The sequence below is a fragment of the Muribaculum sp. An289 genome, assembly GCF_002159555.1.
GTDB classification, from domain to species: Bacteria; Bacteroidota; Bacteroidia; order Bacteroidales; family UBA932; genus Merdivivens; species Merdivivens faecigallinarum.
Genome location: NZ_NFIV01000005.1, coordinates 173,015 through 223,860, shown reverse-complemented (window position 1 = coordinate 223,860; position 50,846 = coordinate 173,015). Strand labels below are relative to the sequence as shown.

At 47.9% G+C, this 50,846-nt stretch carries 49 protein-coding genes, 2 tRNA genes and 1 pseudogene (1 of these 52 cut by a window edge); 11 read left to right on the top strand and 41 right to left on the bottom strand.

Annotated elements, in window-relative coordinates:
• The 13 genes from ltrA to B5F83_RS05945 all read right to left on the bottom strand — a co-directional run.
• Positions 1-1,372: group II intron reverse transcriptase/maturase (ltrA, locus tag B5F83_RS06005; protein ID WP_087325275.1), on the bottom strand; the 1,372-nt coding region annotated here is incomplete at its 3' end.
• Positions 1,373-1,859: 487 nt separating this feature from the next.
• Positions 1,860-1,934 (bottom strand) — tRNA-Ile (locus B5F83_RS06000).
• A gap of 277 nt (positions 1,935-2,211) precedes the next feature.
• Entirely contained in the window at positions 2,212-2,541 is a 330-nt protein-coding gene (locus B5F83_RS05995) for a hypothetical protein (RefSeq protein WP_087277407.1), read from the bottom strand.
• A 13-nt stretch (positions 2,542-2,554) separates the two neighbouring features.
• Entirely contained in the window at positions 2,555-4,009 is a 1,455-nt protein-coding gene (locus B5F83_RS05990) for an Omp28-related outer membrane protein (RefSeq protein WP_087277411.1), read from the bottom strand.
• A 29-nt stretch (positions 4,010-4,038) separates the two neighbouring features.
• Positions 4,039-5,583 (bottom strand): hypothetical protein, encoded by a 1,545-nt coding sequence (locus B5F83_RS05985; RefSeq protein WP_087277414.1) that lies wholly within the window; start codon positions 5,581-5,583, stop codon positions 4,039-4,041.
• Positions 5,584-5,616: 33 nt separating this feature from the next.
• Complete coding sequence (locus B5F83_RS05980) at positions 5,617-6,426, bottom strand: BACON domain-containing carbohydrate-binding protein (RefSeq protein ID WP_087277417.1); 810 nt, start codon at positions 6,424-6,426, stop codon at positions 5,617-5,619.
• Positions 6,427-6,718: 292 nt separating this feature from the next.
• Positions 6,719-7,024: a 30S ribosomal protein S10 gene (gene rpsJ, locus B5F83_RS05975; protein WP_087277421.1), complete on the bottom strand. Its 306-nt coding sequence runs from the start codon at positions 7,022-7,024 to the stop codon at positions 6,719-6,721.
• Between the two features lie 28 nt (positions 7,025-7,052).
• Positions 7,053-9,170, bottom strand: coding sequence for an elongation factor G (gene fusA / locus B5F83_RS05970; RefSeq protein WP_087277424.1), 2,118 nt, complete (start codon positions 9,168-9,170; stop codon positions 7,053-7,055).
• 54 nt (positions 9,171-9,224) lie between these two features.
• A complete protein-coding gene (gene rpsG, locus B5F83_RS05965) occupies positions 9,225-9,701 on the bottom strand; it encodes a 30S ribosomal protein S7 (RefSeq protein ID WP_087277427.1) in 477 nt (158 codons plus the stop codon).
• Positions 9,702-9,728: 27 nt separating this feature from the next.
• Positions 9,729-10,112: a 30S ribosomal protein S12 gene (gene rpsL, locus B5F83_RS05960; RefSeq protein ID WP_087277430.1), complete on the bottom strand. Its 384-nt coding sequence runs from the start codon at positions 10,110-10,112 to the stop codon at positions 9,729-9,731.
• Positions 10,113-10,219: 107 nt separating this feature from the next.
• Positions 10,220-11,617, bottom strand: a complete 1,398-nt coding sequence (locus B5F83_RS05955; RefSeq protein ID WP_087277433.1) for an MATE family efflux transporter — start codon at positions 11,615-11,617, stop codon at positions 10,220-10,222.
• Positions 11,617-12,882 (bottom strand): peptidase U32 family protein, encoded by a 1,266-nt coding sequence (locus B5F83_RS05950; RefSeq protein WP_087277907.1) that lies wholly within the window; start codon positions 12,880-12,882, stop codon positions 11,617-11,619. Before B5F83_RS05950 ends, B5F83_RS05955 begins: the two co-directional genes overlap by 1 nt.
• 89 nt (positions 12,883-12,971) lie before the next feature.
• The gene (locus tag B5F83_RS05945; protein WP_087277436.1) at positions 12,972-13,958 is read right to left on the bottom strand and encodes a polyprenyl synthetase family protein; all 987 of its coding nucleotides are present in this window, start codon (positions 13,956-13,958) and stop codon (positions 12,972-12,974) included.
• Positions 13,959-14,059: 101 nt separating this feature from the next.
• On the opposite strand from B5F83_RS05945, the gene rsgA reads away from it, so the two are divergent.
• On the top strand, positions 14,060-14,989 hold the full coding sequence (gene rsgA, locus B5F83_RS05940) for a ribosome small subunit-dependent GTPase A (RefSeq protein WP_087277439.1): 930 nt from the start codon (positions 14,060-14,062) through the stop codon (positions 14,987-14,989).
• Between the two features lie 3 nt (positions 14,990-14,992).
• Here the strand turns inward: rsgA and aroC are convergent, their stop codons facing one another.
• The 5 genes from aroC to B5F83_RS05915 all read right to left on the bottom strand — a co-directional run bounded on the left by aroC (position 14,993) and on the right by B5F83_RS05915 (position 20,461).
• Positions 14,993-16,066, bottom strand: coding sequence for a chorismate synthase (aroC, locus tag B5F83_RS05935; RefSeq protein WP_087277442.1), 1,074 nt, complete (start codon positions 16,064-16,066; stop codon positions 14,993-14,995).
• A 29-nt stretch (positions 16,067-16,095) separates the two neighbouring features.
• On the bottom strand, positions 16,096-17,397 hold the full coding sequence (locus B5F83_RS05930; RefSeq protein WP_087277445.1) for a hypothetical protein: 1,302 nt from the start codon (positions 17,395-17,397) through the stop codon (positions 16,096-16,098).
• A gap of 106 nt (positions 17,398-17,503) precedes the next feature.
• A complete protein-coding gene (locus tag B5F83_RS05925) occupies positions 17,504-18,403 on the bottom strand; it encodes a DMT family transporter (protein ID WP_087277448.1) in 900 nt (299 codons plus the stop codon).
• A 28-nt stretch (positions 18,404-18,431) separates the two neighbouring features.
• A complete protein-coding gene (locus B5F83_RS05920; protein ID WP_087277451.1) occupies positions 18,432-19,337 on the bottom strand; it encodes a type I 3-dehydroquinate dehydratase in 906 nt (301 codons plus the stop codon).
• The gene (locus B5F83_RS05915; RefSeq protein WP_158094169.1) at positions 19,334-20,461 is read right to left on the bottom strand and encodes a 3-dehydroquinate synthase family protein; all 1,128 of its coding nucleotides are present in this window, start codon (positions 20,459-20,461) and stop codon (positions 19,334-19,336) included. Before B5F83_RS05915 ends, B5F83_RS05920 begins: the two co-directional genes overlap by 4 nt.
• A 319-nt stretch (positions 20,462-20,780) precedes the next feature.
• On the opposite strand from B5F83_RS05915, the gene B5F83_RS05910 reads away from it, so the two are divergent.
• Positions 20,781-20,867: transfer RNA gene (locus B5F83_RS05910), tRNA-Leu, on the top strand.
• 89 nt (positions 20,868-20,956) lie between these two features.
• Here the strand turns inward: B5F83_RS05910 and B5F83_RS05905 are convergent.
• From B5F83_RS05905 to B5F83_RS05870, 8 genes are all read right to left on the bottom strand, one after another.
• Positions 20,957-21,868: a WYL domain-containing protein gene (locus B5F83_RS05905; protein WP_087277456.1), complete on the bottom strand. Its 912-nt coding sequence runs from the start codon at positions 21,866-21,868 to the stop codon at positions 20,957-20,959.
• Positions 21,869-21,970: 102 nt separating this feature from the next.
• A complete protein-coding gene (locus B5F83_RS05900; protein ID WP_087277459.1) occupies positions 21,971-22,276 on the bottom strand; it encodes a hypothetical protein in 306 nt (101 codons plus the stop codon).
• Between the two features lie 127 nt (positions 22,277-22,403).
• Complete coding sequence (locus tag B5F83_RS05895; RefSeq protein WP_087277462.1) at positions 22,404-23,588, bottom strand: PD-(D/E)XK nuclease family protein; 1,185 nt, start codon at positions 23,586-23,588, stop codon at positions 22,404-22,406.
• 81 nt (positions 23,589-23,669) lie between these two features.
• On the bottom strand, positions 23,670-24,197 hold the full coding sequence (locus B5F83_RS05890; protein WP_087277465.1) for a hypothetical protein: 528 nt from the start codon (positions 24,195-24,197) through the stop codon (positions 23,670-23,672).
• A gap of 6 nt (positions 24,198-24,203) precedes the next feature.
• Positions 24,204-24,731 carry a hypothetical protein gene (locus B5F83_RS05885; protein WP_143822482.1) on the bottom strand — a complete coding sequence of 176 codons (528 nt, stop codon included), beginning with the start codon at positions 24,729-24,731 and terminating at the stop codon, positions 24,204-24,206.
• Positions 24,732-24,759: 28 nt separating this feature from the next.
• Entirely contained in the window at positions 24,760-25,440 is a 681-nt protein-coding gene (locus tag B5F83_RS05880; protein ID WP_087277471.1) for a hypothetical protein, read from the bottom strand.
• A gap of 16 nt (positions 25,441-25,456) precedes the next feature.
• Entirely contained in the window at positions 25,457-26,452 is a 996-nt protein-coding gene (locus tag B5F83_RS05875) for an MvdC/MvdD family ATP grasp protein (protein WP_087277474.1), read from the bottom strand.
• A 25-nt stretch (positions 26,453-26,477) separates the two neighbouring features.
• A complete protein-coding gene (locus B5F83_RS05870; protein ID WP_087277477.1) occupies positions 26,478-26,762 on the bottom strand; it encodes a hypothetical protein in 285 nt (94 codons plus the stop codon).
• A 506-nt stretch (positions 26,763-27,268) separates the two neighbouring features.
• Between B5F83_RS05870 and B5F83_RS10550 the strand changes: the two are divergent.
• Positions 27,269-27,373 (top strand): annotated as a pseudogene (locus B5F83_RS10550) (IS481 family transposase); the annotation flags it as partial.
• Positions 27,374-27,419: 46 nt separating this feature from the next.
• Here the strand turns inward: B5F83_RS10550 and B5F83_RS05860 are convergent.
• The 6 genes from B5F83_RS05860 to B5F83_RS05835 all read right to left on the bottom strand — a co-directional run bounded on the left by B5F83_RS05860 (position 27,420) and on the right by B5F83_RS05835 (position 33,604).
• Positions 27,420-28,400, bottom strand: a complete 981-nt coding sequence (locus B5F83_RS05860) for an FRG domain-containing protein (RefSeq protein ID WP_087277483.1) — start codon at positions 28,398-28,400, stop codon at positions 27,420-27,422.
• A 210-nt stretch (positions 28,401-28,610) separates the two neighbouring features.
• Positions 28,611-29,489, bottom strand: coding sequence for a site-specific DNA-methyltransferase (locus tag B5F83_RS05855; protein ID WP_239383832.1), 879 nt, complete (start codon positions 29,487-29,489; stop codon positions 28,611-28,613).
• A gap of 11 nt (positions 29,490-29,500) precedes the next feature.
• Positions 29,501-30,361, bottom strand: coding sequence for a type II restriction endonuclease (locus B5F83_RS05850; protein WP_087277489.1), 861 nt, complete (start codon positions 30,359-30,361; stop codon positions 29,501-29,503).
• Positions 30,358-31,263, bottom strand: a complete 906-nt coding sequence (locus B5F83_RS05845; RefSeq protein WP_087277910.1) for a DNA adenine methylase — start codon at positions 31,261-31,263, stop codon at positions 30,358-30,360. The genes B5F83_RS05850 and B5F83_RS05845 overlap by 4 nt, the downstream gene beginning before the upstream one ends.
• Positions 31,264-31,475: 212 nt before the next feature.
• Positions 31,476-32,336 carry a bile acid:sodium symporter family protein gene (locus tag B5F83_RS05840; RefSeq protein WP_087277495.1) on the bottom strand — a complete coding sequence of 287 codons (861 nt, stop codon included), beginning with the start codon at positions 32,334-32,336 and terminating at the stop codon, positions 31,476-31,478.
• A 575-nt stretch (positions 32,337-32,911) separates the two neighbouring features.
• Entirely contained in the window at positions 32,912-33,604 is a 693-nt protein-coding gene (locus B5F83_RS05835; RefSeq protein ID WP_087277913.1) for an HAD family hydrolase, read from the bottom strand.
• 214 nt (positions 33,605-33,818) lie between these two features.
• Between B5F83_RS05835 and B5F83_RS05830 the strand changes: the two genes are divergently transcribed.
• The gene (locus B5F83_RS05830) at positions 33,819-34,154 is read left to right on the top strand and encodes a hypothetical protein (RefSeq protein WP_143822481.1); all 336 of its coding nucleotides are present in this window, start codon (positions 33,819-33,821) and stop codon (positions 34,152-34,154) included.
• 24 nt (positions 34,155-34,178) lie between these two features.
• Entirely contained in the window at positions 34,179-35,456 is a 1,278-nt protein-coding gene (locus tag B5F83_RS05825) for an ARMT1-like domain-containing protein (protein WP_087277501.1), read from the top strand.
• A gap of 159 nt (positions 35,457-35,615) precedes the next feature.
• Here B5F83_RS05825 and B5F83_RS05820 read toward each other — a convergent pair whose 3' ends face one another.
• Together B5F83_RS05820 and B5F83_RS05815 are read right to left on the bottom strand one after the other, a co-directional pair.
• A complete protein-coding gene (locus tag B5F83_RS05820; RefSeq protein WP_087277504.1) occupies positions 35,616-37,241 on the bottom strand; it encodes a fimbrillin family protein in 1,626 nt (541 codons plus the stop codon).
• 12 nt (positions 37,242-37,253) lie between these two features.
• Positions 37,254-38,375, bottom strand: coding sequence for a hypothetical protein (locus B5F83_RS05815; RefSeq protein WP_087277507.1), 1,122 nt, complete (start codon positions 38,373-38,375; stop codon positions 37,254-37,256).
• A 206-nt stretch (positions 38,376-38,581) separates the two neighbouring features.
• On the opposite strand from B5F83_RS05815, the gene B5F83_RS05810 reads away from it, so the two are divergent.
• Positions 38,582-39,178: a Crp/Fnr family transcriptional regulator gene (locus B5F83_RS05810; protein ID WP_087277510.1), complete on the top strand. Its 597-nt coding sequence runs from the start codon at positions 38,582-38,584 to the stop codon at positions 39,176-39,178.
• Positions 39,179-39,271: 93 nt separating this feature from the next.
• Here B5F83_RS05810 and B5F83_RS05805 read toward each other — a convergent pair whose 3' ends face one another.
• Positions 39,272-39,523 (bottom strand): hypothetical protein, encoded by a 252-nt coding sequence (locus B5F83_RS05805; protein ID WP_087325271.1) that lies wholly within the window; start codon positions 39,521-39,523, stop codon positions 39,272-39,274.
• Positions 39,524-39,583: 60 nt separating this feature from the next.
• Here B5F83_RS05805 and B5F83_RS05800 point away from each other — a divergent pair, with 60 nt between their 5' ends.
• Positions 39,584-40,708, top strand: a complete 1,125-nt coding sequence (locus tag B5F83_RS05800; protein WP_087277513.1) for an ATP-binding protein — start codon at positions 39,584-39,586, stop codon at positions 40,706-40,708.
• A gap of 1,013 nt (positions 40,709-41,721) precedes the next feature.
• On the opposite strand, the gene B5F83_RS05795 is transcribed toward B5F83_RS05800, so the two are convergent.
• The 5 genes from B5F83_RS05795 to B5F83_RS05775 form a co-directional block, all read right to left on the bottom strand.
• Positions 41,722-42,663: a nitronate monooxygenase gene (locus B5F83_RS05795; RefSeq protein ID WP_087277916.1), complete on the bottom strand. Its 942-nt coding sequence runs from the start codon at positions 42,661-42,663 to the stop codon at positions 41,722-41,724.
• An 84-nt stretch (positions 42,664-42,747) separates the two neighbouring features.
• Positions 42,748-43,389, bottom strand: coding sequence for a DUF2284 domain-containing protein (locus B5F83_RS05790; RefSeq protein ID WP_239383831.1), 642 nt, complete (start codon positions 43,387-43,389; stop codon positions 42,748-42,750).
• A gap of 545 nt (positions 43,390-43,934) precedes the next feature.
• Entirely contained in the window at positions 43,935-44,162 is a 228-nt protein-coding gene (locus tag B5F83_RS05785) for a hypothetical protein (protein ID WP_087277516.1), read from the bottom strand.
• Entirely contained in the window at positions 44,131-44,670 is a 540-nt protein-coding gene (locus B5F83_RS05780; RefSeq protein ID WP_087277519.1) for a hypothetical protein, read from the bottom strand. Before B5F83_RS05780 ends, B5F83_RS05785 begins: the two co-directional genes overlap by 32 nt.
• Before the next feature lie 20 nt (positions 44,671-44,690).
• Positions 44,691-45,281 (bottom strand): MarC family protein, encoded by a 591-nt coding sequence (locus tag B5F83_RS05775; protein WP_087277522.1) that lies wholly within the window; start codon positions 45,279-45,281, stop codon positions 44,691-44,693.
• Positions 45,282-45,426: 145 nt separating this feature from the next.
• Between B5F83_RS05775 and B5F83_RS05770 the strand changes: the two genes are divergently transcribed.
• Both B5F83_RS05770 and B5F83_RS05765 read left to right on the top strand, forming a co-directional pair.
• Positions 45,427-45,915: a PaaI family thioesterase gene (locus B5F83_RS05770; RefSeq protein ID WP_087277525.1), complete on the top strand. Its 489-nt coding sequence runs from the start codon at positions 45,427-45,429 to the stop codon at positions 45,913-45,915.
• Positions 45,902-46,702, top strand: a complete 801-nt coding sequence (locus B5F83_RS05765) for a patatin-like phospholipase family protein (protein WP_087277528.1) — start codon at positions 45,902-45,904, stop codon at positions 46,700-46,702. The genes B5F83_RS05770 and B5F83_RS05765 overlap by 14 nt, the downstream gene beginning before the upstream one ends.
• Positions 46,703-46,754: 52 nt before the next feature.
• On the opposite strand, the gene B5F83_RS05760 is transcribed toward B5F83_RS05765, so the two are convergent.
• Positions 46,755-47,930 (bottom strand): DNA recombination protein RmuC, encoded by a 1,176-nt coding sequence (locus B5F83_RS05760; RefSeq protein WP_087277530.1) that lies wholly within the window; start codon positions 47,928-47,930, stop codon positions 46,755-46,757.
• A gap of 163 nt (positions 47,931-48,093) precedes the next feature.
• On the opposite strand from B5F83_RS05760, the gene B5F83_RS05755 reads away from it, so the two are divergent.
• Together B5F83_RS05755 and kbl are read left to right on the top strand one after the other, a co-directional pair.
• Entirely contained in the window at positions 48,094-50,229 is a 2,136-nt protein-coding gene (locus B5F83_RS05755) for a S9 family peptidase (protein WP_087277533.1), read from the top strand.
• Positions 50,230-50,312: 83 nt separating this feature from the next.
• Positions 50,313-50,846, top strand: the 5' portion of a protein-coding gene (gene kbl / locus B5F83_RS05750; protein WP_087277537.1) for a glycine C-acetyltransferase. The gene runs 657 nt beyond the window's last position; 534 of the gene's 1,191 nt are visible here — the first part of the coding sequence; its start codon is at positions 50,313-50,315; the stop codon falls past the right edge of the window.

Below are 50,846 nucleotides of genomic sequence, written 5' to 3'. Positions count from 1 at the left end.
GGCAAGGGTAGCCTTGAAGTTTTAGCCTCTCGTTATTCATGGCTCGGCATAGTATCGGACTTCCTGCCGTGTTCCAATATCCACCACGGGTATTGGCCCATTGCCAAGCTCGCCACCTGTCTATGCCGCATCTCACGAGATTCCTGAACCTTGCGCCGACTTTCTTCCAACTCTTCCAGACATAACTCCGTATTCTGTGACGAAGCCACTCATCCGTCGATTGGAGGATGTTACGCATATCAGCCAATTTAAAGTAGTTCATCCAACCATTGATGAATCGGTTCAGCTTGTCTTTCAGTTTTGCGTAGCCCCAACCCTTACTCCTTGAGGTCAGTTCTTTCAGTTTCGCTTTCATCTTAGTAACTGACTTGGGATGAAGGCGCAGACGGCATTGCCCGTTCATCATATAGAAAGAGTAACCCAAATACTTCACCCTGCCCGCGTATGACACTTCTGTCTTTTCCCGGTTCACTTTAAGGTGAAGCCGTGATTCGATAAAAGTGGCGATGCTCTCACGAACGCGTTCTGCTGCACGCTTGCTACGGACTAATATCATGCAGTCGTCTGCATAGCGGACAAACTTGTGACCCCTGCGGGCGAGTTCCTTGTCGAGTTCGTTAAGCATGATGTTTGCCAACAGAGGGCTTAACGGACCGCCTTGGGGAACACCTTCCACACTTTCCTCATAGCTGCGGCTGAACATGACGCCTGCCGTAAGGTACTTGTGGATGAGGGATATTACACGTCCGTCACGTATGGTGCGGGAAAGTACCCTTATCAGCATGGCGTGGTTCACCGTGTCGAAAAAGCGTTCAAGGTCAAGGCACACGCAGTATTTATAACCTTGGGTGACATATTCCTGCGCCCGCCTCAATGCCTTGTGGCAGCTTCGATGAGGGCGGAAGCCAAAGCTGTTGTCACTGAACTGGCGTTCATAGATGGGATTCAGTATTTGGCTGATGGCCTGTTGGATTACCCTGTCCACCACCGTCGGGATAACAAGGGGACGTTTCTTGCCATTATCCTTCGGGATTTCCACACGGAGGACAGGACTCGGGCGGTATCTGCCCGATTTCAAGGATTCCACAAGTTCATCTTTGTGTCCTTTCAGATAGCCGCCCAATTCCTCGGTCGACAGTCCGTCTACTCCACCACTGCCGTGATTGCGCTTGACTTGCAGGTAAGCACGGTTAAGGTTATCCGGCGAGAGGATGAACTCCAATAGGTTTCCACGTCCAAATTGCACTTCCTTGAGGTTGTTTTCAGTCATGTCCATGAAGGTCTGCACCCCCTCATAGCTTTCGCATTCCGTGCTATCATTTTGAGGGTGGCTATCGGTTGACCTCGGTATTTTCTGCATTCTTCCCTTCATGGAGTGGCTTTCATTTACTGCTCAATTGACTAATGGTTCAGCCCTTCCCCGAGTTGAGTAAAAAAATAATCGGGTACTATGGCCTCTGCTGACTTCTCATGGCTAGCTTTACTCCGTACTTCGGAAATTCATCCTCCGCACGTCCATGAGACCTCCCCAGTTAAGGACATGCTCTTTCCATCTTATACCTGCTTGATTTACTTAGGGCATTTCCGTATAGCTATCGGACTTTGACTTGTTCGGTAGTCTTATCCATGCCCATTAGCCTTATATCAAGTTCCTGTACGTCAGGCCAGATGTTTGCCGCCAGCTTCCTTCAGATTCCAACTCACGATGGACACCCTTGCTCTTGGCTATACACTTCCCGCTATCGGGCGTGTTACAGACTTGCACCGCTTAGAGAATGTTCGTGCTAGGCGAACCGAAAAAAAGCACCTGCATTTTTATGCAAGTGCTTGAATCATAAAGGTCTTTTCAGACCGTTTCGTGGTCCCACTTGGGCTTGAACCAAGGACCCCCTGATTATGAGTCAGGTGCTACTAACCAACTGAGCTATGGGACCGTTCCATCATGTATTACAAAACTGTAATCTCGAATTGGAGTGCAAATATAGTAATTTTTTTTAATCCAATATGTTTTTCTGCAAAAAATTATTTTCACTTCGCAGTCATTGCCTCCGTAAATCGGAAGCCGCATGAACAAGAGAGAAGGCGTGCATAATTCTTACACGCCTTAAAGGAGTGGGGATGTGTCAAAAGTCAGATTTTGACACATCCCCACCACTCTCATCGTTATCGGGAACAATTTCCCGCATTATCCATTAGCGATTATTCCCGTATTCAAATTGCATTGACCGTCACCGGTTCCGAATGTTCTCCCTCGTAAGATGCAGAGAAAATATATTCGCCCGCAATCGAAGTCGAGAATTTGAAACCGTTTTCGCTCGGAGGAAGACAAGTAGACAAAGTTCCCTCACAGCATACGCTGACACCGGGCGTATGGGTTATGTCTTCTCCGTCTTTCATTATGGTAAACGAAACCTCATCTTCCCCGTCTGCGACAAATTCGGTCTTGTCGGCAACAAGCACAAGGCCTTGAGAAGCCTTTTCGCAAGATGCTGTAAACGCCAAAGCCATAACGGCTATAAAACAATAAATAATCCTCTTCATAACACAATTTCATTTATTCTTCGTAGGCATAGTTTTCAATCTGCCCCAAATGCAAATTGACTGCATTGTCCACAATGTAACCATAGTCTTTATATTCCACGAACCCTATTGCGGTAGAACCGCTATATGTGCCTTCACGCAATGTAAAAGCAACGACATGAAGATTGTCCTGGTTCTCTACATTATATGGTACAGAGAAATCAAAGTGGAATTTTTGCGTTCCGTTCGACTGTGCCGAGAAGGCCTCGCCGTACAAGAGATTGTCGGTGATGGAAGCGCGCAATACATTATTGTGGACATAGTCCTTGCCTTCATCCGAGCCGCTTTGGTATGCTTGATCATGAATGATGCCGTCCTCAAGCAGATATACGCAAAGTGCGTACTCACCGGCATCTTTCGATGCGACATAAATATCCGCGCTTATGGCGTCGTCCTCCAAGACCGCATAACCACCGATGACTGTATTGGAAGGCAGGTTGCCTGTAGCCTCCCTTGCTAAATTTTCAAAATATTCCGCAGCCAAAGCTGTAGACGAAATATTAGGCAAGTATGCATAGTAATTGGTATATCCTTCAGGGAGAGACTCTACACCGAAGAAACTAGAAAAGTCATAATAGCCAGGAAAAGCCAATCCGCCTTCCGAAGTGCTCTCATGAATATTTATCGGAATTATGTGGTCCGGATACTGTTCACTGGCCGATTCAAGTCCATAGTTCATGAAAGGGCAGAAACCGCACCATGTAGCAGTCATCCTCATTACGATCGAACGCCTGATAAACTGCCTGTCGTAATCAGCCACCAGGTCGCCCATTTGCTCCACGGTAACTATGGCCGTCGTCGAATCTTCCGAATTGGAAGTCAGCATAAGATCTGCCTTACGGAAATCGGAATCATTGGCCTCGACAGACAGGTTTATCTTTGACACCATATATTTGGAATAGCTATAGCCGTCCGCCAACAGCGTGGAGTCGTATTGTACACTATTGACTGTCAACCAATCTTCCTCGCAGGACACATCGTACTTGACGTTTCCTTCTACCGTAACGACAAGATTGCCGCCTTCCCTTACGCATTCAGCATCGCTTTCCGTTATATTGAATCCCGGAACGCCATCCTGAATCACATAATACACGTTGTCAATATCGCCTGTGATTATATGGAAGCCTAACAGCCGTTCCTTCAAATCATTATTTTCTGTAAGAACGCTTACTGTAATCTGTGCCGTACCGGCACTTCCCCTCATCGGCCTGACGGTATACCAAGGCGAGTCATTTTCGATATACCAGTCTTCATCAAATTCCATCCGGACGGTTACCGTTTCCCCGGCAGAATTTGGAACGAATATGCTGTTTCCGATTACTTCGGTAAAATCCGGATCATCCGGTCCCTGCTTGTCGCACGAAGACAAGGATGCCACCGCCAGCACAATGGAAAACAAGCAAAAAAACACTCTATTGTTAAAAATCATAATTTATTTACTTCGATACAAAATTTCTATTAAAAATATAACCTTGTAAGTTCACCTGTATAAGTACCCTTGAAGTTGTAGCCTATGTCATCGTACAGGTCAAATGACAGAGTATAGGTGCCGTTACCGTTGTCGGTTATTGTAATAGTACCATCTGCAGCAGGCGCCGCCGACCATGTACTTTTATCTGACCTGTCAGGCTTTATTTCCAAAGCAGTTCCTGAATTCCTTATTTTACTTACGGTACTGCATTCGCCTATTTTAAATGTACCTTCTTCAAAGCCTTCTCCGCTGTTCGCTTGGAACGTACCGAGAGGAATTGCGGCGGTATGAGTGAAAATCTCACCATAGAACTTGTCTCCGCCCTCATCGTCAATAAGGAAACGTACATAACTGTCATCGGAACCGTCTGTCCAGTTATATGCTTTGAATGAAACCGCTTCTCCACTGCTGAAGTTAGCCTCCGGATAATCTCCGTTAAGTGTAGACCCGAGAGCGGACTCGAAAGATATCTCACCGTTGAAAGTACCCGAGAAATTAAAGTATTCGTTGAAAGTAAAATTAAATGTATAAACTCCATCTCCAACCGCCATGGTACCGGAGTCGATCTGCCCGAGCTCAGCGCCGCCTTCAAGAGACAGTACCGTGTATTCATAGTCGTTTTCACCGTATGCGATGCCTGGCTTGATACCCTCTGTCTGCAAATTGTCCGGAGCTACCTCATAAGTGTCATCCGGAACCTTTTTATCCACCAAAGTGGCGTAAAAAGCAACCTGAAGAGAGGTTGTTCCAGACTCGTCAGTGAATACGGCAGTGATATAATTGCCATTAATTTTGGCCTGCACATCCGAAAATACCACGTCCGACACATCCTCGTCTGCCAGATATGCGTTCATAGTCACGAAAGTCGTATCGCTTACTTCGCTGTACATGTCCTTATCAGAAACAGCCGCCAATGCAAGTACATACCTTTGGCCAGCGGCAAGATTATCGACAGTAGCCTCGGAAGCGGCCGGGTCGATGGATACTCCCTCTGCCAGAATCTGCTCCGGTGCAGGGATCTCGTTACCTTGTACAATCGCCATGTAGGACACTCTTGCTGCATCGGTGTGGCTATATGTAAAGGTGGCCGCCGTACGAGTGAGCCTTGTGAACTCCCCTATTGTCACCGTAGGCACCAACAGCTCCTCGGAAGTAGTCACGCTCTGAGTAGCGACTTCGCTGTATACATCCTCGCTGGATGCGGCAGCTACTACAATATATCCGGTTTCAGGAGTAAGGTTTTCTGCCGTGCGGGTTATGGACGGCACTGTAGCATTCATCCTCTCGCCGTTAGCAATAATGTCTTCGGCAGTAGGGACTGGCTCATCTGCGGAGAGAACCATCCATGCCACAGTTTCGGCGTCGGATGGACTTACAGTATATGTAAAGGAATAAGCCGTAACAGTATCGATAGAGACCGTTACTTTAGGATCCGCCGTTTCCGGAGGATTATCATTACCACGGTTCTTATCGCAGGACGCGGCTAAAATCATACTTGCAGCCATAAGGACTGCCAAAACGTTCTTTTTCATAATTAAGACTAATTTGATTAGTTAGTAATTCGCTTACTCATTAACATAGGCGAGGCCTGTAAAGTCGCCCGTATATGAAAGGCGGTACCACTTGCCATCCGTACACAGAACACGCGCATCGAACTGGGTAACCCCTCCTTCCAGATGTTTCACCCAAACAGTACCTTCCGTAACATAGTACTGAGGGATGTAATAATAACCTGAAGCCACTCCGTAGAAAGAACGGTTGGAGAATGTTCCGGGAGCATGCGAACTCGGATCGAAGGTGTAAGTTCCTTCAGGTATGGAAATCACTCTCTTATAAGGCGTGCCGTTCCACAGATAATCCTCTAGTTCAGGCTCTCCTTCTGCAAACAGGTCTATATTCAAACCTTCAGACCCGTCCTCCCACATACCGAGGGTCGAAACCCAGATATAGTAATCTTTTTCACCGGTATAGTACTCTCCGTCAAGATCCTTTGCCTCAATAAACACATCGTAGTCTCTGCCGTCCTGGCTTATGGTCACGGAATCAAGAAGGCTGCCCCCGTTGTAGTCGAAGCGAATGGCCAAAATGCCCTCCCTCGGCTCGCCGTCATTCCTCTCTACATTCACAGTAATCGTATTCGATTCAGGGTCATCGGCAACATACGAAACCCATGATTCTCCGGAAAGCATCGTCACTACAAATTGCCCCTCTTCAGGACGGGAAGACAAAAAATATCCAAGTGACAAATCGCCTCCATCCAAAGGAGCGGAAACGCTGTCTTTAATCATATTGAAAGTAATCTCATCCGGCACGGGCGGATTCGGATCGCTTCCATTGTTCTTGTCACAGGCTGCCACGAAAAAGAAACAACCCAAAAAACACGGTATTAAAAATTTTCTTATCATAAAACATCGGCAAAGCTCTATTAATAAACTTTCATTACCTGTAGATATCCAGAGCTTCATTAAGATTTCGTGCAGGTAGATTACATTTTCAAATCACAAAGTTAATAAAATAATTACCAATACCATCACACTGGTCTGATTTAATGAAAATATCTTTTATGCCATGATTTTTCTTCCATCTGCTTACAAGTTGAAACCGGTTGTTTTTATTTGACTGACAATAAAAACAACCGGTTATTAAATGTACATGACGGCTTGTATGTCAAGCCTTGATCTCAACATCGACACCGCTTGGGAGTTCAAGTTTCATAAGAGCGTCAACTGTCTTAGGGTTTGAACTGTATATATCCAAAAGGCGGCAGAAAGAATTGAGCTCGAACTGTTCGCGGGCCTTCTTGTTTACGAAGGTCGAGCGGTTTACGGTAAATATCTTCTTGTCTGTAGGAAGAGGAATAGGACCTTTGACCTCAGCACCGGTAGACAATACCGTATCAACGATCTTTTTTGCAGACTTGTCAACAAGCATGTGATCGTATGATTTAAGCTTTATCCTGATTTTCTGACTCATATCAATTAAATTCTTTTATTAATCATTTTTACTCGTCATCATCTGAGATTCTGCGATTTCCGCTTTTCTCGATAACTTCTTTTGCAATGTTTGCAGGAACCTCCGCATAATGGGAGAATTCCATCGTACTTGTCGCACGGCCGGAAGAAAGGGTACGCAGAACCGTAACATAACCGAATTGCTCGGAAAGCGGAACTTCGGCTTTGACAATCCTTGCATTGCCCTTCGAGTCCATGTTGGTAATCTGTCCGCGGCGACGGTTGAGGTCACCTACGATGTCACCCATATAGTCTTCAGGGGTAACGACCTCCAAGGACATGATAGGTTCCATCAAGACAGGTTTTGCCTTAGGGACTGCCTTGCGGAAGGCCTGACGGGCACAGATTTCGAATGAAAGCTGGTCGGAATCGACAGGATGGAAAGATCCGTCTTTCAGCACAACTTTCATGGAAGTCACTTCGTAGCCGGCTAGAACTCCGTTCGCCATGGCAGCCTTGAATCCTTTCTCTACAGAAGGGATGAACTCCTTAGGGATATTTCCTCCTTTGACTTCATCGATGAACTGGAGACCTGTGACTCCTTCATCGGCAGGCCCGATCTCTACAATGATATCGGCGAATTTACCACGGCCGCCGGTCTGCTTCTTGAATACCTCACGGTGCTGTACCGTACCTGTGATGGCTTCCTTGTAGTTGACCTGAGGAGCGCCCTGGTTGATTTCGACACCGAATTCACGACGAAGACGGTCCACGATGATATCGAGGTGAAGCTCGCCCATACCGCTGATGATGGTCTGACCGGTTTCCTGATTGGACTGTACGGTAAACGTAGGGTCCTCTTCGGCGAGTTTGCCCAGGGCTATTCCCAACTTGTCCAAATCCTTCTGGGTCTTAGGCTCTACGGCAAGACCGATAACCGGATCAGGGAAAGTCATGGACTCAAGGACGATAGGAGCCTGCTCGGCGCAAATCGTATCTCCGGTACGGAGATCCTTGAAACCTACAGCCGCACATATATCGCCGGCCTCGACAAAATCAATGGCATTCTGCTTGTTCGAGTGCATCTGATACAGTCTCGCCACGCGTTCTTTCTTGCCGGACCTCGTATTGAGGACGTATGAACCGGCATCGAGACGGCCGGAATATGCCCTGAGAAAAGCAAGGCGGCCGACGAAAGGATCAGTGGCAATCTTGAACACAAGACCGCAGAAAGGCTCTTTGGCATTCGGAGACCTGTGCTCTTCCTTACCCGTTTCAGGATTGGTACCGGTAACGGCGCCCTTGTCCAGAGGAGAAGGGAGATAGCGTATCACAGCATCCAGAAGGAACTGCACGCACTTGTTCTTGAACGAAGAGCCGCAGCATATAGGCACTATGGCCATGTCTATCGTCGCTTTGCGCAAAGCGGAGATGACCTCTTCCTCGGATATGGAATCCGGATCCTCGAAGAATTTCTCCATCAGCGACTCGTCATATTCGGCAGCAGCCTCTATGAGTCTTTCGCGCCACAGGGCCACATCGGCCTTCATTTCCTCAGGTACATCGGCGACATGGTAATTTACCAGTTCCTTCCCTTCGGAATCATATATGAGAGCCTTTTGCGACAAAAGATCGACAATTCCTTCAAATTTATCCTCAGCACCGATAGGGAGGCAGATAGGCACGGCCCTTGCCCCGAGTTTTTCCTTAATCTCATCGACAACAGCCAGGAAATCCGCTCCTACGCGGTCCATCTTGTTCACGTATGCTATTTTAGGAACACGGTACTTGTCAGCCTGTCTCCAGACAGTCTCGGACTGGGGCTGTACACGTCCGACCGCACAGAAAGTCGCCACGGTCCCGTCCAGTACGCGGAGCGACCGTTCAACCTCTACTGTGAAATCCACGTGCCCCGGAGTATCTATCAGGTTTATCTGATAAGTATCATCCTTGTACTTCCAGAATGCGGTAGTGGCCGCAGATGTTATGGTAATGCCACGTTCCTGCTCCTGCACCATCCAGTCCATCGTCGCAGCCCCTTCATGGACTTCGCCGATTTTATGGGTCTTCCCGGTATAATACAGGATACGCTCGGACGTGGTAGTCTTACCCGCATCTATGTGGGCCATTATACCAATGTTTCTCGTGTATTTTAGGTCTCTTGCCATATTTTCAAGTTAATATCCCAAATTGCATCCCTGCACCGTATTGCGACAGGGTTTTTAGAAGCGGAAATGCGCAAAAGCCTTGTTTGCCTCGGCCATCTTGTGCATATCTTCTTTTCTCTTGAACGCACCGCCTTCATTGTTGTAAGCAGCAATGATTTCGGCAGCGAGTTTTTCCGACATCGAATGTCCGGAACGCTTACGTGCATAAAGTATCATGTTCTTCATGCTCAACGACACCTTTCTTTCCGGGCGCACCTCGGTCGGAACCTGGAAGTTGGCACCTCCAACGCGACGGCTTTTAACCTCGACCTGAGGCGTCACGTTTTCAAGGGCCTTCCTCCATATATCCAGAGGAGCCTTGTCAGAATCTTTCATCTTCTCGCCCACCATGTCAATGGCATCGTAAAAAATAGAATACGCGATACTCTTCTTCCCCTGCAACATAAGATTGTTCACGAAGCGGGTAACCTCTGCATCGTGAAACTTAGGATCAGGAAGTAGAATCCTCTTTTTAGGCTTCGATTTTCTCATTTTTACAGAAAAATTTAAAAATTAAAATTACTTCTTAGATTTCTTTGGTCTCTTCGTACCATAGAGGGAACGGCTCTGAGTCCTTCCATCTACGCCGGCAGTATCCAAAGCTCCTCTAAGGATGTGGTAACGCACACCTGGGAGATCCTTCACACGGCCTCCGCGGACAAGCACGATTGAGTGCTCCTGGAGGTTGTGTCCTTCGCCAGGTATGTAGGCATTGACCTCTTTCTGGTTGGTAAGACGTACACGAGCGACTTTACGCATAGCCGAATTAGGCTTTTTAGGCGTAGTCGTATAAACGCGCACGCAAACCCCCCTTCTCTGAGGACAAGCATCCAACGCGCGAGATTTGCTCTTCTCGACAATAACCTCGCGTCCTTTGCGAACTAACTGTTGAATTGTTGGCATAAATACTTGTAAATCTTTACTTTATGTTACTATACCGCACTTTTGCGGGATGCAAAGATAGATATATTTTTTCACATTACCAACATGTTATCAACAATATGGCATGTTTAATAAAATTTTTTCTTCACAAGGGACCTGTAGCACAGGGTCATATATGCACTCCTTACGATAAGATGCACGAAATACGCCCCGCACAGGACATGTATGCCGAGCGATGCTTCACGCAGGACTGTGAAAGTCCCGTCGCCCGCCACCGACACCGGCCCCTCCACCAGTCCGGAAACGGGAACTCCCAGCAATGCGGCCCCTGCATAATAACAGATGAAAAAGCCGGCCATCGCATAAATCATCGAATTGCGTATGCATTTGGTCTCAGTGGCACCGACGAAGACCCCGTCCCAGATGAAGGCCGCACATCCGAGAAGCGGCATGAGCATCAGCCACGGCATATACGACATGGCAAGTTCCACCACCGTCCTCTCGTCCGTCATCAGCTGCAAAAGATATTTTCCCGCAATACCGTAAACGAAAAGGAAAATCACCGATATGGACGTTCCCCATACGAAAATCCGGCGTACGGCATCCTTGAAACAATCGTAACGCATCTCCCCCACGTACCTGCCGGAAAGGGCCTCGCCCGCGTATGCGAAACCGTCTATAAAGAATGAAAAAATCATAAGGAGTTTCATGAGTATCGACCCAACCGCAAGAAGTTCATCCCCGAAACGGGCCGATATCGTCGTAAATCCAATATAAACGAGTATGATGCAGACCGAGCGGATGAACAGGTTGCCGTTCATCCTGAAAAACGATGACAGCCGACCGCCTCCCATGGATTCGCGCAGGCCGACCCCTTTGAAAACATGACGGTATTTGGACAAAAGGAGAATTATCGAAAGCGCCAGTCCGGAATACTGCGCAAATACGGTTCCCCAGGCCACTCCGGCAAAACCGAGGGGTGTCCTGACGGCAAGGAAAAGGCTGGCGGCGATATTCGCAACATTGACGAAAATATCCACGGCCATAGGCCTTACCGTATCCTGCATTCCGATGAACCAGCCTTTGAACACGAACATGGAAAGAGTGGCGGGAGCCGCCCATATCCTTATATTAAAATAGGTAAGGGCCAGCTCTTTGACCTGCCGGGTGCAGTCTATGACGAGGAAAGCCGCCTGCACCACCACCCATTGCAGAATCCAGACGGCCAGGGCACAGAGCACGGACGTGACAAGCCCCCTGAGGAAAATCCTTGCCGCATCACTGTCGTCCTTACGTCCGTAGGCCTGGGCGGCAAGCCCTCCCGTACCTACCCTGAGAAAGCCGAAATTCCAGTAAATAAGGTCGAAAAGCATGGTTCCCACAGCAATGCCCCCGATAAAGGAAGCATGGCCGAGATGTCCGGCTATGGCCGTATCCGCCATCCCGACAAGCGGGACGGTTATATTGGCGAGAATACTCGGAAGCGCGAGCCTGAGTATCCTCCGGTTCATTCCTTTCACGGCCATTATTGTGCTGTTTCCTTAAAAAGATAGACCTTGTCGCCCCGGCGCAGTTTAAAACCTTCGCCTCCGGCGGCCTCCCCGAGAGGGATGGAGCAGAACGTTCCTTTCCCACAACTTCCGACAGGTTCCAGGTCCACCCGGATTTCGGGAACGGTGAGTTCCACGACCCCGGTAGACGGTCCCATTATCAGTATCGGGTCGCCGACACTAAGTTCCCCCGATTCGATATAAATCTCCGCGACACCGATTTTGGCAAAATAATTCGTTATTTTTCCCACATATACCTTCCTCTTTGTAGCCTTGCTCCCATAGACGTCGCACCATTCGCCGAGTCGCGCACCCTGATAATAGCCGTCCCAGAAACCGCGGTTGAAAACTTCGGAAAGGCCCTCTTTCAGGGAAGCCGCGAGTTCCGGGGTGTATGTCCCGTCACATACCGCATCGGCGGCAGTACGGTAGGCGGAAGCGGCCCTTTTCACGTATTCTCCGGAACGTGCCCTGCCCTCTATCTTGAAAACGGTCACTCCCGCATCGATGATTTTGTCCATGAATTCTATGGTACACAAATCTTTCGGCGACATGATATATTTGTTGTCAATATGGAGTTTTGAACCGGTTTCGAGGTCGGTCACTTCGTATCCGCGGCGGCATATCTGGTAGCAGGCACCGCGATTGGCGGAAGCCCCGTACTCGTGCAGGCTCAGATAGCATTTTCCCGATATGGCCATGCACAGCGCCCCGTGGGCGAACATCTCGATTTCGACAAGACGGCCCGAAGGACCTTTGATGCCCTCTCGGATTATGGTTTCATGAATCTCCTTCACCTGATGCAGGTTGAGCTCCCTCGCAAGGACGATTACGTCGGCATAGGCCGAATAGAACCGGAGAGCCTCTACGTTGGAGATGCTGAGCTGGGTGGAGATATGTACTTCGAGCCCCAAAGAGCGGGCGTAGGTTATGGCGGCCATGTCCGAAGCTATTACGGCTGTGATGCCGGCTTCCTTGGCCACCCTGAGGGTGTCCCTCATCTCCTCCAGGTCCTCCTGATAGAGGACGATATTAAGTGTAAGGTAGGATTTAAGGCCGTGCTCGCGGCAAATTGCACACACCTGGGGCAAATCGGACAGCTGGAAATTGTTCGCGGAATGCGAACGCATGTTCAGGCGGTCAACTCCGAAATACACTGAGTCCGCCCTCCCCTGGATTGCAGCCCAAAGGGACTCGTAACTCCCTGCCGGAGCCATTATTTCCAATGATTTCCTGTCCATCTCTGCCTGTCCTCCTTTCCTACTGGTTCCGAGACGGTCCCGATGCCGGTTCTGGTTCCGATGCCGGTCCAACCGCCCGAGGCCGGTCGCTATTTTTTCCTGTTGAACAAAGATTCGAGATAATCCCTCAACCTCTCAAGCTGCCGTGGTTCAAGGGAAGAGTCCTTCAGGGCCTCCATGGCCTTGACATGATATTTTTCTATCTCCGAAAGGGCGGCGGAATCCGCTCCGAGCTCCATGTAAAGCTCCTTCATCGCGGCAATCTTGGAAGCGCGCTCTTCCGGTGTGCCCACAGGCATGGCGAGTATCCCGTGCAGACGGGAGGAATTTTCCGAAGAAGCCGTCTTCATCGCATATACCAGAAGCCAGCTTTTCTTGTTGTTTACTATGTCTCCGCCTATGTTCTTCCCGAAAATTATCGAATCCCCGAAAGTGTCCAAATAATCGTCCATAATCTGGAACGCCATTCCGATGAAATAACCGTAATCGTATATGGCTTCGCAGGTCTTGCGCGGCGCACCGGCTATCATGGCACCCATTTTTCCGGAACATGCGATGAGCACCGCCGTTTTCAGGCCTATCATTTTAAGGTATTCGTCGAGGGTGACCACACTCGATTTTTCGAAGTCCATATCCAGCTGCTGCCCTTCGCACACTTTCGTTGCGGTATCGTTGAACAGCCTCATGACATCCGGAAGAATCTCGGCCGGGGCTTCCGACAACAGCGAATAGGCTTCTATGGACATGACGTCTCCGGAAAGTATCGCCGTATTCGAATCCCATTTCCTGTGTACCGTAAGCTGTCCGCGCCGACGGTCGGAATTATCCATTATATCGTCGTGTATAAGGGTAAAGCAATGGAAAACCTCTATCGCCATCATCGGTTTGAGGATGGAATTGTCGATTCGGTCCGAAAACAGGTTGTAGGCGGTAAGGCACAGCCTCGGCCTGATCCGTTTTCCGCCAATCGAAATCATGTACCTCAAAGGGTCGTACAGATGTTCCGGATATGGCTTGAAAGACAATGCCGTAAAACATTGCCTGATGATTTCGTCTATTTCTATCGTCTGAAACATATCGCTGGTTATTTATCGGTTGGCAAAAATACACATATTCACTCAATTTATAAAACGGAATTTATAATTTTGCATCCGGGATATTATAAAATATTTGCTTAATGAAAACCGGAATCGCGACCGTCATCAAACATACCGGAAGCCATTATCTGCTTTCGGAGCTGCCGGAATGGTCCCCTTTCCCCTGTGTCATCAAGGGGAAAATGAGGCTCAAGGGCTCTACTTCCACCAACCCGGTGGCCGTAGGAGACCTCGTAAGGTATGAAACCGACGGAAAATGCGGCGCAATCACGGAAGTGCTTCCGCGCAAGAACTATCTCATCCGCAAATCCACCAACCTGTCGCGCCAGAACCACGTCATAGCCGCGAATATCGACAGGGCCTTCCTTATAACCACCATAGCCTTTCCGGAAGTAAAACTGCCTTTTTTGGACAGGATACTCCTTACCTGCGAGGTGTATAACGTTCCGGCGGCCATAGTACTGAACAAGATAGACCTCTGCCGGGGGACCTGCGATGAAAGCATTGAAGCGTTCAGGAGGATTTACGGGGAAAAGGCCGGATACGAAATAATCGAGACATCGGCCGTTACCGGAGAAGGGGTGGACAGGCTGAGGGAGGAATGCAAGGACAAGGTAGTGCTGTTCTCAGGGGTCTCCGGAGTAGGAAAATCCTCACTTATCAAGGCCATAGACCCTAATCTCGACCCGAAAACGGGGGAAATCTCCGAAGCGCATCTCCAGGGAAAACACACCACGACCTTTTACGAAATGCACAGGATTGCCACGGGAGGTTTCGTCATCGACACTCCCGGGATAAGGGGCTTCGGGCTCGTGGACCTGAAGCCGGAAGAAATAGCGTTGTATTTTCCGGAAATGCTGCGCCATGCGCCCGACTGCCGTTTTTCCCCATGCACCCACACGCACGAACCGGGATGCGCGGTAAAAAAGGCCGTTGAATCCGGCGAGATTGCCGCCGAACGCTACAATTCATATCTCGGGATGTTGGAGGAAGGCGAAAAATACCGGTAATCTTCAGCCGCGGCATTTGCGGCACATCATCAAATCCGCAAGCACCATTGCCGTAACCGACTCAAGTACAGGAGAAACCCTCAAAGCGATACATGCATCATGCCTGCCTGGAATTTCGAGCGTAGCCATGCGTTCTTCCACAAAATCGAAGGTTCCCTGAGGCCTCCGGATACTTGAAGCCGGTTTTACCGCCACGCGGAAACATATTTCGTTCCCATTGGTAATCCCTCCGTTGATTCCGCCCGCACCGTTTTTGGACGTATGTCCGAGACTGTCCGTGAACGGGTCATTATGCTGCGAACCGTTCATCCGTGCGGCCGCAAAACCATCCCCGAACTCGATGCCCCTTATGCCGGGGATGGAAAAAACGGCATGCGACAGGAGCGACTCCACCGAATCGAAAAACGGTTCTCCGAGACCGGCCGGAATCCCCGTGACCCTGCACTCGACTATCCCTCCGACGGAATCCCCCGAGGCCAAAGATTCTTCTATGGCTTTCTCCATACCCTCCCGGCTTTTCTCCCCGCCTATCTCCGTTACTTCGGCGCGTATCCGGCAGGACTGGCCGTCCTGCGGCTGTATTGAATCGCCTTGCGGCTGTACCAGAGTGCCCTGTGACTGTACCGGGGTACACAAACTGTCGATAACCTTCGAGGCAATCAGACCGGCTGCTGCCAAGGGAAGGGTAAGCCGACCGGAAAAATGCCCTCCGCCACGCGGGTCGTTGAAATAATTGTATTTGACCGAAGCGGTAAAATCGGCATGACCGGGACGTGGAATCCTTTCAAAAATGGCGTAGTCTTCCGATTTTTGTCCTTTGTTTCTGAAAATCAATGCTATCGGAGCCCCGGTCGTACAACCGTCGTAAACTCCGCTCAGGATTTCGGGAATATCGTCTTCTTCCCTTTCAGACACTCCGCGCCTTCCTCCTCCGGTCCTGCGCCTCGCTATGATTTCCGTAAAGTCTTCCGCCGCTATCGGAAGGCCGGGCAACACTCCGTCTATTACGGCTCCTACAACCGGTCCGTGCGATTCTCCGAAAAGGGTTACCTTGAAAAATGTACCTAAAGTATCCATAAATTATTTTTCTCCTATCCTATCAAACTTCAAACTACCCTGTCTACCATATCATACTGTCTGTCAGAACCTGTTACCGAATCCCACAGCTCCTTGAAGCGGGGCATCGATTTGGCCAGCGGGGCATAATCGTCCGGGACAATATCCGCGGCAGGAAGGCCGAGAAGCATGACGGCCATGACGATACGGTGGTCCGAAAACGTCTCGTACACCCCTGGGGCTGGCATTGAACCCGAAAGCAACCTGCGGGTCAGCGACATTCCTTCAATATGCAGCACGTCCCCTTCGCGGCTGTGGACCACCCCGGCTTTCGACAGAAGATGTACAATGGATGCCGCCCGGTCCGATTCCTTGCCTGCAAGCCTTGACAGTCCCTTTATCTCCGTAATGCCCTCGCAATATACGGCAAACGCCGACAGTACGGGAATCAGGTCGGGACAATCCGTACAATCGAAACTGAAACCGTACAGGGGCGAGCGCATCACCGTATATGTACCGCCGTTTTCCCTGACAAAGGCTCCAGCTTCCCTCAAAGCCCCGAGCACGGCCCTGTCCGCCTGAAACGAATCCTTACGCAAACCTGTCACCGAACATCTCCCGCAAATTGCGGCCGCGCAAAGGAAAGCGGCCGCCGCGCTCCAATCGCCGTCATGGATGTCCATGCCCCGGATGCCGCCGTTCCGAATACCATCACCCCAAACATCACCGGCTACGCACATATTATTCCCGGGAACGCGGCTGAGGGAATATTTTTGCGGAGCGGGAATAAGTATTTTTAAACGTTTATAATCGTTTATAATTTCTGTTTTCACCCCATATTCCGACAAAATTTTTGCACTGAGCCGGATATACGGGACACTCACGGGATTGTACACAATGATTTCGGACGGAGAGTCCAGAAGAGGCAGGGCGAACATGAGCCCGGAAACAGACTGCGAGCCTCCGGAACCGTCGACCTCAATGGTCCCGGGACGAATACTTCCTTTCAGCCTCAACGGCATACTGTCGGTACACGTCACCCCGACAGCCGAAAGGATGTCCCTTAACTGGGACATGGGACGGCCCATTAAAGTACCGTGTCCTTCAATCATGATACCTGCGCATTCCGCCTCGTCCCTAAAGACGGCAGCCGACACTGGAGCGGCAACACGTGCGAGAAAGCCTGACTCTCCGACATCTATACGCAATGTGCGTTCCGTCACTTCCATCCCACGGCGGTATTTGGTAAATGTGGAATGTATCCATGTGATGATGGATACAAAGTAAGCCCACAGCTTATTGGCATTCGGGGCAAACTGGCGGAACAGTTCTAAGATTTCTTCGGCTTTCATCGTTTTTGATTTTGCGGATAAAGACTCTGAAATACATCCTTTTCCATTAATATAACGAATGCCTTTGCCTCGCAAAGATAGCGAAAGTTGTTTAAGAAATTGTATCTCATTTTTCCACCCTCGAACGGCTGCGGGTCACCATATACACGCCCGAGAACACCAACGCGACCGCGATGCCTTTGACCCATCCGAAAGTCCCTATGCCCATTGCCAGCGAGATGACCGTTGCCACCACGGGCTGAACATAGTTGTACATGCTGACAAGCGTAGGGCGAAGGCGTTGCTGGCCGTAAATCATAAAGATATACGCAAGGAAAGTCCCGCAAATCACCACATATAACACTTCGAGTATCACCGGAAGTGACAGGGAAGCATAATCGATTGACATTATATCCTTATAGGCGACAGGAACCGATACAATCATGGCGTACAGGAACATCCACTTCATTACCGTCACTACATTGTAACGCTGCACAAGCCCTTTGAATAGAGAAAGATACAACGAGAAGAGCACCTGGGCGGAAAGACAGAGCAAATCGCCTTTTATTGAGGAGCCCGCGCCTAAGGACACTCCGTCGGTTATAAGCATGACGGCTCCTCCCGCCCCCATCGCAACACCTAATACTTTCAGCCATGTTATGGGTTCCCTAAGGAAAACCGCCGCAAGTATCATCGTGAAAATAGGAGTGGTGGTGGTTATAATCGAGGCGTTGACCGGCGAGGTATACGAGAGCCCTATGATGAAACTGCCCTGATTCAGGACTATTCCCATGAGGGCCGCCGGGAAAAACAATATTGCATCCTTGGCAGTTATCTTTTCTTTGGGAAGGAAAAGCGAGAGAATCCAAAAACATACCGCCCCTCCTATCATCCTGAAGGCAGCAAGGGCGAAAGGCGGGATTCCCGAGGCGAGTGCGGTTTTTCCCATAGGGGACATTATGCCCCACAGGACCGCTGCGAATGCCAAAGCGATATGGGCTGGCAATTTACTGTTTCTCGATACCATATTTTATTCTTTTGATTTCATCACCTGTTTACCTGTTTTCATCATGGGCTTCTGCCGACGGCCTCATGCAAATTTCCTTCGGCTTCCGTTTTCCGGCTATGACAGGCGCTATCGCCAGGGCCGCACGGACATCTTCGCAGATATCGTCCGGAGCGACCTCATAACATTCTCCGGCAAGTGCGGATGCGATGATACGCCGCTGGAGGGTACTTTTGGACTGTGGAATGGTTATACCTCCGTCCATGAGGCGCAGGCCTCCTTTACCCGCACGGGGCAAGGCATTCCCGTACAATTCTTTGCAGACCGTTCTGACATCCGGCTGGCCGGGAGCCGTTGGAGAGCCGTTTACGGAAGCATAGCAGAAAGGGGCGCCGAGCCTTAAAGACTCTATCCGTGACTCTTTTCCGGCTTCTCCCATAGCGAATACCACGAGACGACCTTCCAAACCGGCTGCCGTCAGGTCCGCATCCTTATAGAGCGAAAGCACCCTTTCGGAATCCTCCTTGCAGGAAGCCATGACGGCTATCTTTACAATGTCCGCACCTTTTGCGAGACATTCCCGTACTTTGTTTTTCAATGAATCGTAATCCGGCGTGGTCCCGAAACAATGGTACGACCTTATCACGCGGCAGCCGGCCTTCCCTGCCTTTTCGAGAAGGTTTTCCGAAAGGGCAGGCGGCATTTCGAGTTCCATGTCCACAAAGGCGGCTCCGGAATCAATCGCAACCTCCAGCTGCTCAGCGGCCTTGGCCTCTCCGGCCATGTCCACGCGGCAAGTCGCAATTACCGGCACGGGCAGGGAGCACAGCTCCGAGACCTCCCTATTGCTGTAAGCGGACAGGTCCAAGCGGATTTCGGCCATTTCCGTCATCGGGGATTCAAGCAGGGCGACCGCTTCTGTGAAAGGCATTTTCTGGAGCGAAACACAAATCATAGGCCTGACAATATTTTTTTCAACCGGGATTCTGTCACCGGCACGGAAACGACCTTCCCGAGGCAGACAGGGACAATCAGATGCAGCCCGTCAGCGTGCATTTTCTTGTCATCCAGCATCACGGGCAGCAGGTCCGCCGGGCTTTCGCCGTATATTTTCCCATTTTCACGGATGCGGCACGCCGCAAAATCTTTTTCAATTTTATCTGCAAAACCCGCTTCCGTGATACCGAGCATTTCACCGGCACGGGCGGCCATGACGATTCCTTCCGCAACTGCAAGTCCATGGGCCGTAGCCCCTTCCGTAACCGTCTCTATCGCATGGGCGAATGTGTGCCCGAGATTCAGAAGTTCGCGGCGGCCGTGCTCGAAGCTGTCTTCGGAAACAATGTCCGTTTTTATCGAGGCTGCCGAGAAAATCAGGTCGGATAACGTTTCCAGGTCGGGATGTTTTTCAAGTCCGGAATGTTTTTCTGGTCCGGAATCCGCGCGGAATCCAGAAAAAATCCTGCACGCCGTTTCATAATCTTCTTTTGAACCTATGATAAAGGCTTTCAGCAATTCCGGCAATCCCGAAACGATGAGCTGCGGCGGCATGGAGAGGAGATAACCAGTGGCCGAAAAAACGAAAAGAGGCTGCCTGATTGTCCCGATCATGTTTTTATACCCGTCGAGATTTACCCCGTTTTTACCGCCGATGGCCGCATCGACCTGGGCAAGAAGGGTGGTCGGAATGAAAACCGCCCTGAGCCCGCGCCTGTATACGGAAGCTGCAAAACCGACAATATCAGTGGTTATCCCTCCTCCGACCGCGATTATCAGCGAGTCCCTGTCCGCTCCTGCCTGCTCGAATTTACGGCATAATTCCTCAATGGTGCCCAGGGTTTTCCTCGACTCTGTGGCATCAAGGATTATCGGCAGCAGGCCATCCTGATGCGGGCCTGTTATTTTCTGGAAAAAACCGGGGAAAATCCGTTCTGTCGGAGCGACGGCATTCCTGTCGGCCACGACTACGACGGAAGAACGAGGGACGGAGGAGAGTATACCAAAAAACTCCCCGAGCCCTTTGTCCATATACAGGACCGACTCCGTTTTATCGTTGACTATCAACTCCTTCCTCTTCATTGAGCATTTTCCTTCTTTTTCGGACCGGTTCTTCATTTGCCAGCCACTCTTCTTCACCAGCCGGTTCTTTTTCCACTGGCTTTTTTCCCACTGAATATTCTTCCTACTAGCAATAATCCCTCTCCCCTTTCGGAATCAGGCCGGCGCAGACGTCAAAAATTCGGTCCGCTTTGCCGAATCGATTTGCAAAATTATGAAAAAGTCTCTACATTTGCAGCCCAAAGTTTACCAAAGACCTCCCGAGAGGTCCCACATACCAGCAGAAGTCACTCGCATTCATGCACTTCAAAGGTTTGCTGGTCTCGGAAAAGGTCAGACTGCCCGGATGGCGGAATCGGTAGACGCGCTGGTCTCAAACACCAGTGGCCGCGAGGCTGTGCCGGTTCGACCCCGGCTCCGGGTACCACAAAAGCCTGCTAATCAAGTGATTAACAGGCTTTTCTATTTTAAAAAGTAGCAAAAGCGTAGCATTCCATCAAGCATGACACATAAAGATTATTGATTATCCTGATAATAGCCTCCCATTATGCTGACAATCTCTGCCACTTCCTTGCGGAAATGTTCCGGAGCAAGCACTTCGATCTCATCCCCATGTGACAGAATTTCCTGTTGGAAATCAAAAGTCGGGGATACGAAATACTCGAATATGGAATATTCCCTGCAAATTTCCACTTCTTTTTGCGAGTGATGCAGCGGAAGCGTCCTGAAGTATTTCCTTTTACTGTCATATACTTTAAGTTTTATGGTTTCAGCCGGAGAACCGCCATAGACTATTATCCCGAAACTATTGTAGAAGTATGCTTCAGCATCAAAACCTTTCGGTAAAACGAATTTATTTTCCGTAAGATTCAGGCTCTTTACCCTGTCAAGAGAATAGACACGCAAGCTATCTGAATCTGGTATATGTGCCAGCATATACCATCTCTGCCTGAATACTTTCACGCAATATGGCTCCAGTTCCACGACAAAAGAGGACTCCCGCCAGAAGTTCCTGTAAGTCAATTCAACACACACACCTTCTTTCATCGCCTCGATTATTGGTGTCAGGAACTTCTGTCCTGAAGGAATCTCCTCGAAAAGGATACGGTGTTTCAGATGATGGCTTTCATTTATAAGATTGTTTACAGCGAAAGTATTGAGCAGCCAGGCCCTGACACCGCCTTTCTCTATTTCTTCGGCATTTTCAATATAGTAATAATATCCACCTTTTCTGGTACACTCTATATCAATACCGAAAATGTCCGCTATTGCATGGCGGTGGTTGTGGAATGTCTTCAGAGGTAAATCTTCACCTCCACTCATTTCCGTACGCATCCACCTCTCGTTTATCTCCTCGAAAGTCAGCCTGCCGGCCCTATAAACCGTATCTACCAACCAGATGTATCTTCGAAACAAGTCTTTTACCATAGTCACTACATTTATAATCGTTAAACCATTTTTCTGATTGTAATTCCTCTAATGCCTGTAATCAAAACGGATGCCCCGGTGTCTTTGCGCAACCATTGAGGGTTAATCGTATTGTCGGATTTCAGGTACGGTCGCAGCCCCGCCATCCCATACCGGTTTTCCGAATACGGTATTGCAAATCCCGTTCTTCATACAGAATGCCTCTATCTTGGCAAGATGCTGAAGAACATGACTGTCAACGACATTACAGGAATATGAAGATACTTTGAGCACTCCGTCAGACCTCCGGTAACAGAACACATAACCGCTCATATCCACAGTCTTTATCATTGTTTCAGTGACTGCTGTTACGAAACGCCATTTGCTTCCTTGCAGGGATTTTTCTATGGTTCTCAATATTGTCAGCATGTGCTATAGAATATTTTTCTTATTTTTTTTCTACAATCTTTGCTAACATTAAATACGAACAAATATCTTCTATAAAATTCGATACATTATTATTGCACATAGTAAATTTATTTTTGAACCGGACGTTTCAGTCCCTTTGAAAACATGAGAGTCCTTCTAGCTCGTTAATTACGGCAAGTGTCTGCTCTTTTACATATTCAACAAACTTTCCGTTTACAATATCCGCAAACGTGTCCATATTCCATTCAGAATAACCATACTCCATATATTTCCATCCGAATGGATAAGAATCAGAACAATTTCCGTCAAAACAACGCAGCTGTACTTGCCTGTTCGTTTTCAACGGGACATCTGCATATTCATTCATGACCGCAATATAAAATCCTGTCCAGGAAGTCCTGTTCTCGGAATAAAACCATACGGCCGCATTTTTCCATTCTTTTCTCTTGAAATAAAACCCCTTCTCACCATTCAAATCCCAATCGAACCTGAATTGCAATCCTGACTTATCTGCAAATTCCTTCAGTTTCGGGACAAGAATATTGTCCCGTACATATTCCTGATATTTTTGCTGCGCATCACATATTATTGAAGCCGCTTCCGCATTATCAACCATCGCCCTGATTACTTCTTCCGTGAATTTAGTTTCCATATCCTGATGTGTTATTATCTTGACAAGATTTGAATATTGAATAAATGCTTCTCTGAGAAAAGGCTTGTCTACGGCATCATATATACAGCGCTGCAACCACTCTGTGATTTCATTACAATAAGAAATGCACACATAGTCTACACCTTCCGCACTTTGCATGCTGGCCTCGCTCCCGTAAAGCGTGAGATATACAATGGAATAATCCCAATTCTGCCTTTCCGCAAACTCGGCATATCTTTTCAACTGCCTCGGCCGGTCTGCAGCATACAGTTTATTCTCAATAATTATAGCCTGCCCCGCATCATTCTTTATCAATATATCTATCCTGCCGTCGTCTGTATCATATTCTGTATATACCTTGGAGGAAGAACTGTCGAACGGCGTTCCGGACTTCATCACCCACGGTTTCCTGAATCTGCAACTTACAAAATAGAAAATTTCATCCAGGAATTCATCCAGGAAAGTTCTTCCCTGTCCGTGAGAACCATCAGGATCCAGGAACTCCGCAATAATGGTTGAATGAGCCAGCTCATAATGATTGACCCCCATAACGGAAAAGATATTGAACCGCTCCCCTCTGGTTCTGGCGTTCTCATCAGCCTGATGGATTTTATCAGACACACTGCGGATTTTCAGCAATAAATCTGTCACACGCTCCATAATGTGAAAAATTTTGAAGCAAAAATAATCCCTACTTATGCCGCATTATTACATAAGTAGGGATTTCAAATAAAAATTTTATCAAAACTGACTTATGACGAACCCAAAGATTACAGCGTTCCCGAAAACGGCGCGGGATATATCCAGAAACAATGCTATCATGTATTTCCATTTGAACTCGAACAGGTCTACGTTGCTGTTACGGTATCTCATGCATCTGGAGACTATTTCATCGATATTGGCACTTACAAACGGCATCAGGATTCCGGCAACCACCCATGAGCCCACAAGGCATACACAACAATAAATGAAGAACCCGGACTTAAATATAATGCTGAAATCATCGAACTCATTGACGGAGGCTCCAGACAAGAGTACCGAGAGAAAGCAAATGACAACGGTATAAAAGCCTAAACTGTCGCTGATTTTCTTTCCGGGAAATGCCACAAAGAATGCAGTCAGAACGAAAACGACAACAAGACTGGAAGCGTCACCCCAAAATTCAGTCCCGCCTATGGCAAAGGCCAATACAGAGCTGACAGACATTGATATGACCGTCAATATTATCCCGAAATTGGCGACAAGCCAGAATTTGAATGTATCGCTCATGACATCCTATTTCAAGAATTCAACGATAAGTTCATGCCAGTAATCCCACGGGAAGCCGCCGCCCGGATTGGCAATTGGCATGACCCTGCATTCCTTACCATACGGCAATGGGTATATCCAAGTTTCGGCACTGTAGATTTTCCCGTCTTTCCAAGGGGAAGACAGTGCAACCTCAGGCCCCTGGCGCCCCTCATTCGGAAGATAACCGTACAACGGCTCACATGCAATTATCCGTTCCGGAGCATATTTCTCAATGACTTTCAGAAAAGACTTCTGGCCTGATTCTATTTGTGCATCAGTGGCTTTTCTCAAATCAGCGACAGGCTCCTGAAAGAAATTGCAGAAAGCCAACCTGTTCCACAAATCATTCCGTTCACCGTCGGAAAGGACTTTCCCGGCAAGAGCCTTCCCTATGTTTGTCAGGATATTATAAGCCGGTATGTCAGAATTACCAGTCAGAAACTTATTCCCGATAACATAGATAATCGACAGGACAACTATTGCTATAGCCAAAATCCAAAATATCCAATTCATAACATAGCGTTATTCCATGTCTTGGTTTTTATATTCCAAGCGCTTCATCGATGTATGCTTTCAAGTCGGGCAAAGTGCTGCTCCACCGTCCGTACATATTGCACGGATGATAGGTGTTGATAATCACGACATCTTTGTCAAGGCCGTCGAGCCTCAAGTGACAGATATATCCTTCCTTGGCGTGGAATTCGGGAGTATCGTAGTCATATACCTCCTTGCGTCCCTTTCTTATTGCTTCTCCTGCAATGGTCCCCCAGACAAAAACAACGTCCGGCTTCAATTCCATAACGGTCTCCTTGAATGCCTCGAAGTCCCGCTCACTCACGGCATCCCTGCTGTGTGAAGTCGCTGAGGGAACGAAAAACTGGACATAGTTGGTAAAGGCCACATTCTGCCAGACTGTTGTGCAGTCAGTTCCTTCCGCATATCCGGACAGAAACTCGCCGAAGTTTTTGTATGCCCTGTACATTTCTCCCAATTCCCCGGCAGGAGCGTCAGAAAGGTTCAACTTCCTTGGACCATAATCCGGGCAGACAGTATCAAACCTGCTGCTGTCCTTTTTTACGATATCTGTACATTCCTCAAAATATTTGCAGTCTTCCCTATGGCTGCAATAAAAGCTGTCGCCGATGACCAGAACCTTTTTCCCGGCCAGACCGTCATTGTAATTTTTGCCCACAAAAGGCTTGAAGAATCTCTTTGTTGCCATATACTTCGATTTTAAGTTATTTGTTCATGTCGCATGATGACAGGAAATCCGCTATCGCTTCCGCAATCTTCAGCCCGGTCGCATCCTCGACCCAGAGCCACTGCCCGTTGGGATTACATTCCAGGAACACATATTCACCTGAAGGTGTGACGATGAAGTCAAAACATCCGAAATTCAATCCGAGACACCGAAGATATTCCCGGCATTTATCTGCAATTTTTTCCGGAAGATTGAACGCTGTCTGTTTCATCCCATGTTCATATCCCTGACGCCAGTCGATTTTTCCTGTATCGTCAGTGAGTGCCTGCGAGTCGATCCTGCATGCAAAGACTTTCTCCCCGACAACCGTCACCCGAAGCTCGAAATCCTTCTCGACATAGTTCTGGGCAAATGTCACTGTCTGTGTGAATGCCTCATCCGGCACATCGGCCAAAGATTCCGACGGGACTTTCTGCGAATAGAACACATAATCCTGCATATTGTCCTCATCCCAGATGTCATTGCTTTCTATAGGCTTAAGGAGCAGGTACGGGGATCTCTCTGCAAGGGCCATAATTGCCCGGCGGCTGTTGGAATAGCGGCTTTCCGGAAGATTGAATCCCACCTGATGCGCTATCCTGTATTGCAGCATCTTGGATGCGGCCGGACGGTCTCCGGCGATACTTCCTATGGACGGGATGTCTTTCAAGTAGTAGCGCAGGAAAACGAGGAAGCCGAGAGCCTCCGCGAGATTATGTTTGTCAATCTCGGGAGTGCTCTTTACCGGCAGTTCCTTCGGTTGCTCCGGACGTCTGTCCCATATCGCAGTGATTGCCGAGCCGCGGACTTCCAGACCGTTCTGAATGCACCGGATATGGAAGTCGCAGCCTCGGCTGTCATTCCACCAGCTGAATTCATAGTCGGTAAGGAGGGACTCCGTATTTAATCTGAAAAAGGGAATTCCTCTTTCAGTCAGTCTCTCAATCACTGGTGTCGGGTGGACATCTTCCTTGTTGGTGATGAGCAGAATCATTGATATTCAACAGATTAATACATAATTATTTAACGTTTTTTGAATCGTCAATTTCGTTTTTTCTATCAATCGAACCTCCTACTAAAGGTCCTCTTGGGTTCCATGAGGTCGGTTTGCCGTATTTTGCTGTGTTTCTGCTTTTCAAACTATAAGTTCCTACCGTCCTCATATTCATCTCCGATATCTGTGTCATCGGATCATAGATGATTTTACCTTCATCACTCATAATCTCGATAGGAGAAGGTCTCGTGCATCCCATAAGCAGCGGCATTACTGTGCCGGCCTGTGTCCTTGTCTGATTGTAAATCATGGCTTTTGTAAAATTAGTCTTGCCGCAGATGCCAGAGCGGCAGTGTTATCAATATGCAGAAAGCGTGGCACCGGAGCCTATTTTAGAATACGGGCTCTGGAAAGCCTCTGGAATAAAATAAGCAGCAGTCCCACGCCCATACCGAAACGGATATGACGTGAGAAGATGTCCGCTCATTCTCTTCCAGTTGAATTTTCCAGATTCGTATTCGAGAATAAACTTACACTCTCCGTGTTTGTCAATATGTCTTGCAAAATTAGCAAACATATACTTAATTGCAAAATAAGTTGCCTGCCGTCATTCCCGGTTCCGGCTGTGTCAGGCGTATGACTGCTGCGGGCCATTATTTTGCAAATATAAGACGGACATACGCCGCACTATGACAGAAGTTCATAGTTTTTCAAAATTTTGATAATAAATTAAATGGCATATATGAATTAGTCAAGACTTAATCTGACAATTGCGCATAAGAAGAGTATATTTGTAACATAAAAGCAGATTAAGTTATGACCACATCAGAAAAAGTCATCAAGAACAAGCTGGGACTGCTTAAGCTGTCCCAACAGTTGGAGAACGTGTCACGTGCCTGCAAGATTATGGGTTACAGCCGTGGTTTCTTGATAGATAATTAAATATCAGTTATTGTGAAGATGTATCTTACAGATTTTTCAGGAAGTCTTTGTAAGCATCTTTTGCAAGCTGGTTGATGTCCGGGAACAATAAAGCTTCAGATAGACCTTGCAGATAATGTTCCTGTACGTATTCCGCTAAAGATTTATGAATATCAATGCACCATATCTTCGGCAGACAGACAGATTGGCTGACATATTCTTCCATTGGCATACGGTCGTTGTTATATAGAATAAAGCATCCTTTCTGTGCGATTATATTGAGATTTGACCAGTATAAACTTTCATGTGTATATGGAGTGGCAATTCCCTTGAATTTGAGAGGGTTATCTATAAACATCATTTTGATAGCACACAATCCATCATCAGCAAAAGAATGTCTTTTCATCCATCTTGTATAAATTTCCATACTGTCAAGCAGCGGTTTATCTGCATGTCTTCCAGGGTATTTTGAGATAATATCTTCATACATGGCAGCACCGGCATCTAACCCATCGTTTAGGAACTCATCCATTTTTACAAGTTGATCTCCGTATTTGTCAGTATCAATATAGTATATAGAAAAAAAGTCATCGATTTCACTGTCTGAACATCCTGCTGACAGTCCTTTAGTTGCAAAATACAGTGCAGTTTTGTAGTCATGGGTAAAGTCCAGTAATGGGGTTGGCGCGGAATAATGCTGCAACAGGCCTAAATACAACAAATCTGTCGGTATAATATTCAAAGACTTGTAATAATCTGTAAGGGTGATATTGTTACGCAGACTCGTAATCATGGAATCCACCATAAGATTTATTGTGGAGTGGCGGCCCAGACCGTTGCAAATCCAACTGCGCTGAACAGACGTGTAAAGCTTGTACTTCGCTTCATTGACTCCTCTGAAAATACAGTTCGGACTGAATTCCAGTAATTTCTCAAGATGGGAATCCAATACATCTTTTGTATCTATTTTTATATGATAAAAAAATGGTGTCTTTTCTTCTAAAGATTTATATTCAGGTAGTTTCATAATTATTTATGCCACATATAATGGCAGTATTCAGTAGTATATGATTATTCTTAAATTAGTCAGGAATTGCGTAAGCATAAAATTTCTGGCCTAAAAAATCGCTTATCGCATTTGCGACAACTTTCATAACATCAAATCCAAAATATTCATTTCCAGTAAATGGTCTGTTTAATATCTGAAAATCTAAGATTTTTAATTTCCAGACTACATTCAAAACGGCAATTCTCTACCATACCCGGCTTGTTCCTCGCTAAGGACACGGATTTCCTTGTCTTGGTACAATTCGGATTGCTTGTTGAGTTTTAGGAGGATTTCTTCTCTTTTGACCGGATCCTCTATTTCGTTTTTGCGTTTGATGCTTAAATCAAGGAAATCCTGACACATATCGATGCCCAGGTATCTGCGGCCAAGCAGATTGGCTGCAATTCCTGTCGTACTGCTTCCTGCAAACGGATCAAGCACCCATGCTCCAGGCTGGGTGGACGCGAGGATTATCCTTGAAAGTACGCAAAGAGGTTTCTGGGTCGGATGCTTACCACAGTTTTTCTCCCACTTGGCTATAGCCGGCAGTGTCCACACATCACGCATCTGAGTTCCCCCGTTAATTTCTTTCATAAGCTCATAGTTAAAGAAATGCGGAGTTTTAGCCTCTTTGCGTGCCCAAAGAATATATTCAGCCGAATGAGTAAAGTACCTACAAGACAAGTTTGGCGGAGGATTTGTCTTCACCCAGGTCACGCAGTTAAGTATTTTGTAGCCCAGCCCTGTAAGATTCTTGGCAATAGAGAATATATTGTGGTACGTCCCACTAATCCAGATTGTTCCATTGCTCTTAAGTTTCTCTCTGCATGCCTTAAGCCATTCCCTATTAAACGCATGGTCCGCATCCTCTCCACGGGATCTGTCCCAATCTCCTTTGTTGACAGAGACCATTTTCCCACTCTGAACACTTATCCCGCCATTGGACAGAAAATATGGAGGATCAGCAAAAATCATATCGAACTTGAAATCAAATTTTGACATCAGTTCAATACAATCTCCCTGCAATAGCGTAAAGTTTTTATCTTCCGACTTATAGTATGCTTTCACCTTGGTATTATCTAAATTAAAACCCTCTCCACTACTCCACTTTCAAGGTCTTTGATGTTGTATAGATTCTCCAGCACATCAAATGTTTCTTTGAGATTACGCTTGGCCGTGTTCCATCCTTTACCGTCAGTAAACCATACAAACTCAAAATATGGAAGGCCCTTCGTCTCCAGAGTTATTGTCTTATAGCTTCTGGCCGTTTCATTTAACTTTGAGCCCTGACTTGAATAAAAATTAGTTTCAATACCATATATCTTGTCCGCACCTTTGACAACAAAGTCGAAACGCTTTTCTGCCTGCCCGTTATTTGATATTGATGACAAATCCACGTTCCACTTATCTTCAATCTCATGGATATACATCTCCTTGAAGTATGTCTCTCCTTTCACCAGGCCAGCTTTGACAAGGTAGCTTTCGACCAGGCTCTCCATCAGATGGCCGCCTCGGTTCTTACGCCCATTGGAGTCCAGCCCCGTCTCAACTCCGGTAACATAATCAATCAGGTTATGAATGATGTGGTTCTCCATCAGATCAAAAAGTCCTGTCTTGCGCATGAATACTTTATACTGTTCCAATGGATAAGAAAGCTTCCGGAAATTATAGCAGAATTCTCCGTCAGCATCCATCGCCTTAATCTCGGATTCTCTCTTAGCCAATAATATAGGAATACATTTAAGGACTTCCGGATACTTTGTCACAATCCTCTCAAACTCAGATTCAATATCCTTGCACCCTATCAAAGAATTAAGGATATTCAACTCTATTCTTATCGACTCTACATTGTTATAAACTTTCCCGAAGTCGACATAATACTTGTAATCAGCTATCGTTTCCCGAAAACCGGCAAGCCATTCATCAAAATCCCTTTTCATAGACTAATATTAGTTATCATTATTTCTGAAAGTTTACCTCTCCCTTTCGGATTAGCGTTAATCATTCTCGTAGCCTGCACTTTTCTGATACTGAATGTACTATAAACTTTATCAAAAAAGTCCTCTTTAGGATTCACGCCTTGAGGATCCGAATTGCTGGCCACAAACATTGCATGCTTCTTTGATATCTCAACACAGAATTTCCCTAAACGCTTCTGCTCATCATCATTAAATCCTTCTTTTGCATACGAGGTAAACGATGATGTCTCAGTCAACGGTTTATAGGGAGGGTCAAAGTAGAACAATGACTTATTTGAAGCATATTGCAATGTCTCCGAAAAATCGCCACATAATATTGTGACTTTCTGTAACAATCTGGAAACAGCCAATATGTTTGCCTCATCGCAAATTTTCGGATTGGCGTACTTTCCATGAGGGACATTGAATTCGCCCTTCGCATTCACTCTGTACAGTCCATTAAAACAAGTATGGTTCAGGAATATGAAAAGAGCCGCCATTTCTTCATTGGAAACAGCTTTTTGGTTAAAAATCTTTCTCTTTGTCAGGTAGAATGCTTTCCTTTCCTCATTATTCAGGTAGATGTAACTATCCTGATACTGTCTCAACACTGATATAAGATCTTGCGGTGTGTCCTTAATAACACGGTAGACGTTGATGAGATCCGGATTGATATCGTTAATCACTGCCTGAGATATATTTGAATACTTCTGCAATATCCAGAAAAGGACAGCTCCTCCTCCGACAAAAGGCTCGACATACACCGCATCATTAATGGACACAAAATTACCGGGCAAGGATTTTTCAATCTCTCCCAATAATTGAGTTTTCCCTCCGACCCATTTTACAAAAGGCTTTGCACAAATATTTTCGTCAAGCATCATCTGTGTCTCAATTTTCCAACAAAGATATTGCATGCTCTCAAGAAAACAAAAGAAAAAACAACCGCCATTTCAGGAAAAAGATAATAGCCATTTCGCGAAAATTATCAGCAACATTTGTAAACCCGGCCTTGCAAGAATTACCTCCCCCGGCTTGCGGGCCACGGATAACAGATACAAGACAAAATCAGTTTCGTCGGAAGAGGAAGGACCGGTCAGGCTTTCGCACGGCGGCGGATGACAAAAACATAAAGAAGCAGGATGACGTTCATCAAAAGAGCATAGATAATTGCGGGAATGGCCATCTCGCCGCTATTGAAAATGAATGGGGAAAACGCTATGGCGATGGCCTGGGCGGCATTCTGCATTCCGACCTCGATGACGATTGTGCGGCGGACGGCAGCGGTAAAACGACCAAGACGGGAAATCAGCGAACTGCAAAGCATTGCGATGAGTATCAACGCGCCAGCCGACAGACCGAGGACGGCAAAATTGTCCGCTATCTCTTTGGTATACTGCAAGAAAAACACCACGGCCAAAAACATCAAGGCCGGAAAAGCGGCTTTGGAGAGTACTTTGCCCACCTTTGCTGCGGCAACAGGACAGAAACGGCGGAAAACGGCTCCGGCAACGATAGGAACGAAAAGCAGCACCAGATTCTGAAGAAGCAGCTTTCCTACAGGCAGGGAAACCTCTATCCCGGACTGGTGCGAAATAAAACGGGAAGCCAGTTCCATGATGAAAGGCAGGGTAAACAAAGTAACCACGCTGCTGATTGCCGTAAGTGTCACGGACAAAGCCACATCCCCGCGCGCAAGCATGGAGAACACATTGGAGGAACTCCCTCCCGGACAGCAAGCAACCAACACCAATCCCATGAAATATACCGGGGCCAAATCCAGCGCCCAGGCTATTCCGAAAGCCAGCAGCGGAAGCAGCACCAACTGCCCCACCATCCCGGCCAGCACTGCATGAGGGTTACGGGCAACATCCGCGAACGACTTGACAGTCAATTCAGTACCAAGAAGAAACATCAGCACGACAAGTATCGGCATTACTATCCAGACCGTGTTCATTTCAAAATATCAGTTAACATCAGATGCAAATGTAATAAATATGAGCATTGACAAGGCTCTGGCGCTCGCGCAGACCATCGTGGCGATACAAATGACACAATCTAAAATTTCCTGCTCGAATCTACATTTGCGAAGGAATACAATCTAGGCGCACGGTCCGATTTAGTTGTTTTTTATATAACTTATTGTAAATCAAGAAATAATAAGACATGCACTTCAAAACAACTGTGGATTCTGAAGGGTTTGGAACACCCCGAAATCCACAGTCAGAAATTTTTACAACAGTATCAACCAACTGATTATCAGTACATATCACTGCATTTGGGTTAAGTCGGGGTGCGCTCTGAACTTTTCCGTTTTCCCTTTGACCGTCAATGTGATGGTGGGGGGCATCCTCCACTGCACGCCGGTTTTACTATATACAGGATGCCGTCAAAAACAGAACGCAGCGATATTTACAATTAATTATAAACAAATTTAAACAGCTTCTTATTGTTCCCGGGCTTACACAATTCCAATCCATACGTGGTTCCTAACCCTACACAGTACGAATCACACTATCGGGCCGGACAGCGCTAAAGCAAATCGCACAACTCCGAAAACCTCTCCAGCCTGACCAGCCGCGGATGCACAAATTCCTCCGTCTTCTCGTGCTGCCATGTGGTATGGAAAGGGATATAGGCTCCGTAGCCGCCGATTTGCAGGACAGGAGCGATGTCAGACTTGAACGAATTGCCTACCATCAACAACTCCGACGGCTCAATACCCAGAGACTCCACAACCATGCGGTAAGTGTTCTCATCCTTGTCGGAAACTATCTCGACATGCTCGAAAAATCTTTTCAGTCCGGAACGCTCCAGTTTGCGCTGCTGATCGAGCATGCTGCCCTTTGTCATCAGAACCAGCCTGAACGCGCTGCGACGGATCAATTTTTCCAAAGTCTCCGCGACACCCTCCAAAGGAACGGCCGGAATCCTGAGCAAAGAACGTCCTAAAGAATATATCTCGGAAATTTTCCCGGCAGGCACGCAATTTCCGCTCACCCTCAACGCCGTCTCAATCATCGACAGAGTAAATGCCATGGCCCCGTAGCCGAGCTCATCCATGTTCTTCATCTCGGTCTTGAAAAGTTCTTCCCGGATATGCCCGCACCCGCCGTATTCCGACAGAAGCGAACAGAATTTTTCCTCTACATCATCGAAAAACGGCTGGTTTTCCCAAAGAGTATCATCCGCATCGAATGCTATCGCCTTTATATCGTCCTTCAAAATCATATTATGTGTCATTTTCAAAAGTGACGGCAAAATTATGAAGTAATTCAGAAACTGTTTAAAATTTTTTCTCGGAAAATTTTAAACATCTTCTCAGATTTTCGGGAAAATTTTCCATCACAAACCTTATCTTTGCATTATCATGTATGCTGCATAGAACCTGTTGCATTAAAACTTAATGGTTTTGGAAAAATCCGACACAACACTGTTGATGGAACAGTTAGTCGTCAGTTCGGATGACGATTTGGAAATATGGGCGGGAATCACCGTAGGGTATGACGATGACAAGAACTTCGTCATAGAACTTGCTTTCGAAGACTATGAAGACAACAGCCGGAACAAGGTAACCCGCGCCGTGCTTGACAAACACAATACCTGCCTGCTGTGCGACAGGCTCGGCACGAGCATATTGAAACTGCCGGAAACCATCGCGGAACGGTTCAACGACCGGTACCCTTCGTATGTCCCGTCCCAAATCAACGCCGCTTTCGGCGAAATGCTTGATTTCCTGCTGTCGGAAAGAGTACGTTTCACAATACAAGATTGAAAACAAGGATATGCTGACACAGTTATACATTTTAGGATACCGAACGTAATCCGATATAATAATGACAGTTTTGCAAGGGAAACCATAAAATACCGTTTCAGAAACATCATAACAAACATAAAAGCTGACAAATATCCCGATATTCCCGATTACTCGGAACTTACCGGCTCCAAATTCAGCATCGGTTTTCTGGACAACGACATATTTTCCCGCTACAGTGACGAATTACTCAAATCATGGGCAAAACAGCAGAATACCCAATATGACCAAAATGACGTTTCCAAATTCTTCACAAACGCACCTTTCATAGATGTTGAGCATTATTTTTATTTCTACATTCTGCACCATGTTAACAACAGCCACGGGGAAAACACTGGGAAAATCATAGACCCATACCGGGAGAATAAAATATCCTCGATGGAAAAAGACTACTTTTCGACATCCGGGACACATGAATCGAAAATAAAAAAACTGCTGGAGCTCGGACTGAAAATCAAGAACTGCACAGGAGACCGGAATCAGGAAGAAAACCTCGGCAAATTGCTGAAGATGAACCTGTCGGCCAACTCCACGGATTTGAGCCAACTGTTCTGGGAACAGTTTTCCGAAGTAAGAGCGGCCATAGATGACAGTAAAGAGTTCTGGGCGGACTATGCATCGGATTTGGGCGGAACATCAAGAATAAACATACTTGTCGATAATTTCGGAATCGAATTTCTTTCCGATATAATTTTGGGATATTACTTCATCCTGAAAAAGGGCAGAGACACGGACATTGAAATAATATACCACGTGAACGAACTCCCTATATTCGTCTCCGATGTCAAATCCGGAGATGAAAAACTATTATTCGACATCCTGTCCAAGCTGACAGAGAACAATGAAGAATATACAGCCTTGTTGGATGATATACGCTCCTTTATCGGGACTAAACTCATATTCAGACCCGATTTCTTCTGGAACATGCCTGACAATTACAACATTGTATCTAAATCCGAATACAAAAACACACGTGAATTGTCTGCGATAAAGGATATTTTCAACGGTTCCAATCTCCTGATTGTAAAAGGCGACCTCAACTACAGGAGAATGGTAGGCGACAGAAACTACAATCCTAACAAAAAGATTGAAAGCAGAATCGGCTATATCAAGTGTCCCGTATTGATTATCAGAAGTTTTAAATCCGACTGTACCCTTCTCGGCAGAAAAGGCAGGGATTTTCTGAGAAACAAAAACATCGAACAGGACTGGCAAAGTAGCGGAAAATACGGCATCATTCAATATATAGATAATCACCGTTAGGGATGCCCTATCAGACTATTGTTGTCCTGCCGTTCAGAACAACAGCAAAAGAGGATGCATCCAATGACACATCCTCTTTTGCTTATTGATGACACAGAACGGCTCTCAGTCTGTACCGCAATGTCTGGCAGCGAGTTAGAAACCGTCTGGATTTTTTAATCAGAATGCGAAGGCACAGCGGACATTGCCGTCAATGTGCTTTGAGTCGCGGCTCATAGCCAGAACTCCCTCGTCATCTATATAATACCATTTGTTCGCATAGATAAGGGAAAATTCGCTGGATGTCCAGTATCCGTATATCTCTGTTCTGGTGCTGGAGGAGGTAAACTCTTCCTTGTCTTTGGCCGGAATCCCGGAAAGCCAGCTGTTCAGATTTGGAACCACGTCTCCCTGTTCAATATAGTCGTAAGGGTATTCTGTATTGGTCTGCTCGGCCGGATCAGCGAGTGCCGGGGCTTTACCCATGATTTGCAGCACGTCCCACCACTGTCCTGCCGATGGCAGGAACCAGTCGGTAGTATTGTCCGGAAGCGGCTCGGTGTTCCGCCAGTCCCTGACACCTTTAAACGCCTGGTACAATCCCAGCTCGTTAATCTCGGTAGCCCGTGTCGTCAGGATGGATTCTGTATTGTGCAGCCCGCTGATATCGGTGTATTGGTCTACTTTTGTCGCACAGTCCTTGACATCTTCTTCAGGATAGCCGTACTGTCCCCACCACGCAGCATAGTAGTAGCCTCCGTAGCATGGCGAATTGCGGACGGCAAGAGCAAGGGCATGGGCCTGCCCTCCCAGAGCTTCTTTCTCGGCATCACCTATGCGTGAGAGGTCTGTCTGGAACACGACACCTACACAGTGATGCTCGTCAAGCAGATAGGCCGCTTCGGTCGGAAGCAGATATCCGACACTGCCGTTATCCGTCGTGCAATAATAATCACCTAATTTTGCCTTATCGTAACCGTATTCGCCGCCATCCATGCAGTCAACCTGCGAATAACGCGTGTTTGGTTCGACTTTATCCAATGTCCTGCTGCCTCCGTAGGGGGCCGTACCGCATGAATAGAACCATCTGATATCACCGGAAAATCCGTCAGGCAGTATATAACGGAAGCTGCCGTCCTCAGCCTTGAACGGCATGAGGTTGCTTTGGTCTCCGACAGAGATGTTAATCTGCTCAAGCAATCCCTGAATGCGTGTGTTCTTACCATCGGTCAGAGTATATTCTACAGACGGAAGCAGCGAGAAAGAGGCATAGAGATGACTCAGCCGCACATCCAGTACAAGATTGCTGACAGTGGCTGTGCAAGCCATGAGGTCGGAGCGGCGATAGGCCTCCTCTGTCTGCTGGTCAGGCTGCGGCTGGAATGCCGCTTTCAGCCCTTCTATATCGTAGATGCCATCGGCTGCCGCATCATAAGGGTAATACACAATGAAAGTGGCGATTTCAGTTTCGGACCATGCCTGTTTTCCGGTATTTTCGGCCTGGGCCGTCTGAGTATCGAATTTCCAGGCCGCACCGTCATACACATAAGGCAGGTTGTTGGTACCTACAGGCTCTCCTTCACGGAGTATCAGGACACCGACACGGTCTCCCTGCTCAAATGCGAGTTCTGAACCGTTGTCCGCGGCTTTTGTCCCGGAATCCTCGATAAAATCGCATGCGCTGACACGGAGATGCAGAGTTCCGTCGGACTCTTGACTGATTTTGTCGGACAGTATGTCCTCGCTGCATGCGGTCATCAGAAACGCAGCAGCCAAAAAAGTATATAGCGAATAATACAGTTTCATGTCAATATAGTATTAGAAAGTTAAAACAGGACGGGTATAATTCATGTACATGTAGGAATTGGTACGACAGCGGTCCGCAAATGTCTCGTATGACATTGAGGCCCTGAAGTCTACAAGGGAGAAATCATCAGTACCCGACACGACGCTCATAGCCCAATAGGTTCCGAGATTGTTCTCACCGTCCATGTCCTCTCCGCCTTCAACAGAGAGAATTTTCTCGCGTATGACGTTGTGGTAGACTGAGAACAGCACATTAAATTCGCCGAAAGCCGGCAGGTACCAGCCGCTGCTCATGGCAGGGGCAGGATGGATATGGTGGGTAGCCGACCAGCAGGCCCAGAAGTTGTCGTAGGAGTACTCTGGCTGTTGCTCCATATTATGGGTTCTGGTGTATCCGGCAAAGATTTCCAGGTCTCCGTCCAAATCCGAGACATCTACCTTGTCAGTCCATCCGAAAACATTCCTCGGCTTTTCAGGGTCGGAATTCCTTACGGCAACAACATATCCGCGGACATCGGTAAGCTCCGCATATTGCTGTGAATCATGCTCGTTGCGCCCTGTGGCGAAAACGATGCCGATGCATTGCTTGCTTGAATTGAGTTCAGTGGACCATGTACCGTCCGCATAGTAATAATCACCCACCTGCGGTTCAGGAACATCCATGTATTCCGGTGTCAAGGTGACATCCGAACGGAGCCGGATCTGGCCGGTGTAACATTTGGCATCGGCATCGTAGCTGTATTCTTCAAGCAACTCCGCATAACCTTCCACCAACATGTCCACGAAAAACTTGTCGCCTGGAACCATGACACCTACTTCAACCTCGTTTCCGCCGGTAAGAGTCCAGGCCTCCCCTTCTTTTTCAATCGCTCCGTCGCCGCAAGCCGTAAGGGTAATGTCTTCAGAGGCGAAAATACGGAAAGAGGCATTGTCTCCATCGCTGTTTTCTTCATTGTCCTCCCATGTCATCGGTCCGTCAGGGAAAGCTGTCGTATCCTTCGGGGTAACTACGACCGTGGAGTCTTCATCGTCCGGAAAACGGTCATCCGGCAATTTCTCGGGATTGCACGCAGCCGCGAACATCATCACGGTAGAAACGGCGGCCGCAGTCAAAAGATCAAGTAATTTTTTCATAAAATTAATGTCTGTTTCCTGAGTTATTACGAAACGGTCAAAATGAATAATCAGCCGATATAACTCAGAACCTCCGTGGGGGTTTCAGCCGGTTAGCGATGTAAAAGTATAATATTTCCGAGAAAATGATAAATTTGCGGAAAATATGCTGACAAATGTCAGTAAATTGGGAAAATTGTCTATAAAAGCGTGAAAAGAACCGGCCTATGATGTCATTGAAAGAGTTGAAAAAATACTTGACCCATCGGGTTCCTTTTCCTGACAGGGAATTCGATGCCTTGATGAAAAAAGGAAAGGAACTGCGCTTCAAGGCCAGGATGCCTATAATAAAAACCGGGGACGTCGATGAAAACGTGTACATCGTCAGAGACGGAATGGTACGCGGCGTATTTTTCGCCAATGGACGGGAAAATACGATTTATTTCGCTTTTCCCGGGGATTTCGTTGCATCGACAGCATCGCTTAGCCTGGGTCTGCCTGCACAGATAACCATGGAGGCGTTTTTCGAGACGGTCGTGACAGTCATTCCGATGGCCGAATTTCTGAAAATGGCCGAGCGGTCGCCAGTTTTCATGCGCTGGATGACCGAGTGGTTTCTCGGGCAGATCTGGACTATCGAACGCAAACGGACGATTCTGGCAGGAGATGCATCCGAGCGGTACGATGCCTTAATATTACGGAGGCCCGAGCTGATACAGCAGGTACCCATCAAGGCAATCGCCTCCTATCTGGGTATTGCCGAGACCTCGCTGAGCCGCCTGAGGAATCCGAAGAACCGCTCATCAAAGAAAACCTCAAAATAAATTTTAAACAACTTCTCAGTAATCTCTGCAAACCCGGGAACATGATTTCCGACACTTAGCAGCCTACATTGTCCCGGGACTATACGGTACAAATCACGCTATCGGGTCCGGGCAGTACCGCCTTCTGCCGCAATCCTTGCAACGGGCCCCGCGCCAAATAGAATCGAAATGCTCCACGGGGCACAATGCACTTTTCACCCCAGCCACCTTCGACAGAACATTATCATAATGTTCCGGAGCAAGCACCTCGACCTCATCCCCATGCGACAGGATTTCCTGCTGAAAATCAAAGGTCGGTCTCAACTCACACTGGATAAGAATATATTTATCGGATAATTTTGCCATTTTTTAATTTATTACGATATTTGCATTACGATAAATTTGTAACGAGATAATAGGAACAACATGAAGCCTAATAACCCTTTTCTCATTTCGGGATATTACAGCCCTGAATTCTTTTGCGACAGAGAGCAGGAGACCAGAACTATTCTCGATGCACTTCACAATGGGCGTAACTTGACATTGATAGCGCCCCGCCGTATGGGAAAAACAGGACTGATACGTAATGCATTCTACCGGCTGAAAGAGCGGCAACCTGATATTGTCACTTTCTATTTGGATATATACTCAACCCAGTCATTAGGCGATTTTGTACGATTGTTTGCCGGTACAGTGCTGGGGCAGTTGGACTCAGCCCCGCAAAAGGCTTTGAGTCGGATAAGCCGGTTTGTCCGCAGCTGCCGTCCTGTGCTTACTTTTGACGAATTGACGGGTGCTCCCAAGGTGACGATAGATGTAGCTCCGGCCGAGGAAGAAAACACCTTGAAAGAGATATTCGAGTATCTGGGCTCGTCAAAAAAACGGTGCTATGTCGCCATAGACGAGTTCCAGCAGATTGCAGAATATCCGGAGAAAGGGGTCGAGGCTTTGTTGCGCTCCTATATCCAGTTCCTACCCAATGTGAACTTCATCTTTGCCGGCAGCAGGCAGCATCTGATGCAGGAAATGTTCACCTCGTCGAAAAGGCCGTTCTATCAAAGTACGCAACCGCTCACAATCGGACCGATACAACAGGATGAATACGCAATTTTCGCTACAGGGCATTTTTCTGCACATAATCTGGAACTGTCTCAGGATATTTTCAATTCGATTTATGAAAAATACAATGGACATACCTGGTATGTTCAGTGCCTTCTCAACCGCCTGTACGGGTATGACCGTGATGTGGATATGGAACTTGTAGCATACGCCACAGAGCAGATTTTATCCGAGTACAGCTACACTTATGCAAATCTCTTGAAAGCATATTCTTCAGGTCAGGTACGCCTGTTGAAAGCAATCGCCAAGGAGGGTTGTGTCAAGGAGGTTCTGGCCGGAGATTTTATCAGTGCCTACAGACTTCGGGCGGCAAGCAGTGTGAGTGCGGCGTTGAAAAAATTATTGGAAAACGAGCTGGTTTACCAGACTCCTTGTGGGTATATAATTTACGACCGCTTTATGAGTGAATGGCTGCGGAGGCAAGCGTTTTAGTTTCTGAAAATGCTGAACCAGATTAGGGCTATTTTTTCATACCTCCCTTTATGCCCAATAAGAAACCGGCGCAATGGTTTCACATTATCCGACACCAAAATATATAAAATTTTCACATTATCCGGATATTTTTACACGCGATTTTTCACATTATCCCCAAATCTCTGCGCAGCTTGCCACCAGCATGCACCATCAGCTGCACCAATTGGCACTGGTCGGCATCAACCTGCATCAATCGACATCAACCTGCACCATCAACTGCACCGGCAACTGCACCTCATGTCCATCCGACATTTTAATAAACCGCTGACAATCAATAAATTACTAAAAACCATCCTGCGCTTGGGTACTTCCTGACATACCCAAAAGCAGGAGCAATTTTGATAAACCATTGATTATTAATACATTACAAAAGCAACAGATGGATATGGGGTGGAAAAATCTGCCGGGAAATCGGCCGGCAAAATCGGCCCAGAAAGCAGCATCTGGGGACGGCTGACAGGAACAGCGCAAAAAAACCAGCAGCCGGAAGCAACACAAAGAAGCAACATCCAAAAGTAGCACCCAGGAGCAGCGCAAAGAAACAGGGAGCGGGAAATGGGAACCGAACCTACTTGAAGCGAGTGAATTATTTACAAATATCTAATTATCAATTATTTAGAAAAAATACAACTCGCTCCAAACTTTCGTTTTCTGGCGACCAGGGAAACAACATCTTTGCTGAGGGAATGCGGGAGAGGAGGGACTGGTGGGACTGGTAGGCGAATCGGATTTTACCGGCAGACTTTCCACCCCACAGCCAGCCGTCCTCTTTCGGAATGATTAATAATCAACGATTTACAAAAGCACAAGCTGGCTTTGGGTGCCTCAGAAAGCACCCAAGCGCAGATGTGATTTCTATAAACCATTTACTATCAATGCTTTTACAAGAGCAATAGCTAGCTGTGGGGTAGAAAACGGAAGATTCCGACCGGAATTATCTGCTAATCCGGAAACAGCGCCAAAGGCGTGAGTTACCCGAGCCTCTCCAACCCTGCTGCAAGCCGGTTGTACTCTCCGACTATGTTTTCCATAACGGCGGATACCGAGAGAATCTCCTTGAACTGGGAAACATTCTGGCCGATTTCGAGTTCCCCGTTCTCAAGGTCGCCTTCGAAGATGCCTTTCTTAGCACGTCCCCGGCCGAGAAGTTCCGCAAGCTCTTCACGTCCGGCCCCGCGGCTTTCAGCCTCGGACACCTGCTCGAAGAATGGATTACGGGCAAGCCGTGTAGGACTTATTTTTTTAAGCATCAGAAAAGTATCACCTTCTCCCAAGCCTGTACAGAAGCGTTTGAACCCTTCACTTGCGGAACTTTCCTCCGTGAGCGCGAAACGGGTGCCTATCTGCACTCCCTCGGCGCCAAGCACCATGGCAGCCAGCATCGTAGCACCGCTTCCGATGCCGCCGGCCGCTATAAGCGGCAGGCCCACAGAGCCGTGCACCTGAGGAATCAGACACATCGTTGTTGTTTCTTCGCGGCCGTTGTGGCCTCCGGCTTCAAAGCCTTCGGCCACGACCGCGTCTACCCCGGCTTCTTCACATTTCCGGGCAAATTTTGATGAAGAAACAACGTGAGCCACTTTGATGCCATGCTCATGAAGGAATCCCGTCCATGTCTTGGGATTCCCGGCAGAAGTGAAAACTACCGGCACTTTTTCTTCAGTAATTATCCTCATTATTGTCTCCGGCTCAGGGTAAAGCAAAGGCACATTCACTCCGAAAGGCCTGTCCGTAGCCTCCTTGCACTTGCGGATATGCTCCTGCAAGGTCTCAGGATGCATGGAGCCCGCACCTATCAGGCCGAGCCCTCCGCAATTGCTTACGGCGGAAGCCAGCCTCCAGCCACTGCACCATACCATACCTCCGGCGATTATGGGATAACGTATGCCGAACAATTCACATATACGGTTCATAAGCGACATCAAAATAATACATTTGTTATTTTATTAACGACAGACAGTATTAAAATATCTGCAAGATAATAATTTTTGTCGAAATCAGTACATCACCGCCCCGACAAGTACGTAATATTCCGGCAACATGCCATAGGAAGCCCACTTCAATTCAAGACCGAAAAGTTCCTTTGCCGTCTTTCCGATATCGAACCCCATGGATTCGAGGGAGGGACGGACTTTGTCAGGATAACGGCACGGCAAACCCTCCCGGCGCGTACATCCGCCGCCGGATTCCGCTCCCTGTTTCGCTCCCCGTTTCGTTCCCTGCCCGGCTCCCCGCCCACACAGCAGACATGTCCCGGCGAAAAAGGCCCTGCCATGTAACTGGGCCTCCTTTTCGAGAAGTTCCCTGTCCATAACAACCCTCGTCTGCTCCAAAAGCTTCATACTCCTTTCAATGGCTATGTCAGCGATTCCATCGTTTGCCGGCAATATTTCCGAATCATCACTTTTCACTAACTCCGACATTTTCTCCGACCGGCAGGGCACATCTATTTTTACAGCTACAAGCAAGATATTTTCATACCGGGCAAGATACCCGTCCGTATCAAAATCAAACGGAGGGCAGGCCCAGCATGTTCCATATTGGCCGCACACCTTGCAATACTCTTTGAAGCGGCCTGCATCCCGAAACCCTCTCATATAATCCGCCATCGGGCAGACAACCGAAAACTCTTTTTCCATAGGGCAAACATACGCAGAAGTCGAGAGCAATGCAAATGAATCTATTCAATTTGCTCTACCAAGACTTTTGCGTGGGAAAGTAACATTCCCCCGGGGAAAGTGCCGCGGATTCGCGGCAAAACGGTTCACTTTCCCCTGATAGAACAGACGAGGAATGCAGGCAGAAGGGCCGTAGAAGCGATTGCCCTATTTCATCCCAGGGGAAAGTGCCACTGATTCGTGGAAATTCGGTTCACTTTCCCCCGATAGGACGGACGAGGAATGCAGGCAGAATGGCAGCAGAAGCGATTGTCCTATTTCATCCCGGGGAAAAGTGCCTCGGATTCATGGAAAATTGGTGCACTTTCCCGTCCAAAGGGCAAACTTTCCCGCTGCTACAGGAATCGGAAGTGCCGGCCACAGGATATTTATAATTTGTGGCCGGCAACAGTTTTTCCTGCTGTCGGCCACAACAATAGTACACACAAATATCTAATTACCAATTACTTAACCAGCCGATGCGGCCGTTGCTACAAAAATACTCGCGGACTCAAAGGCTGTACCGCCTAAATCAGCGCCGACGAGCCATGCACACATGAGGTCGAGCCGTCGGTAACCGCTGTCGGCTCGCCGTTCACCCAATATTTGACTACATTGTTCGGATAAAAGCCCTCGCATCCGGTCATTATCACGTTGCCATCCACTATAAAGATACGCTGGGACAGGCCGTTTTCGTATGACAACACGTCTACCGAAGGTTCATCATTTTTCCAATATGCCGCACAACGGTTCAATCCAGAACCTTTTGAGCCGGCCAGCCAGACAAAAATAATCTATCGCCTTGCCGAAATCCATGTCAATGGTGACGGAATAGATTCCCAGTCCGTTGTAAGCCGTATAAATTGCATTGTAACTTTCGTCCGTCCGTGCCGTACTGTCAAGACTGTTCCAAAGTGTGACGGCGGCGTTCAGATAGTTATATGCCGAGTCATAACCGTCCATTGCAAGCCAAGACTGCCCGATATAACTGTCCGCCAGCATCTCCGTATGCATATCCCCGTTTTCCTGCGCCACTTCCGATATCCTGAGGGCATAACGCTGCGCCTCCCCGTAATCGCCCTGCCTCATGTATATCGCATACAGCTGCGATAGCGTATCGACATTTCCCGGTTCGCGCTCCAAAAGTTCCAGCAGGGCATCCGTCGTGTCCTGCGTGGCCGGCTCGTCGGCAGCCGACAGGGTACCCACGCGCACTATGAGGAAAACCACAGCGATCAGGAATATCCGGGATAATTCGCGCATACGTCAGGACCGTGCAGGGTTTAAAAATTCTTTATCAGGAGTGTCAGGTTCTCGATGAACATCTTTACGGCCATCGCAAGCAGGATGACACCGAAGAACTTGCGGAGTATATAGATGCCCCCTTTTCCGATGATGTGCTCGACCTTGTCCACATACCTGATAACGAAATAAACCACTATCATGTTGAGCACCAAAGCAATCACTATGTTGGAAACATCATACTGGGCCCTGAGGGAAAGCGCCGTCGTAAGCCCGCCCGCCCCTGCAATCAGAGGAAAGACCACCGGCACCACTGTCGAATATCCCGAAGGCCCGTCATTGCGGAAAATCTCTATACTGAAAATCATTTCCACGGCCAAAGCGAAAAGAATCAGCGAGCCGGCAATGGCGAAAGACTCTATGTCGGTATTGAAAAGCTTCAGCAGCCAGTCCCCGGCAAAAAGGAACGCAACATATATTATCAACGAAATGACGGCCGCCTTCCCCGCCTTGACTTTCTGGCCGTTACTGTTGATACCCATAATGATAGGTATCGCCCCGGTAATGTCTATCACCGCAAACAACACGAGAAAGGAAGAGAGTATTTCCTGAAAATTCAAACCCGACAACATAAAGCAATTCGATTAATTTTTCATAATTGCGCCTAAATTACTAATTTTTTCGCAAAACGGACAAACCCGCGCCCGAAACCCGTACCGAATTACCGGATTTTGAAAATTCTTACTAATTTTACTGCTTTGATAAAAATTTTTCTTTATGGACAAGATTCTGAACCCTTGGTGCAATGTCGACGGTTACCTGTGCTTCGGCTGTTCCCCGGACAATCCTGCCGGAGTCCGGATGGAATTTTACGAAGACGGGGATGAAATAGTGAGTATCTGGCAGCCGAGACCCGAATTCCAGGGATGGCTGGACACGCTCCACGGAGGCATACAGGCTGTGCTTTTGGACGAAATCTGCGCCTGGGTGGTGACACGCAAGCTCCAGACCACCGGAGTGACATCGAAGATGGAGACACGTTACCGCCGCCCGGTAAAGACGGACGAAGGGACGATAGAGATAAGGGCCTCGCTGAAAGAAATGCGGAGGAATATCGCAATCATAGAAGCCAGGCTCTATGACCATTCGGGAAAACTCTGCACGGAAGCGACCTGCACCTATTTTACCTACCCCCAGGACGAGGTAAGGAAAAACATGTTTTTCTTGGGATGCGAAACTGAAAAGGAACACAATGAAAAAGCATAAGACCGGAATAGTGCTCAGCGGAGGGGGAGCGAAAGGCTATGCCCATATCGGGGCGCTCATGGCACTCGAAGAAAGAGGTATCGAGCCAACGGCCGTTGCCGGGACGAGCATGGGAGCGATAATAGGCATCTTCTATGCGGCAGGATACCGCGGCAAAGAGATTTACGACATCGTTGTAAAGGAAAAATTCGACAGTCTTTTCACGGTGATTACACCGGTAATCGGCATTTCCAAGCTCGGGTTGTCCTCCCATAAAAACGTTTACGAGGTTTTCCGGAAATACATGCCGGATGACGATTTCGACCGCCTTCCCAAGCCGCTTACCGTATGCGCCACCGACTTGATTACAAGCGAAGGCCGGTATTTCAGCAGCGGCAAACACCTGCATGATGCGGTAATAGCCTCATCATCAATCCCGGGAGTATTCGAGGCGGTAAAAATCGGAGACGGCATATATGTTGACGGCGGGCTCATCGACAACCTGCCGGCCAAAGCCTTACGGGGTTCCTGCGAATACCTGATCGGAGTGGATGTCAACCCTTCGCCCCTTGAGCCGCCGAAACTTGAGAACAAGGCCGATTTGATAGCACAGACCATACACACGATAGTCCATCACAGTTCGGAAGAAGGCCGCGCACTCTGTGACTTCATAGTGGAACCGCGTGTCAGTGACAAATACAACGAATTCAGCTTCAAGGAATTCAAGGAAATATGCAACATCGGCAGTGAAACCATGGCCGCCTTCCTCGACAGCCATCCGGAAGCAGTGGAGAAGATGCTGGGCTGAGCTCGGGATGCTTCAGCTGACAAAAAGCTCGGTGGACTTGCGGCGGAAATCGTCAAAGCTCCGCATCCTCCACGGACGTAAAACGCTTCGGGAGTCCCTTGCCCTTCCTTTCGGTTTTCACGCCGTACTCTTCGAGGCGTTTCAGTTTGCTGATGACCGACTGGTTTGAACCGTTAAGCCGTTTCAGCGCATCCTTATAGGCGTCTCCGGCCGAATCCAGGGCATCCCCGACCTTGTCCATGCACTGGAGGAACCCCGTAAGCTGCGAATGTATGCCGCCTGCCATACGGTAGACTTCGGCTATATGCCTCTCCTGCAAGGCCTGTTTCCAGCCCATGCCAATCATCTGAAGGAAGACGAGAAGGTTCATCTGCGAGACTATCAGCACTCCCCGCGACCTGGCATTCTGCCACAAAATCGGGTCGGTAGCCATCATCAGCTGGAATGCCGCCTCGACAGGCATGAACATTATATTGAAATCCACCAGACGTTTTTCTTTCGGAAGATACGAATTGTAATCCTTGGCCGCCATTTCCTCGACATGGGAGGCCACGCTCCGGACATGCTCCTTCGCATAACGTTCCCGCTCCTGCTGCGACGAAGCGTTCATATAATTGTTGAAAGCGGTAAGGGAAACCTTCGAGTCGACCACGACAGCCGTATCGTCGGGATAATATATCAGCACATCGGGCTGGAGTTCCCGGCCCTGCTCCGTCTTTACCGCATTCCCTTCCATGTCGCGGATCCGGCCCTGCACTTCATAATGCACTCCGCGCCGCATCCCGGCGCTGTCCAGAAGCCTGTCAAGGAGCATCTCACCGAAATTCCCCTGGAACTTCACCTGCCCGGTGATGGCATCGGCCAGTTTTCCCGCCTCCTCACCTACTGCCGCCGACTGCTTCACAATCATCTCTATCGAAGCCTTGAGCTCGGCATTGTACCTTATGCTTTCGGCCCGCGTATCGTTCAGGCTCCTGTCGAATCTTCCCAGACTCTCGCGGAGGGGCTTCAGCAAAGCATCTATCTGCATTGCCGAATTTTCCCTGAAAACCTTCGAATTGTTTTCAGCTATTTCCGAAGCGGCGGCCTTGAACTGGGCACGCATCGTCTCCATGTTTTCCTCATAAAATTTTTTCGTATCGTCGATACGTCCTTTCATCAGGAAATACGCCAGTACGGCGCCGGTCATTACGGAGACCAAACCGACCGCTATATAAACTGCAACCATAAAATTCCACAAACAAACGTTTAGAATCTTCTTAGAAGTTTCTTAAAACCCAAAGGGTATTTTCATATTAAACAGGTCAAATATAACAACATTCACCAATATTTTCTAATTTTGGGGTGTCAAAATCGCACAAACGACTACAAACGACAATAAATAATTAATAATGAACCATTTCTTTACAAAATCGCTTATAGCCATGACTGCCTTGACGGTTAGTTGCGCCGCCCCTTCGGAAAAAGAGGGCATTATAGGCAAAAGCACTATCGAGATTACAGACGGTAAAATGACCCCGGAAATCCTTGTAACCCTTTCGAAAGTATCCGGACCGGAAGTATCGCCGGACGGAAACAAGATACTGTACACGGTGGGTTATACTGGAATCGCCCAGAACAGGGGCAACAGCGAAATCTTCGTGATGAATGCGGACGGCACGGGCCGCACCCAGCTGACAAAAGACGAGGCGAATTATTCGAATGTAGTATGGCTCGACGGAGGCAAAAAGATAGCCTATCTGTCAGACGGGCAGGTGTGGACGGCCGAATACCGCGACGGCGAGAGGCCTTCTTTGGGCAAAACGCACAAAATAACCGATGTGGACGGGGGAATCGCGCAGTTCAAACTGTCCCCGGACGAAAAGAGCATAATGTTCACCCATTATGTCCAGTCCTATCTCCAGAAACCTTCAGACACATACCCCGACCTCGACAAGGCCAGGGCATACCGCACCGAAGACCTGATGTACAGGCACTGGGACCATTGGGTTGAAGAAATACCGCACACGTTCATCGCAAGAATGCCCGAAGGGAGCAAAAGGATAAGCCTGGAGGACGCCACCGACCTGCTTGCAGGCGAAAAGGAACTTTACGAACTCCCTACAGAGCCGTTCAGCGGCATAGAACAGCTTTCATGGAGTCCGGACGGCACCAAAATAGCGTATTCCTGCCGGAAACTCGCCGGCAAGGCATACGCATTCTCCACGAATACAGACATATATCTTTATGATATAGCAACAGCAGGATGCACCAATCTGAGTGAAGGGATGATGGGGTACGATACCGAACCAGTATGGTCTCCGGACGGAAGCAGGCTTGCATGGCTCAGCATGGAGAGGGACGGCTACGAAGCCGACAAGGTCAGGCTGATGGTCATGGACATGGCTACGGGCAGGATAACCGAACTTACCGGAGCATTCAAATACAACGCCTCGTCTCCGGTATGGTCAGAAGACGGCGGCCGCATCTATTTCGCTTCACTGGCTGAAGGCCTCCAGGCCCTCTTCGTTGCAGACATGGAAGGCAACATCACCAGAATCACCTCGGACAGGCTATGGTACGATTTCATGACCCCGGCATATGTGAAGGAAAACGGGAAGGGCGCGGAAATCATCACCTCCTACATGAGCATGCTTTTCCCGACCGAAATAGTCGCAATCGACTGGGACGGAACGGCCCAGGCAGATACCGTAAGCCAGCTTTCATTCGAAAACAAGGACATCCTCGACAGACTCGACACACCTGTAATGGAAGACCGTTGGATGACGACTGTGGACGGAAAGAAGATGCTCACCTGGGTAATGTACCCGCCTCATTTCGACCCGTCGAAAGTCTATCCGGCGATAGAGATACTTCTCGGAGGGCCTCAAAGCACACTCAGCCAGGCATGGAGCTACAGGTGGAACTACCGCCTCATGGCACAGCAGGGATACATCGTAATCATGCCTAACAGAAGGGGTACCACGGCTTTCGGACAGGAATGGTGCGAACAGATTTCCAAAGACTATTGCGGACTGAACATGCAGGATTACCTGACGGCGGCCCACGAGATGCAGAAAGAGTCGTATGTGGGAAAAATGGCGGCCTGCGGTGCAAGCTACGGCGGATTCTCCGTCTACTATATGGCCGGGAACCACAACAAGACCTACGACTGCTTCATCGCCCACGCCGGAATCTTCAACCAGGAGCACATGTACATGACTACCGAAGAACTCTGGTTCCCTACATGGGACAACGGAGGTGCCCCGTGGGATGAAAATCCTGCCGCCAAAAGGCATTATGCCCATTCGGCCCACAAGTTCATAAAGAACTGGGACACCCCTATCATGGTCATGCACGGCGGGATGGACTTCCGTGTACCCGTAGACCAGGGAATGGCAGCCTACAATGCTGCCCAGCTCATGGGAATCCCTTCGCGCCTTGTCGTCTTCCCTGAAGAGAACCACTGGATACTCAAACCGCAGAATGCAGTCCTCTGGCACAGAGAGTATTTCTCCTGGCTGGACAGATGGCTGAAAGATGAATGACAACGAAAGTGAAATAGCACTATTTTTGCATTTAAAAAAATTTTCCGACAGACAGAAAAATAACGATTTAAATACTTAACATTATGTACACAGATTTTCAAAAATTCCTCACAGATGAGCTCAACGCCATCAAGGAAGCCGGACTTTACAAGGAAGAAAGGATAATCACAACGCCTCAGAAAGCTGCAATCAAAGTAGCTTCGGGACAGGAAGTAATCAACTTCTGCGCCAACAACTACCTCGGCCTTTCCGACAATAAAGAGCTTATAAAAGCCGCTAAAGAAGCACTCGATACGCACGGTTACGGAATGTCATCTGTACGTTTCATCTGCGGAACACAGGATCTCCACAAAAAACTGGAGGCGAAAATCGCCGAATTTTTCGGAACCGAAGACACTATCCTGTATGCAGCATGCTTCGATGCGAACGGAGGAGTTTTCGAACCTCTTCTCAATGAACAGGATGCAATAATTTCCGATGCGCTCAACCACGCATCCATCATAGACGGAGTACGTCTCTGCAAGGCAAAGAGATACCGTTATGCCAACGCCGACATGAACGAACTTGAGGAATGCCTCAAACTCGCACAGGCACAGAGGCACCGTATCATCGTTACC

What these genes read in the sequence shown, in the direction of transcription:
- B5F83_RS05890 (WP_087277465.1), bottom strand. Translation starts at nt 24,197, where the DNA reads ATGAGCGATACATTCAAATTCTGGCTTGTCGCCAATTTCGGGATAATA.
- B5F83_RS05850 (WP_087277489.1), bottom strand. Translation starts at nt 30,361, where the DNA reads ATGAAAAGGGATTTTGATGAATGGCTTGCCGGTTTTCGGGAAACGATA.
- B5F83_RS05780 (WP_087277519.1), bottom strand. Translation starts at nt 44,670, where the DNA reads ATGCGCGAATTATCCCGGATATTCCTGATCGCTGTGGTTTTCCTCATA.
- B5F83_RS05985 (WP_087277414.1), bottom strand. Translation starts at nt 5,583, where the DNA reads ATGAAAAAGAACGTTTTGGCAGTCCTTATGGCTGCAAGTATGATTTTA.
- B5F83_RS05875 (WP_087277474.1), bottom strand. Translation starts at nt 26,452, where the DNA reads ATGATTCTGCTCATCACCAACAAGGAAGATGTCCACCCGACACCAGTG.
- fusA (WP_087277424.1), bottom strand. Translation starts at nt 9,170, where the DNA reads ATGGCAAGAGACCTAAAATACACGAGAAACATTGGTATAATGGCCCAC.
- rpsG (WP_087277427.1), bottom strand. Translation starts at nt 9,701, where the DNA reads ATGAGAAAATCGAAGCCTAAAAAGAGGATTCTACTTCCTGATCCTAAG.
- B5F83_RS05870 (WP_087277477.1), bottom strand. Translation starts at nt 26,762, where the DNA reads ATGATTTACAATCAGACAAGGACACAGGCCGGCACAGTAATGCCGCTG.
- B5F83_RS05950 (WP_087277907.1), bottom strand. Translation starts at nt 12,882, where the DNA reads ATGGACAGGAAATCATTGGAAATAATGGCTCCGGCAGGGAGTTACGAG.
- B5F83_RS05830 (WP_143822481.1), top strand. Translation starts at nt 33,819, where the DNA reads ATGGAACAGTTAGTCGTCAGTTCGGATGACGATTTGGAAATATGGGCG.
- B5F83_RS05760 (WP_087277530.1), bottom strand. Translation starts at nt 47,930, where the DNA reads ATGGTTGCAGTTTATATAGCGGTCGGTTTGGTCTCCGTAATGACCGGC.
- B5F83_RS05820 (WP_087277504.1), bottom strand. Translation starts at nt 37,241, where the DNA reads ATGAAACTGTATTATTCGCTATATACTTTTTTGGCTGCTGCGTTTCTG.
- B5F83_RS05880 (WP_087277471.1), bottom strand. Translation starts at nt 25,440, where the DNA reads ATGGCAACAAAGAGATTCTTCAAGCCTTTTGTGGGCAAAAATTACAAT.
- B5F83_RS05790 (WP_239383831.1), bottom strand. Translation starts at nt 43,389, where the DNA reads ATGGAAAAAGAGTTTTCGGTTGTCTGCCCGATGGCGGATTATATGAGA.
- B5F83_RS05765 (WP_087277528.1), top strand. Translation starts at nt 45,902, where the DNA reads ATGAAAAAGCATAAGACCGGAATAGTGCTCAGCGGAGGGGGAGCGAAA.
- B5F83_RS05920 (WP_087277451.1), bottom strand. Translation starts at nt 19,337, where the DNA reads ATGATTTGTGTTTCGCTCCAGAAAATGCCTTTCACAGAAGCGGTCGCC.
- B5F83_RS05860 (WP_087277483.1), bottom strand. Translation starts at nt 28,400, where the DNA reads ATGAAACTACCTGAATATAAATCTTTAGAAGAAAAGACACCATTTTTT.
- B5F83_RS05945 (WP_087277436.1), bottom strand. Translation starts at nt 13,958, where the DNA reads ATGTTTCAGACGATAGAAATAGACGAAATCATCAGGCAATGTTTTACG.
- B5F83_RS05770 (WP_087277525.1), top strand. Translation starts at nt 45,427, where the DNA reads ATGGACAAGATTCTGAACCCTTGGTGCAATGTCGACGGTTACCTGTGC.
- rpsL (WP_087277430.1), bottom strand. Translation starts at nt 10,112, where the DNA reads ATGCCAACAATTCAACAGTTAGTTCGCAAAGGACGCGAGGTTATTGTC.
- B5F83_RS05895 (WP_087277462.1), bottom strand. Translation starts at nt 23,588, where the DNA reads ATGGAGCGTGTGACAGATTTATTGCTGAAAATCCGCAGTGTGTCTGAT.
- B5F83_RS05925 (WP_087277448.1), bottom strand. Translation starts at nt 18,403, where the DNA reads ATGGTATCGAGAAACAGTAAATTGCCAGCCCATATCGCTTTGGCATTC.
- B5F83_RS05795 (WP_087277916.1), bottom strand. Translation starts at nt 42,663, where the DNA reads ATGAACCGTATATGTGAATTGTTCGGCATACGTTATCCCATAATCGCC.
- B5F83_RS05805 (WP_087325271.1), bottom strand. Translation starts at nt 39,523, where the DNA reads ATGGCAAAATTATCCGATAAATATATTCTTATCCAGTGTGAGTTGAGA.
- B5F83_RS05990 (WP_087277411.1), bottom strand. Translation starts at nt 4,009, where the DNA reads ATGATTTTTAACAATAGAGTGTTTTTTTGCTTGTTTTCCATTGTGCTG.
- aroC (WP_087277442.1), bottom strand. Translation starts at nt 16,066, where the DNA reads ATGGATACTTTAGGTACATTTTTCAAGGTAACCCTTTTCGGAGAATCG.
- B5F83_RS05995 (WP_087277407.1), bottom strand. Translation starts at nt 2,541, where the DNA reads ATGAAGAGGATTATTTATTGTTTTATAGCCGTTATGGCTTTGGCGTTT.
- B5F83_RS05840 (WP_087277495.1), bottom strand. Translation starts at nt 32,336, where the DNA reads ATGAACACGGTCTGGATAGTAATGCCGATACTTGTCGTGCTGATGTTT.
- B5F83_RS05955 (WP_087277433.1), bottom strand. Translation starts at nt 11,617, where the DNA reads ATGGCCGTGAAAGGAATGAACCGGAGGATACTCAGGCTCGCGCTTCCG.
- B5F83_RS05900 (WP_087277459.1), bottom strand. Translation starts at nt 22,276, where the DNA reads ATGCTGACAATATTGAGAACCATAGAAAAATCCCTGCAAGGAAGCAAA.
- B5F83_RS05930 (WP_087277445.1), bottom strand. Translation starts at nt 17,397, where the DNA reads ATGAAAGCCGAAGAAATCTTAGAACTGTTCCGCCAGTTTGCCCCGAAT.
- B5F83_RS05755 (WP_087277533.1), top strand. Translation starts at nt 48,094, where the DNA reads ATGAACCATTTCTTTACAAAATCGCTTATAGCCATGACTGCCTTGACG.
- B5F83_RS05775 (WP_087277522.1), bottom strand. Translation starts at nt 45,281, where the DNA reads ATGTTGTCGGGTTTGAATTTTCAGGAAATACTCTCTTCCTTTCTCGTG.
- B5F83_RS05845 (WP_087277910.1), bottom strand. Translation starts at nt 31,263, where the DNA reads ATGATGCTTGACGAAAATATTTGTGCAAAGCCTTTTGTAAAATGGGTC.
- B5F83_RS05800 (WP_087277513.1), top strand. Translation starts at nt 39,584, where the DNA reads ATGAAGCCTAATAACCCTTTTCTCATTTCGGGATATTACAGCCCTGAA.
- B5F83_RS05905 (WP_087277456.1), bottom strand. Translation starts at nt 21,868, where the DNA reads ATGGTAAAAGACTTGTTTCGAAGATACATCTGGTTGGTAGATACGGTT.
- B5F83_RS05885 (WP_143822482.1), bottom strand. Translation starts at nt 24,731, where the DNA reads ATGAATTGGATATTTTGGATTTTGGCTATAGCAATAGTTGTCCTGTCG.
- B5F83_RS05815 (WP_087277507.1), bottom strand. Translation starts at nt 38,375, where the DNA reads ATGAAAAAATTACTTGATCTTTTGACTGCGGCCGCCGTTTCTACCGTG.
- rpsJ (WP_087277421.1), bottom strand. Translation starts at nt 7,024, where the DNA reads ATGAGTCAGAAAATCAGGATAAAGCTTAAATCATACGATCACATGCTT.
- B5F83_RS05810 (WP_087277510.1), top strand. Translation starts at nt 38,582, where the DNA reads ATGATGTCATTGAAAGAGTTGAAAAAATACTTGACCCATCGGGTTCCT.
- rsgA (WP_087277439.1), top strand. Translation starts at nt 14,060, where the DNA reads ATGAAAACCGGAATCGCGACCGTCATCAAACATACCGGAAGCCATTAT.
- B5F83_RS05915 (WP_158094169.1), bottom strand. Translation starts at nt 20,461, where the DNA reads ATGAAGAGGAAGGAGTTGATAGTCAACGATAAAACGGAGTCGGTCCTG.